At 72.4% G+C, this 57671-nt stretch carries 42 protein-coding genes (1 of these 42 running past the window's edge); 15 read left to right on the top strand and 27 right to left on the bottom strand.

The window, feature by feature from the left end:
* From ABD979_RS18790 to ABD979_RS18760, 7 genes are all read left to right on the top strand, one after another.
* On the top strand, window positions 1–411 hold the 3' portion of the coding sequence (locus ABD979_RS18790) for a fasciclin domain-containing protein (RefSeq protein ID WP_345509049.1). It extends 267 nt beyond the left edge of the window; 411 of the gene's 678 nt are visible here — the last part of the coding sequence; the start codon falls outside the window, past its left edge; the stop codon is at window positions 409–411.
* A gap of 85 nt (window positions 412–496) precedes the next feature.
* Window positions 497–1099, top strand: a complete 603-nt coding sequence (sigK, locus tag ABD979_RS18785) for an ECF RNA polymerase sigma factor SigK (protein ID WP_345509048.1) — start codon at window positions 497–499, stop codon at window positions 1097–1099.
* Window positions 1096–1998, top strand: a complete 903-nt coding sequence (locus ABD979_RS18780; RefSeq protein WP_345509047.1) for an anti-sigma factor — start codon at window positions 1096–1098, stop codon at window positions 1996–1998. Before sigK ends, ABD979_RS18780 begins: the two co-directional genes overlap by 4 nt.
* Before the next feature lie 113 nt (window positions 1999–2111).
* Complete coding sequence (locus ABD979_RS18775) at window positions 2112–2591, top strand: hypothetical protein (RefSeq protein WP_345509046.1); 480 nt, start codon at window positions 2112–2114, stop codon at window positions 2589–2591.
* Window positions 2588–3241, top strand: a complete 654-nt coding sequence (locus ABD979_RS18770; protein WP_345509045.1) for a VWA domain-containing protein — start codon at window positions 2588–2590, stop codon at window positions 3239–3241. Before ABD979_RS18775 ends, ABD979_RS18770 begins: the two co-directional genes overlap by 4 nt.
* A 131-nt stretch (window positions 3242–3372) precedes the next feature.
* Window positions 3373–4314 (top strand): phosphotransferase enzyme family protein, encoded by a 942-nt coding sequence (locus ABD979_RS18765; RefSeq protein ID WP_345509044.1) that lies wholly within the window; start codon window positions 3373–3375, stop codon window positions 4312–4314.
* A gap of 30 nt (window positions 4315–4344) precedes the next feature.
* Window positions 4345–4899, top strand: coding sequence for a hypothetical protein (locus ABD979_RS18760; RefSeq protein WP_345509043.1), 555 nt, complete (start codon window positions 4345–4347; stop codon window positions 4897–4899).
* A 40-nt stretch (window positions 4900–4939) separates the two neighbouring features.
* On the opposite strand, the gene cobA is transcribed toward ABD979_RS18760, so the two are convergent.
* From cobA to ABD979_RS18705, 11 genes are all read right to left on the bottom strand, one after another.
* The gene (gene cobA / locus ABD979_RS18755) at window positions 4940–6163 is read right to left on the bottom strand and encodes a uroporphyrinogen-III C-methyltransferase (protein ID WP_345509042.1); all 1224 of its coding nucleotides are present in this window, start codon (window positions 6161–6163) and stop codon (window positions 4940–4942) included.
* Window positions 6151–7518, bottom strand: a complete 1368-nt coding sequence (locus ABD979_RS18750) for a sulfate adenylyltransferase subunit 1 (protein WP_345509041.1) — start codon at window positions 7516–7518, stop codon at window positions 6151–6153. The genes cobA and ABD979_RS18750 overlap by 13 nt, the downstream gene beginning before the upstream one ends.
* On the bottom strand, window positions 7518–8510 hold the full coding sequence (gene cysD / locus ABD979_RS18745) for a sulfate adenylyltransferase subunit CysD (protein WP_345509040.1): 993 nt from the start codon (window positions 8508–8510) through the stop codon (window positions 7518–7520). Before cysD ends, ABD979_RS18750 begins: the two co-directional genes overlap by 1 nt.
* Window positions 8507–9256, bottom strand: coding sequence for a phosphoadenylyl-sulfate reductase (locus ABD979_RS18740; protein WP_345509039.1), 750 nt, complete (start codon window positions 9254–9256; stop codon window positions 8507–8509). Before ABD979_RS18740 ends, cysD begins: the two co-directional genes overlap by 4 nt.
* Window positions 9253–10971 carry a nitrite/sulfite reductase gene (locus tag ABD979_RS18735; protein ID WP_345509038.1) on the bottom strand — a complete coding sequence of 573 codons (1719 nt, stop codon included), beginning with the start codon at window positions 10969–10971 and terminating at the stop codon, window positions 9253–9255. Before ABD979_RS18735 ends, ABD979_RS18740 begins: the two co-directional genes overlap by 4 nt.
* An 83-nt stretch (window positions 10972–11054) precedes the next feature.
* Window positions 11055–13040, bottom strand: a complete 1986-nt coding sequence (locus ABD979_RS18730) for a copper resistance CopC family protein (protein ID WP_345509037.1) — start codon at window positions 13038–13040, stop codon at window positions 11055–11057.
* Window positions 13040–13564, bottom strand: a complete 525-nt coding sequence (locus ABD979_RS18725; protein ID WP_345509036.1) for a hypothetical protein — start codon at window positions 13562–13564, stop codon at window positions 13040–13042. The genes ABD979_RS18730 and ABD979_RS18725 overlap by 1 nt, the downstream gene beginning before the upstream one ends.
* A gap of 66 nt (window positions 13565–13630) precedes the next feature.
* Window positions 13631–16819, bottom strand: a complete 3189-nt coding sequence (locus tag ABD979_RS18720; protein ID WP_345509035.1) for a multicopper oxidase domain-containing protein — start codon at window positions 16817–16819, stop codon at window positions 13631–13633.
* A 10-nt stretch (window positions 16820–16829) separates the two neighbouring features.
* Window positions 16830–18149, bottom strand: a complete 1320-nt coding sequence (locus tag ABD979_RS18715) for a multicopper oxidase domain-containing protein (RefSeq protein WP_345509034.1) — start codon at window positions 18147–18149, stop codon at window positions 16830–16832.
* Between the two features lie 65 nt (window positions 18150–18214).
* The gene (locus tag ABD979_RS18710; protein ID WP_345509033.1) at window positions 18215–19507 is read right to left on the bottom strand and encodes a multicopper oxidase domain-containing protein; all 1293 of its coding nucleotides are present in this window, start codon (window positions 19505–19507) and stop codon (window positions 18215–18217) included.
* Between the two features lie 119 nt (window positions 19508–19626).
* Window positions 19627–25095: an IPT/TIG domain-containing protein gene (locus tag ABD979_RS18705; protein WP_345509032.1), complete on the bottom strand. Its 5469-nt coding sequence runs from the start codon at window positions 25093–25095 to the stop codon at window positions 19627–19629.
* A gap of 390 nt (window positions 25096–25485) precedes the next feature.
* On the opposite strand from ABD979_RS18705, the gene ABD979_RS18700 reads away from it, so the two are divergent.
* Both ABD979_RS18700 and ABD979_RS18695 read left to right on the top strand, forming a co-directional pair.
* Window positions 25486–26154 carry a response regulator transcription factor gene (locus tag ABD979_RS18700; protein ID WP_345509031.1) on the top strand — a complete coding sequence of 223 codons (669 nt, stop codon included), beginning with the start codon at window positions 25486–25488 and terminating at the stop codon, window positions 26152–26154.
* Window positions 26155–26156: 2 nt separating this feature from the next.
* Window positions 26157–27284, top strand: coding sequence for a sensor histidine kinase (locus ABD979_RS18695; RefSeq protein WP_345509030.1), 1128 nt, complete (start codon window positions 26157–26159; stop codon window positions 27282–27284).
* Window positions 27285–27348: 64 nt separating this feature from the next.
* On the opposite strand, the gene ABD979_RS18690 is transcribed toward ABD979_RS18695, so the two are convergent.
* The 4 genes from ABD979_RS18690 to ABD979_RS18675 all read right to left on the bottom strand — a co-directional run bounded on the left by ABD979_RS18690 (window position 27349) and on the right by ABD979_RS18675 (window position 31583).
* On the bottom strand, window positions 27349–27750 hold the full coding sequence (locus ABD979_RS18690; protein WP_345509029.1) for a universal stress protein: 402 nt from the start codon (window positions 27748–27750) through the stop codon (window positions 27349–27351).
* 73 nt (window positions 27751–27823) lie between these two features.
* Complete coding sequence (locus tag ABD979_RS18685) at window positions 27824–29431, bottom strand: 5-oxoprolinase subunit B/C family protein (protein ID WP_345509028.1); 1608 nt, start codon at window positions 29429–29431, stop codon at window positions 27824–27826.
* 3 nt (window positions 29432–29434) lie between these two features.
* Window positions 29435–30193: a LamB/YcsF family protein gene (locus ABD979_RS18680; protein WP_345509027.1), complete on the bottom strand. Its 759-nt coding sequence runs from the start codon at window positions 30191–30193 to the stop codon at window positions 29435–29437.
* 19 nt (window positions 30194–30212) lie between these two features.
* Window positions 30213–31583 (bottom strand): 6-phospho-beta-glucosidase, encoded by a 1371-nt coding sequence (locus ABD979_RS18675; RefSeq protein WP_345509026.1) that lies wholly within the window; start codon window positions 31581–31583, stop codon window positions 30213–30215.
* 107 nt (window positions 31584–31690) lie between these two features.
* Between ABD979_RS18675 and ABD979_RS18670 the strand changes: the two genes are divergently transcribed.
* On the top strand, window positions 31691–32824 hold the full coding sequence (locus tag ABD979_RS18670; RefSeq protein WP_345509025.1) for a carbohydrate kinase family protein: 1134 nt from the start codon (window positions 31691–31693) through the stop codon (window positions 32822–32824).
* Window positions 32825–32849: 25 nt separating this feature from the next.
* On the opposite strand, the gene ABD979_RS18665 is transcribed toward ABD979_RS18670, so the two are convergent.
* From ABD979_RS18665 to ABD979_RS18645, 5 genes are all read right to left on the bottom strand, one after another.
* A complete protein-coding gene (locus tag ABD979_RS18665; RefSeq protein ID WP_345509024.1) occupies window positions 32850–33245 on the bottom strand; it encodes a hypothetical protein in 396 nt (131 codons plus the stop codon).
* An 8-nt stretch (window positions 33246–33253) separates the two neighbouring features.
* Window positions 33254–34102: a COG1361 family protein gene (locus ABD979_RS18660; protein ID WP_345509023.1), complete on the bottom strand. Its 849-nt coding sequence runs from the start codon at window positions 34100–34102 to the stop codon at window positions 33254–33256.
* A gap of 88 nt (window positions 34103–34190) precedes the next feature.
* Window positions 34191–35042 (bottom strand): carbohydrate ABC transporter permease, encoded by an 852-nt coding sequence (locus ABD979_RS18655; RefSeq protein WP_345509022.1) that lies wholly within the window; start codon window positions 35040–35042, stop codon window positions 34191–34193.
* Complete coding sequence (locus ABD979_RS18650) at window positions 35042–35860, bottom strand: carbohydrate ABC transporter permease (protein WP_345509021.1); 819 nt, start codon at window positions 35858–35860, stop codon at window positions 35042–35044. The genes ABD979_RS18655 and ABD979_RS18650 overlap by 1 nt, the downstream gene beginning before the upstream one ends.
* A 182-nt stretch (window positions 35861–36042) precedes the next feature.
* A complete protein-coding gene (locus ABD979_RS18645) occupies window positions 36043–37368 on the bottom strand; it encodes an ABC transporter substrate-binding protein (RefSeq protein WP_345509020.1) in 1326 nt (441 codons plus the stop codon).
* 358 nt (window positions 37369–37726) lie between these two features.
* On the opposite strand from ABD979_RS18645, the gene ABD979_RS18640 reads away from it, so the two are divergent.
* Complete coding sequence (locus ABD979_RS18640; protein WP_345509019.1) at window positions 37727–37930, top strand: cold-shock protein; 204 nt, start codon at window positions 37727–37729, stop codon at window positions 37928–37930.
* Between the two features lie 84 nt (window positions 37931–38014).
* On the opposite strand, the gene ABD979_RS18635 is transcribed toward ABD979_RS18640, so the two are convergent.
* The 6 genes from ABD979_RS18635 to ABD979_RS18610 form a co-directional block, all read right to left on the bottom strand.
* Window positions 38015–39307: a glucoamylase family protein gene (locus tag ABD979_RS18635; protein WP_345509018.1), complete on the bottom strand. Its 1293-nt coding sequence runs from the start codon at window positions 39305–39307 to the stop codon at window positions 38015–38017.
* 43 nt (window positions 39308–39350) lie between these two features.
* Window positions 39351–40397, bottom strand: coding sequence for a LacI family DNA-binding transcriptional regulator (locus ABD979_RS18630; protein ID WP_345509017.1), 1047 nt, complete (start codon window positions 40395–40397; stop codon window positions 39351–39353).
* Window positions 40398–40571: 174 nt separating this feature from the next.
* On the bottom strand, window positions 40572–42425 hold the full coding sequence (locus ABD979_RS18625) for an ABC transporter ATP-binding protein (RefSeq protein ID WP_345509016.1): 1854 nt from the start codon (window positions 42423–42425) through the stop codon (window positions 40572–40574).
* The gene (locus tag ABD979_RS18620) at window positions 42422–43354 is read right to left on the bottom strand and encodes an ABC transporter permease (RefSeq protein WP_345509015.1); all 933 of its coding nucleotides are present in this window, start codon (window positions 43352–43354) and stop codon (window positions 42422–42424) included. Before ABD979_RS18620 ends, ABD979_RS18625 begins: the two co-directional genes overlap by 4 nt.
* On the bottom strand, window positions 43351–44340 hold the full coding sequence (locus ABD979_RS18615) for an ABC transporter permease (RefSeq protein ID WP_345509014.1): 990 nt from the start codon (window positions 44338–44340) through the stop codon (window positions 43351–43353). Before ABD979_RS18615 ends, ABD979_RS18620 begins: the two co-directional genes overlap by 4 nt.
* Window positions 44341–44410: 70 nt before the next feature.
* A complete protein-coding gene (locus ABD979_RS18610; protein ID WP_345509013.1) occupies window positions 44411–46096 on the bottom strand; it encodes an ABC transporter substrate-binding protein in 1686 nt (561 codons plus the stop codon).
* 191 nt (window positions 46097–46287) lie between these two features.
* Here ABD979_RS18610 and ABD979_RS18605 point away from each other — a divergent pair, with 191 nt between their 5' ends.
* The 4 genes from ABD979_RS18605 (at window position 46288) to ABD979_RS18590 (ending at window position 56747) form a co-directional block, all read left to right on the top strand.
* Window positions 46288–49692, top strand: a complete 3405-nt coding sequence (locus ABD979_RS18605; RefSeq protein ID WP_345509012.1) for a GH36-type glycosyl hydrolase domain-containing protein — start codon at window positions 46288–46290, stop codon at window positions 49690–49692.
* A 1-nt stretch (window position 49693) separates the two neighbouring features.
* Window positions 49694–51880, top strand: coding sequence for a glycoside hydrolase family 3 N-terminal domain-containing protein (locus ABD979_RS18600; RefSeq protein WP_345509011.1), 2187 nt, complete (start codon window positions 49694–49696; stop codon window positions 51878–51880).
* Window positions 51877–54207 (top strand): beta-galactosidase, encoded by a 2331-nt coding sequence (locus tag ABD979_RS18595; protein ID WP_345509010.1) that lies wholly within the window; start codon window positions 51877–51879, stop codon window positions 54205–54207. The genes ABD979_RS18600 and ABD979_RS18595 overlap by 4 nt, the downstream gene beginning before the upstream one ends.
* A 680-nt stretch (window positions 54208–54887) precedes the next feature.
* Window positions 54888–56747, top strand: coding sequence for an RNA-directed DNA polymerase (locus tag ABD979_RS18590; protein ID WP_345509009.1), 1860 nt, complete (start codon window positions 54888–54890; stop codon window positions 56745–56747).
* Between the two features lie 192 nt (window positions 56748–56939).
* On the opposite strand, the gene ABD979_RS18585 is transcribed toward ABD979_RS18590, so the two are convergent.
* Window positions 56940–57536, bottom strand: coding sequence for a hypothetical protein (locus ABD979_RS18585; RefSeq protein ID WP_345509008.1), 597 nt, complete (start codon window positions 57534–57536; stop codon window positions 56940–56942).
* Window positions 57537–57671 lie beyond the last annotated feature (135 nt).

Here is a 57671-nt window from a genome sequence, read left to right as displayed (position 1 = left end):
GGCATGGCGACCGAGCCCGTCGCGACCGCCGCGAGCGCCAACCCGCTGCTCTCGACGCTCGTCACCGCCGTCAAGCAGGCCGGCCTCGTCGACACCCTCAACTCGGCCCCCGAGATCACCGTGTTCGCGCCGGTCAACGACGCCTTCGCCAAGATCCCGGCCGCCGACCTCAAGAAGGTCCTCGCCGACAAGCCGACCCTCACGAAGATCCTCACGAACCACGTCGTGGCCGGCAAGCTCTCGCCGGACCAGCTCGCGGGTGACCACAAGACGCTCGCCGGCACGACCATCACGGTCAAGGGCTCGGGCGAGGACTTCACCGTCGGCAAGATGGACGCCAAGGTCATCTGTGGCAACGTCCCGACCGCCAACGCGACCGTCTACATCATCGACGGGGTCCTGATGCCCTGATCGGTCCCCGACTGATCACGGCTCAGCAGGACCGTTCAACACCTGGGTGACGCACGAGAGGGCGAGGGGCGACACAATGGACCGCATGTCACGGTTCTCGGTGGTTCCCTCCGGCGACGACTCGCCGGAGGGCGCCCCCCGCCCTGCGTCGCTCGAGCAGCTGCTCCACCGGTCGGCGACCGGTGACGAGTCGGCCTTCGCCGAGCTCTACGACGCCGTCTCCGCCCGCCTCTTCGGACTGGTCAGGCGGGTCGTGCGCGACCCGGCCCAGTCCGAGGAGGTCACGCAGGAGGTCTTCCTCGAGATCTGGCGGCACAGCGCCCGCTTCGACCCCGCCAAGGGCGGGGCGTTGTCGTGGATGCTGACGATCGCCCACCGCAAGGCCGTCGACCGCGTGCGGTCGGCGGAGGCAGCCCGCAACCGCGACGTCGGTTACGGCACCAGCCACCAGGACGTCAGCCATGACTCCACGTCGGAGGCCGTCGTCGAACGGCTGGATGCGGAGCGGGTTCATCTGGCCCTGGCGACGCTGACGCAAGCACAACGGCAGGCCCTCGAGCTGGCCTACCTCTCCGGCTACACCCACACCGAGGTGGCGACGATGCTCGACCTGCCCCTGGGAACGGCCAAGACACGCATCCGTGACGGATTGATCAGACTACGAGACACGCTGGGGGTGACACTGTGAGCGAGGACATCCACGCTCTCTCCGGTGCGTACGCGGTGGACGCCCTCGACGACGTCGAGCGGGCCCGCTTCGAGCGCCACCTCACCGGCTGCTCCGCCTGCCGCGCCGAGGTCGAGAGCCTCGTCGCCGCAGCCGTGCAGCTGTCGGTGCTGACGGAGGTGGCGCCGCCGCCGTCGCTGCGCGCCAGGGTGCTGGCCGACATCGCGAACGTCCGCCCGCTGCCCCCGCTGTCGGTGCCCGAGCCCGCCACGGGCGACGAGGCCGACCTCGCACCGGTGGACCAGTCCCCGACGGCCCCGCCCGCCGGGCCGGCGCCGATCGACCGCATCCCCGGCACCCGCACGGCCGCGCCCTCCGAGGGCGCACCGCAGGGCCCGACCGCCCCCGCGACCGTCGCCCCGCTCGACGACCACCGCCGGGCACGCAGCAGCTCCCGCGGCAGCTCCCGCGGCTTCTCCCGCGGGTGGCGCGTGCTCGTCGCGGCGGCCACCGTCGCGGTGCTCGCGGTCAGCGGGTTCTCGATCTGGCGCCAGGTCGGTTCCTCGCCGTCCAAGGCCCTCGCCGACCAGGTGCTCGCCGCCCCCGACGCGACGCGCACCGAGCAGCGGCTGGCCGGTGGCGGCACGGCGACCGTCGTCCGCTCGAGCTCGCTCCGCCAGGCCGTCCTCGTCACGTCCGGCATCACGAACCCGCCGGCTGACAAGGTGCTGCAGATGTGGCTCCAGGACCCGACCGGTCACATGACCTCGGCAGGCCTCATGCCGGGCGGCGGTGACCAGGTGGTGCTGCTCGCCGGTGACGCGAGCCACGCCAAGGGTGCCGGCGTCACGATCGAGCCGGCTCCCAGCGGCTCCGACCAGCCGACGACCAACCCGATCGCCTTCATCCCCTTCGCCTGACGACACCACCACCGAGTGCCCAGCCCCCGTCGGGGGCTGGGCACTCGTGCGCCGGGGGACGGATCGGTGGCGCAGGTATTGCGCTGCCGCAGTTGATGCGGCACGCTCGACCGATGCAGGACGACGCAGGACCGAACCAGACCGCCACGCCGACCGACCCCCGAGGTCTTGACGCGGGCGCGTCCGTCGAGGCCGTGCGGACCTCGATCGAGGCGGCCGCGACGGCGCTCGCCGCCTCGGACCCGACGCGGCCGCGTGAGGCCCTGCCGCTGCTGCGCCGCGCGCAGGAGCACCTGACCGCGGCGATCGACGAGGCCATGGCGGCGGCGCTCGTCGCCGACGGCGGCACCATCCGCACGACGGGCGCCCTCGCCGGGCTCTCCGAGAACGCCGTGGGGCCGCGCCTGGCGCGCACGAGGCTGCTCGCCGCCTACGGCACCGAGGCCGGACGCGTGACCGCGACCGGGGTCGAGCGCGCGCGCTACGACCTCGAGCAGGGGCGGCACCGCCCGGCGCCGGCGCCGGCGCCGACCGACCCACCCGCGCCGATGCGCTTCCGCGCCCGGCGACCCAGCGCAGGAGGCACGCCATGACCGACCCGACCCTCACCCACCTCTACGTCCTGCTCGACCGCAGCGGCTCGATGCACTCGATCAAGGGCGACACCGAGGGCGGCTTCGACGCGTTCGTGGCCGAGCAGCGCAGCCAGCCGGGCCGCTGCGTCGTCACTCTCGCGCAGTTCGACGACCACTACGAGGAGGTCTACCGCGACCGGCCGGTGGAGGACGTGCCGCCGCTGCAGCTGCAGCCGCGAGGGAGCACCGCGCTGCTCGACTCGATCGGCCGACTCGTCGGGGAGGCGGGCGCCCGGCTCGCCGCCCTCCCCGAGGAGCAGCGGCCGGGCGTCGTCATCGTCGGGATCATGACCGACGGCCACGAGAACGCGTCGCGCGAGCTGACGCACGCCCAGGTCAGGGCGATGATCGAGCGCCAGACCACCGACTACGGCTGGCAGTTCCTCTACATGGGCGCCGACCAGGACGCCATCGAGGTCGGCTCCAGCATCGGGGTGTCCGCCGCCCACTCGATGACCTACAGCCGGGGCCGGGTGGCCGCCGCGATGGCCGCCACGTCGCGCAACGTCGGCCGCACCCGCTCGGCGGTCGCGGGCGGCGCCTCGATGGCGCAGGCCGCCCAGCTCATCGCCTTCGACGACGACCAGCGGGCGGCCGCCCGCGACTGACCCGTCACTGACCCGCCACTGACCCCGAGAACCCCTGTCGTCCGGGGTACGTTGACGGCATGAGCGACGTGTCAGGGGGCACCCGGTCGGGCGCTGCCGTGAGCGCGGCGGCCTGAGGCACGGGGCCGCTCGTGCTCACCGCCGACGCAGCCGGGGCCGTCGCCCGCGCCTACGGGCTGCCCGGGCCCGCACGCCTCACGGGCCCCGCCGCCCGGGGCCAGCTCGGCCAGGTCTGGCGCCTCGAGACCGACGCGGGCAGCCATGCCGTCAAGGAGTGGTTCGCCGGGCCGGACCTCGACACGGCCACCCGCGACGCCGACCTCAGCGACGCCGCCCGGGCGCAGGGCGTGCTGACGCCCACCGTCGTGCGCACGGCGGACGGCGCCGTCGCGACCGTCGTCGAGGGCACGGCCGTGCGCGTCTTCGAGTGGGTCGACCTGCGGCCCCCGACGCGCCGCCTCGACCCGGTGGCCGTGGGTCGCGCCCTCGCCGGCCTGCACCGGGCCGGGCGACCGAGCGACGAGCCGGTCGACAACTGGTTCTCGACCGGATTCGGCGAGGAGCGCTGGCGCGAGCTGCACGCCCGGGTGGCCGCCGAGGGCGCGCCCTTCGCCGACGAGCTCGGCGCCCTCGTCGACGACCTCGTGGCCGTCGAGTCGGTGCTCGAGCCGCACGCCTCACCCATCGTGTGCCACCGCGACCTCTGGGCCGACAACGTGCTCGCCACGACCGACGGCCGGGTGTGCGTGCTCGACTTCGAGAACCTCGGGCCCGCCGACCCCAGCCAGGAGCTCGCCATGGTCCTCTTCGAGTTCGGCGACGACGACCCGGCGCGCGCCCGGCGCCTCAACACCGCCTACGTCGACGCCGGCGGCCCCGGGCGGGTGCGGCGGCGCGGCCACTTCACGATGCTCGTCGCCGAGCAGGCGCACATCGGCCAGCTCGCCTGCTCGCGCTGGGTCGGGGCGGGCAGCGCCTCCGAGCGCGAGCGCCTCGCGGCCTGGTTCCGCGAGATCCCCGACGACCCCGTCACCCTGCCGCGCATCGACCGCGTGCTCGCGGCGGTGCGCTGACGCCGGGCGAGCGCGCCCTAGGGTGAACCCGTGACCAACGTCGGACGGATCATGCTCGCGCAGCTGAAGTCGATCGGCTCGCGCAACGCCTGCCTCGCGGCCGGCGACGTGCCCGGCGGCCCGTGGCTCACCCGTGGCGGACGCACGTACCGCACCGGCGCGAGCGGCAGCACGAGCGAGGTGGTCGAGCGGGCCCGGGCGGCCCGGTCGGTGACGAGCGTGCGCGCCTACCAGGAGGTCGGCCGCGCCGATCTCTTCGTGCAGGTCATCCCCTTCGCGTCCGAGGACGACGCGCGCGCGGGGCTGGCCGAGCTGCGCGCACTGCCCCGCACCATGCCACGCAGCAAGGGGCTCACGGACGTCGGCGAGCTGCGCGCCGCGGTGGCGCCCGAGGTCGCCGGCACGACGCGCGCCGAGGCCGCCGAGCAGCCGTTCGTGCTCGACGGGGAGCACTGCCGCACGCTGACGCTGTGGTGCGCGGCCGGCAGCACCGTCGTCGTGGCCGCCCTCGGCGGCCGGGCGGAGGCGGTGCGCTGGCCGGAGCTGGCGCGGGTCGTCGAGGCCCAGCTCGCGGCGCTGGCCTGAGCGGGCCCCGGCGCCCGCGACCCGGAGCTGCGAGCCGGGGTCAGTCGCCGGCCCAGTCGGGTCCGAGGCGCACGACGTCGCCCACGACGACGACCGCCGGTGCCCGCACCCCCCGCTCGGCCGCGACGGCCGCGATGGTCTCGAGCGTGCCCACCGTCGTGCGCTGGTCGGGCGCGAAGCCCCGCTCCACGACGGCCACGGGGCAGTCGGGCGCGCGGCCGTGCTCGACGAGCAGCTGCGTCGTGCGCGCGAGCGCGGTGACGCCCATGAGGAGCACGAGCGTGTGGTCGCCGCCCGTCGGCAGCGCCGGCACGTCCTCGTGCCCGGTCACGACGGTGAAGCCGCGCGCCACCCCCCGGTGCGTCACGGGGATGCCGGCGGCCGCCGGCACCGAGACGGCGCTCGTGACACCGGGCACCACCTCGACCCGGATGCCGTGTGCCTCGCACGCCAGCCGCTCCTCGCCCCCGCGGCCGAGCACGTAGGGGTCGCCGCCCTTGAGCCGGACGACGCCGAGCCCGCGTTGCGCCTCCTCGACGAGGATGTCGTTGATCCGCGACTGCGGCACCGGGTGGTGCCCCGGCGTCTTGCCGACGTCGATGACGCGCACCGAGGCGGGCAGCCGGTCGACGACCGCCCGCGGAGCCAGCCGGTCGACGACGACGACGTCGGCGGACGCGAGCAGCTCGTGGCCCCGGGCCGTGAGGAGGCCGTCACTACCCGGGCCACCCCCGACGAGGGCCACCCAGCCGGCGGCGGGGCGCGTGCGACGCAGGTCGACGGCACCGGACGTGAGGGCCCGCTCCACCCCGTCACGCACCGCCACGGACAGCCCGGGGTCGCCGGCGGCATACGTCGCGACGGTGACCCGACCAGCGGGCGTCGTGACGTCGGCGCGGGCGGTCGTGCTCGCGGTCGTGGTGGCGGCGTCGGTGGCGTCGATGCACCACGTGCGCTGGGCCTCGGCGTCGGCGGCCACCTCGCGGTCGATGCTGCGCTCGCCGGTGGCGGTGTGCACGAGCCACGCGCCGTCGAGGTCGGCCGAGCCGGCGTAGTCACGCTCCAGCCACTCGACGCGGCCGGCGCGGACGAGGTCGCGGAGGTCCTCGCAGACCCAGGGGGCGACGAGGCGCACGCGCGCGCCCTCGTCGACGAAGCCGTGCACGCGACGGGCGGAGACGGGACCGCCACCGACGGCGACGACGAGCCGCCCCGTGAGGTCGAGGACGAGGGGCAGGGCGCCTCGGGGGCTCAGATCTCCCACTCCTCGTCCCCCTCGGGCCGGGTCGGGGCGCCCGCGGCGGTCGGGAGGGTGGCCCCGACCATGCCGGCGGCGACGGTGCGCCCGTCGTGCGCGTCGATGAGCAGGAACGAGCCGCCACGCCGCGAGGCCGAGTAGTTCTCCACGGGCAGGGGCGAGGCGAGGCGCAGCGTCACGAGCCCGATGTCGTTGAGCACCAACGACTCTGCTGCGACGGCGTGAAGTCCGTCGAGGTCGAGGGCGCCGTCGAGCGAACGGACCGCGGTCTGCACGGTGCGCGAGCCGTGCTTGAGCAGCAGGCGCTGCCCGGGCCGCAACGGCGCGTCGCCGAGCCAGCAGACGACCGCCGCGATGTCCTGCGTCGGCTCCGGGGCCGACGCCGCTGCGGAGATGACGTCGCCCCGCGAGATGTCGATCTCGTCGGCGAGCCGCAGCGTCACCGACTGGGGCGCGAACGCCTCGTCGAGAGAACGGGATCCGAGGTCGATGCCGGTGACGGTCGTGCGCCGGCCCGAGGGGAGCGCGACGACCTCGTCACCCACCCGCACGACGCCCGAGGCCACCTGGCCGGCATACCCCCGGTAGTCGACGTGCGCCGCGTCGCGAGCCGCACCCTGGGGGCGGATGACGAGCTGGACCGGCAGCCGGAACGCCTCGTTCGCCGGGTCGTCCGACGGCGGCAGGCCCTCGAGCAGCTCGAGCAGGCTGGGACCGGAGTACCACGGCGTGCGCACCGAGCGCTCGGCGACGTTGTCGCCGTCGAGGGCGCTGACGGGGATCGTCGTCGCGTCGACGACGCCGAGCTCGCGCGCCACGGCCTGCACCTCGGCCTCGACCCGCTCGTAGGCCTCCTGCGAGAAGTCGACGAGGTCGATCTTGTTGACCGCGACGACGACGTGCGGCACCCGCAGCAGCGCCGTGACGGCGAGGTGGCGGCGGGTCTGCTCGAGCACGCCCTTGCGGGCGTCGACGAGGAGCACGACGACGTCGGCCGTCGAGCTGCCGGTGACCGTGTTGCGGGTGTACTGCACGTGGCCGGGGCAGTCGGCGAGGACGAAGGAGCGGGTCGCGGTCGCGAAGTAGCGGTAGGCGACGTCGATGGTGATGCCCTGCTCGCGCTCGGCGCGCAGGCCGTCGGTGAGCAGGGCGAGGTCGGCCGCCGTGAGCCCGCGGTCACGGGAGACCCGCTCGACGGCTGCGAGCTGGTCGGAGAGCACGGACTTCGTGTCGTGGAGCAGGCGACCGACGAGCGTCGACTTGCCGTCGTCGACGGAGCCGGCGGTCGCGAGACGGAGCAGCGTGCCGCGGGCGGCCCCGGCGACGGCGGCCGGGTCGAGGACCGGAGCGGTGGTCGACATCAGAAATAGCCTTCCTTCTTGCGGTCCTCCATGGCGGCCTCGGAGATCCGGTCGTCGGCGCGGGTCGCGCCGCGCTCGGTCAGGGTCGAGGCGGCCACCTCGACGACGATCTCGGCGTTGCTGCGGGCCGGTGACTCGACGGCTCCGGTGCACGACATGTCGCCGACGGTGCGGTAGCGCACGAGGCGGGTCTCGACGGTCTCGTCGTCGCGTGGCCGGCTGACCGGCCCGACCGCGAGCCACATGCCGTCGCGCTGGAAGACCTCGCGCTCGTGGGCGTAGTAGAGCGGCGCGAGGGGGATGTCCTCCCGCTCGACGTAGCGCCAGATGTCGACCTCGGTCCAGTTGCTGATCGGGAAGACGCGCACGTGCTCGCCGGGGCGGTGCCTGGGGTTGAAGAGGTTCCACAGCTCGGGGCGCTGGTTCTTCGGGTCCCACTGGCCGAACTCGTCGCGGAGGCTGACGATGCGCTCCTTGGCGCGCGCCTTCTCCTCGTCGCGGCGGCCGCCACCGAAGAGGCCGTCGAACCGGTGCTCGGCGATGGCGTCGAGCAGCGGCATCGTCTGGAGCGGGTTGCGCGTGCCGTCGGCGCGCTCGCGCAGCCGCCCGTCGTCGATGTAGTCCTGCACGCTCGCGACGACGAGGCGCAGGCCGAGCCGCTCGACGGTCTCGTCGCGGTAGGCGATCACCTCGGGGAAGTTGTGCCCGGTGTCGACGTGGAGCACCGGGAAGGGGATCGGCGCCGGCCAGAACGCCTTGGCCGCGAGGTGGAGCATGACGACCGAGTCCTTGCCGCCGCTGAAGAGCAGCGCGGGCCGCTCGAGCTCGCCGGCCATCTCACGGATGACGAGCATCGCCTCGGCCTCGAGGGCGTCGAGCTGGCTCAGCCGACGGTCCTCCGCCCCGGGCCGGTGGGCTGACGCGTCCGGCGCGACGCCGAGCTCACTCGGCGGGGTCGTCCGGGCTGCAGGGGAGTTCACGGTCGTCGTCATGTGTGGAGTCCGCACTCGGTCTTGGCGAAGCCGGCCCAGCGACCGGCACGGGGGTCCTCACCGGGAGCGACCCGGCGGGTGCACGGCTCGCAGCCGATGGAGGGGTAGCCGTCGGAGAGCAGCGAGTTGACCTCGACGCGGTTCTCCTCGGCGTAGGTGATGACGTCGTCGAAGGTCCAGGCGGCGATCGGGTTGATCTTGACGAGGCCGTTCTTCTCGTCCCAGGAGACGAGGGGCGTCTCGGCACGGGTCACGGCCTCCTCGCGGCGCACGCCCGTCACCCACGCCTCGTAGGCACCGAGCGTGCGAGCCAGGGGCTCGACCTTGCGCATCTGGCAGCAGAGCGCGGGGTCGCGGTCGTGCAGGCGCGGGCCGTATGCCGCGTCCTGCTCGGCGACGGTCAGCTCGGGCAGCACGTTGACGAGGGTGATCGGCAGGTCCTCCGCGACGATGTCGCGCGTCACGAGCGTGTCGGAGAAGTGGTAGCCGGTGTCGAGGAAGAGCACGTCGACGCCGGGCGCGAAGCGCGAGACGACGTGGGGCAGCACGGCGTCGGCCATCGAGCAGGCCACGGCGAGCGTGCCGCCGAAGTGGAAGGCCGCCCAGGCCGCGACCTCGTCGGCGGTGGGCTCGCGCTCGGGGTCGGCACCCAGGGTCGCGTCGAACTCGTCGACGAGCGCCCTGAGCTCGGACTCGGGGCGCCGACGGTGGGGCACGGTGGGGGTGGCGAGGTGGACTGCGGTCACAGGAGGGCTCCTTCGTCGGCTCGACGCGTCCATGCGGAGAAGGTCTCGGCCGGCTCGCGCTGGTCGAGGAAGGTGCGCACGACGCGCTCGACGTAGTCGGGCAGGTCGTCGGCCGTCACCTTGAGGCCGCGGACGGTGCGGCCCAGGCCGGCCTCGTCACGGTCGACGGACGCGAGCCCGCCGCCGAGGTGCACCTGGAAGCCGGGCACCTGCTCGCCCTCGATCGTGACGAGCTGGCCCTTGAGGCCGATGTCGGCCGTCTGGATGCGCGCGCACGAGTTGGGGCAGCCGTTGACGTTGAGGCTGATCGGGGTGTCGAGCTGCTCGGTGACGTCGGCGAGTCGCTGCTCGAGGGCCGCGATCGTCGTCGCCGCCGTGGCCTTCGTCTCGACGATGGCGAGCTTGCAGAACTCGATGCCGGTGCACGCCATCGTGTGCCGCCGGAACGGGCTCGGGGCGGTGCTGAGCCCGAGCTTCTCCAGGCGGGTCACGGCGCCGCGGACGAAGCGGCCCGGCACGTCGAGCACGACGAGCTTCTGGTGCGGGGTGAGGCGCAGCCGGTCGGAGCCGACGTGGGCCATGAGGTCGGCGAGGCCGGTCAGGACATCACCGCTGATGCGCCCGACGACCGGGGCCGCACCGATGTAGCGGTTCCCGTCCTTCTGCAGGTGGACGCCGACGTGGTCGCCGGGGCCGGTGGCCCGGGCGGGCGGGGGCCCGTCGGGCAGCTCACGGCCGAGGTACTCGTCCTGGAGCACCTGGCGGAACTTCTCGGGGCCCCACTCGGCGAGCAGGAACTTGAGGCGGGCCTTGTTGCGCAGCCGGCGGTAGCCGTAGTCGCGGAAGATCCGGATGACGCCGTGCCAGACCTCGGCCGCCTCCTCGGGCCGCACGAAGACGCCGACGCGCTCGGCGAGCCGAGGGCTCGTGGAGAGGCCGCCGCCGACCCAGAGGTCGTAGCCGGCGCCGAGCTGCGGGTGCACGACGCCGACGAGGGAGATGTCGTTGATCTCGTGGACGACGTCGAGGCTCGGGTGACCGGTGATGGCCGACTTGAACTTGCGGGGCAGGTTGGCCAGCTCGGGGTCGCCGACGTAGAGCCCGAGGATCTCGTCGATGACCGGCGTCGGGTCGATGATCTCGTCCTGCGCGACGCCGGCGAGCGGGCTGCCGAGGATGACGCGCGGGGTGTCGCCGCAGGCCTCGGTCGTCTGCAGGCCGACGGCCTCGAGACGCCGCCAGATCTCCGGCACGTCCTCGACGCGGATCCAGTGGTACTGGATGTTCTGCCGGTCGCTGATGTCGGCCGTGCCGCGCGCGAACTCGTGGCTGATGTCGGCGAGGACGCGCAGCTGCGCGAGGCTGATCGCGCCGCCGTCGAGACGAACCCGGAGCATGAAGTACTCGTCGGACAGCTCCGTGTCGTCGAGCTGGGCCGTGCGCCCGCCGTCGATCCCGGGACGGCGCTGCGTGTAGAGCCCCCACCAGCGGAAGCGCCCGGAGAGGTCCTCCGGCGGGATGGAGCCGAAACCCTCCTTGGCGTAGACCTGCTCGATGCGCTCGCGGACGCCGAGGCCGCCCTCCTGCTGCTTCCACACCTCGTTGGCGTTGAGCGGCTCGGCGCCGTCGACCTTCCACTGCCCGTTGGAGCGGCCCGGGCGGGGCGGACGGGTCGCCGGGGGGGCGTCCGGGCTCGAGGTGACGGTGACGGTCATGTAATCGAATGTATAACCGTGCCTTATCCGATCCCAAGGGGGTCCAGACTTCGATCCTTTCCCACCGAGACGGTAGGAGAACGTCAGTCGGGTCGCGAGCTGAGAACCCGGGCGTCGTCGGGGCCACCCGGGTGGGCCGGCTCCGGAGGCGGGCCCCTGCGCGGCGCGGGTCGGGAGCGCCACCCGCGACCGGGGCCTCCCGGGCGCGAAGGCCGTCCGACGCGGGGACGGGAACCGGAGCGGCCGTGCGGACGGCCCGAGCGCCGGCGGACGAGGAAGGCCCCGGCGACGGCGGCGAGCGCCAGCAGCACCGCGAGGGCGGTGAGCGGCCCGGCCAGGGGGGCCTTCGACACGAGCACCCGGGCGTCGACGGCATCCGGCCCCACGACCCACCGGATCGTGCTGACGACGTCGGGAAGTCCTCGGCGGTGCACGGCGACGCGCACGTCGAGCGGGCCCTGCGCGGGCAGCGTCACGCCCGCCGCCCACCGACCGCGGGTGACCGGGGCTGCCGGCGCCGGTGTGGACCCGACGCTGACGGTGACCCCGGTGACGGGCCCGGGCGAGGGGCGGCGCGTGTCGAGCACGTCGACGACCGCGACGCTCGCGCCCGGCCGGTTCGGTCGCAGCACGACGGTCTGCTGGAGGTCGGCGACGGGCCGGTCGTCGATGAGGCTCGGCGGGTCGGCGACGACGAGCCGGGGCGACACGGCCGGCTGGCCGCTCGCGAGCAGCGCGCCGAGCACGACGACGAACGAGAGGCCCACCGCCTCGACCACGACCCGGGGCCGCACGGCCGGCGACACGGCCTCGGCGTCGGGGGCGGCATCCGAGTCGACGTCGGCGACGGCGGTGCCGCTCGACAGGGTCGCCCCCGGGGCACCCCCAGCCCTCCGGTCGTGCACGGCGCGCGTCGTGCGCAGCGCGAGCACCCCGACGAGGGCGGCGACCGCGAGCTTGGCGAGCAGGATGCGGCCGTAGCCGGTGAGCAGCACGGCGTCGACGGAGACGACGATGTCGCTCGCGAGGTAGACGCCGCTGACCGCCACGACGACGACCGCGACGACGGCCGGCACGCGGAAGCCGGTCAGGAGCGGCGCGAGCTCGCCGGCCGGCCGGCCCTCACGGCGGTGGCGCAGCACGAGCAGCGCGAGGCAGGCGACGGCGCCCATCCACGCGGAGGCCGCGGCGAGGTGGGCCGTGGCGGCCAGCGCCCAGGTGGCGCCGCCACGCAGGCCGACGTGGCCGAGGGCGACCGTGAGGAGCGCGGCGAGCAGCCCGGCGGCCAGCGCGAGGCGTTCCCGCCTCGCCGCGGACCAGGCTGCAGGGGCGCGCGTCGCCAGGGCCGCCACCACGATGACGAGGGCGGCCTCGCGCCCGAGCCAGCGGACGGCATACCCCGTCGTGAAGGCGCTCGTGCCGAAGCGGGCGAGGTCGAGCACGGTGACGAGCAGCGCCGCCGACGCGGCGAGCGCGGCCCCCGTCCGCGCGAGGCTCCACAGCCGGGCGCGCAGCCGCGCCCGGGTGCGGGGGTCGGGCGTGCGCGCGAGCGGCCGACCGCAGAGGAGCAGGGCGCCGAGGGCGAGGCCGAGGCCCGAGAGCACCGCCCAGCGGCCGGCGGTCTCGAGCGCGTCGGGCGCGCTCTCGCTCGGACCGGCCGCGGCGACCTCGTCCTGCACGCCGAAGGCGAGCAGGCCCGACGACTGGTGCAGGTCGTCGCTCGAGAGGGTGCGCCACGCCACGTGGTAGGCGCCGACCGGTAGCGCGGGCAGGGTGGCGACGATCGTCGCCGGCGCCTCGCGGTCCTCGTCGGTCTCGGCGAGCGCCAGCGCGCGGGGCGCGTACCGCCGGCCGGCCGTGTCGGTGATGGTCACCTCGGTCGACTCGAGCACGACGTGCTCGGTGAAGCGCAGCTCGACGACGCGGGGGGCGTCCTGCAGGCTCGTGCCGTCCGCCGGGCTGCTCGAGGCGAGGTAGGCGTGCGCCGACGCCGGCGCCGCACCCCCGACGACGAGGGCCAGTGCCGCGACGACGAGTGCGAGGACCGACCGCAGCCTCCGGGCGCGCATCACAGCACCGGCACGTGCTCGAGGCGGAGCCCGTTGGTCTCGATCGTCACGTCCTCGCCGGGGCGCAGGGCGCCGCCGGTGTTCTGGTAGACGAAGTAGTACGTCGCGCCGGCCCGGTTGATGTGGCCCTGGCGCATGATCGACACCCGCTGCGTCGACCCGGAGCGGGCCTCGCTGCGCAGCACGGGCGGGTGCTTGGTGTCGGCCTGGAAGCGCGACGCCTTGTCGAGGTCGAGCACGACGTAGCTGAGGGTGACGAGGCCGCCGTCGCCGACGACCGCGACCCGCGAGAAGCGCACGCCCAGCGTCGTCTCCATCTCGGTCGACTGCGGCACGGCCCGCTCGCCGTCCCCACCACCGCGCAGCGACCGGGCACCCACGAGGGCGAGGGCGGCCACGACGAGGACGGTGAGGACGGCGAGGGCCACACGGAGCCGGGGGGGCCGGGGCCGTGGGGTCGCGCCTCCCGGCGGCCCGTCGGGGCCCGGCGCCGGGGGGACGGGGGTGGTGGCGATGGTGCTCATTCGGACTGCCCTCCGAGCTGGTGGCCGGGGTCACGGGCAGGTGACCCCGGCACGGGTGGGGCCGGGTCAGGGAATGCTGATCCGGGTCGAGACGAAGGTGTCGAACCAGGCCGTGCCCGCCATGGTCGACGCGGTGGTGCCGGCGGTGATGCCGAGGCGGGCCGACTGGACCTGCATCCCGGCGCCGGTGTTGTTGCCGCCCACGCTGGCCTTCACGGCCGAGTCCACGAGGAGCCGGAACGAGCCCTGGGTCCCCTGGGTCCAGTCGACGCGCAGGGTGTGCGCGCCGGGTGACAGCGTGTAGGGCGTGGTGGGCGTGGTCAGGCCGACGAGGTTGCGGTTCATGACGATCCGCAGCTGGGCCGCCGTGGCCGAGGTGCCCACGCGGTGGAACTGCACCGCGAAGGCCTGCCCCGTGCTCGTCCGGCCCTCGAACACCGTCACCCAGGTCGTCAAGCCGGTGCCGGTCGACAGGGTGTTCGGGTTGAAGGAGAACTGGGCGTGGTAGCCGGTCTCGTTGAGCGGCGTGTCGTCGGTGACGTAGGCGGGCGCGTTGCCGCCACCACCGGGCAGCGTGGCCGCGAGGCCGACGTTGCCGCCACCGGCCGGGATGCCGGCCAGTGCGGTCGCCGAGACCGCGCCGGTGCGCGCCGTCCACGCGAGCAGGTTGCCGCTGTCGAAGGTGTCGCTGAAGATCGCGTTCCCTCGGACGACCTGCACGGAGGTGGTGACGGCGTTGCTCCAGTTGCCCGCCGCGTCCTGCACTCGGAGGGAGAAGGTCACGGTGCCGGGCAGCAGCCCGCCGAGCGGGACCGCCGCCGAGACGCCGGTGCCCGAGTCGGTGATCTGCACGCGGGTGCCCTTGCCGACGCCGGGGTCGGTCGTGCCGGTCCAGTACTCGGCCGCCTGGAAGCGCGGGCCGGTGTACGACGGGAGCACGGCCTCGGTGACCGGTGCCACGAGGTTCAGCGTCGAAGCGCCGTTCGTCGGGTTCGGCGAGCCGGTGAGCGCGCCGAGCACGGGGGCCGTCTTGTCGACGAGCAGCCGCACGAGGGCGTTGTCGAGGGTGAGGGCGCCCCAGTTGCCGGCGGCGTCCTTGGCGTGGACGTAGACCTTGTGCTCGCCCGGCGCCATCGCCTTGACCTGGGTCAGCGGGATGAGGCCGTAGACCTGCTCCGTCGGGGAGTCGAAGGCGCCGTCGACCGCGATGAGGCTGAGGCCCTTGCCGAAGACCGGGGTCGTGCTCGTCGGGTCGATGAAGGCCTCACCGGCCGTGACGGTGCTCTGCAGCCCGTTCGCGGCGTCGCGGTCCTGCAGCTCCGCCGAGACGACGAGGTAGCCGGGGTAGGACCTCGAGCTGACGACGGCGTTCGTCGGGTTGGGGCCGACCGTGCTCGCGTTGACCGCGGGGGCGGTGAGGTCGACGGTCAGGTCGACGGGCACCGCCGGCCCCCAGATGTTCTGGGAGTTGCGGCTGTGCACCCACACCTGGGTGGTGCCCTCGCCGAGCGCGGCGACGGTCGTGGCCGCGATGGTGCCGGTCTCGGCCACCTTCGTCGCGACCCGGTTGAGCGACATGGGCACGCCCTGGCCGTCGGTGCCGGCGGCGCCGACGAAGTACTCGGCGGCCGTGATCGTGCCGCCGGCCGCGGTGTCGTCACCGGTGGCGCTCACCGTGACGGCTCCCTTGCCGCTGGCCGGACGCGGGCTGACGCTGAGCGCGGTCGTCTGCGGACCCGCCTTGGCGAGGTTGAGCACGACCGAGCCGATGACGCCCCACTTGCCCTCCGAGTCGACGCCGCGCACGAAGACCGTGTGCTTGGCCGAGGTGAGACAGTGCAGGTCGACCGGCGGGATCGGGCCGGCGCAGTCGGCCGCCGTCGCGACGGCGGGGATCGAGCCGGTGACCGTCGTCGTCGGGGAGGTGCCGAAGGTGCCGGACATCGGGGTGCCGAAGCCGACCCCGACGGTGACCGCGTCGTCGACGACGAACTCGGCGCCGGCCACGAAGTGGCCGCCCGTCGTGGTGTCGCTGACCATGGCGGTGACGGTGACCGCCCCGGTGCCGTCGGCCGGGTTCGGCGTGGCCGTGATGCCGGTGGAGACCGGCCCGACCTCGTCGGAGCTCGGCGGCGGCGCGTTCGTGTCGAGGAAGGTGAGCATGCCGCCGAAGGCGAGCGCCATCGGGTCGGCGGTCGTCTGCCCGGCGTTGTCGAGGCGGGCGGCCGACTCGTAGACGGCGACCTTCGCCTCCGGTCCCGAGGGCATCGCCACGAGGACGTCCGTCGTGACGCCCGGCTCGACCGGCACGACGACCGACGGCTCGGGGAAGGCCAGCGGGTGGGCGTCGTGGGTCAGCACGTCCTGCTCGCCGCCCAGCGTCGACATGGTGTGCAGCTCCGAGCCCGCGTTGACGTAGCGCAGCAGCACGGTGTGCCCCTGGTCGGTCGGCACGGGGTCGGTGACCGGGTAGGGCTTGCCGTTGATGAGGCGGTAGGCGGGCGAGAACTCACGCATGTCGAAGGTGTCCGGGTGCGCGTTGAGACGGGGGTCGATCTCGCTGAGCACGAGCACCGCCTCGTCCTGGTAGGCGTGGCCGTATGCCGTCCCGTCGGCCGGGAGCACGACGAGCGCGCCCGCGAGCCCCATGGCGACCTGACGGGCACCGTCGCTCGTGTGCCCCGCCTCGTAGAGGAAGGTGCCGGGTCGACCGGCCGTGAAGGCATACGTCGCGGTGCCGCCGCCGGCCACGCCCTGCAGCCGCTCCGTCGTCGGGAGGCCGGCGGTGAACGCGGTCGCGGGCTGGCCGGGGAAGGCGAGCGACGTGGGCTGGGTCAGGCCGTTGTGCAGCGTGACCGTGACCTTGTCGCCCTCGCGGACGACGAGGACGGGACCGGGCGCCGTGGCTGCCCCCGCCTCCGTCGTCGAGTAGCCCCAGACGGTGATCGGCTGGCCGGTCACCCCGTTGGTGCCCGGCTTGGCCCAGAGGTCGCACGCGACGGCCTCGGGGTCGGTGCCGGTGGGTGGCGTGACGGTGCACCCGGGGCTCGGTGCGAGCTTGCCCACCGCGGCGGCCGGGGCCGCCACGGAGGCCGGGGACCCGGCGGACGCGAGGGCGGCGCCGGTCGCGGCAGCCGGGACGGCCGACGGGACGGGCCCGGCGAGCGCCGCACCGGCGAGGGAGACGGGGGCGAGCGCGACGGCGGCGACGGTGATCGCGAGGCGCTGCCGGAGGCTGACTGGTCGAGAGGTCATGGGATCGTCCTCAGCTCGCCGGGCAACCGGCGGGCGGGTCGATGCGGAAGACCGTCATCATGCCGCCGAAGGCTGCGCCGTAGTTGGTGGCCTGCTGGAGCGCGTGGCTGTGGGCCACGTGGTAGTACTCGCCGCACTGGTTGTTCACCGTGATGTTCGACGGGTAGGTGCCCTGCTTGCCGAGGTAGGGGCTCTCGCTGAACCACGTGTCCGCGCCGACGAGGAGCTGGTCGGTGATGACCGGCAGCTCGGTCGGGATCGGGTTGGTGAGGGCGTCCCAGTGCTCGACGTCACGCCAGTCCATGAGGGCGTCGACCGTCTGCCCCGGCATCACGTCGATGTCGTACTTGAGGTACGAGAGGTCCTGCGGCGCGGTCGAACCCGTGCCCTGCAGGGCGTGGCCGTCCTTGTTGACGACCCGCTCGTCACTGCCGTGCGGGTGGAACGGGTAGTTGACGCGCCCCGCGTTGAGGTAGCGGATGACCGCCGGCAGGGGGTTGCTCACGGGGTCCCACGGCTTGATGTGCACGAGGGCGCCGTAGGGCTGGTTGGGCAGCCACGAGGCGTTGTTCGGGGCCAGGGTGTCGGGCATGCTCCGGCCGTTGATGAGGTAGTAGCGGGCGTTGTAGGACGCCCAGTCGACGGGCTGGCTGCGCTCGACGGCGAGGTGCACCTCCGGGTCGATCTCCGAGAGGAGGTAGACGTACTCGTGCTGTGGGCTGAAGGCCGAGTCGGCGCGGTCGTTGACCTGCCCGGCGGCGGTGGCCGGCCGCACGACGAGCGCTCCGTAGAGGCCCATCTGCTGCTGCTTGGTCACGTCGGTGCCGCTCGAGTAGAGGTAGGTGCCGGGGGACCCGGCCGTGAAGGTGTAGGTGACCGACCCGCTGTCGGCGGGGGCGGCCTGCACGAGCGAGGTGAGCGAGCTCGTCGTCCCCGTGGTGTCGGTGACGAACTGCGGCTGGGCGGGGTTGCCGTTCGCCTTGACCCCCTTCTGGCCCGGGAAGAGGATCGAGGTGGCCTCCGGCAGGGTGTTGTGCAGGATGACCGTGACGGGGGACCCCGCGGTGACGCAGAGCACCGGGCCGGGCAGCTGGAACCGGCCCGAGCTCATGCCGTAGCCCCACATGTAGATGGAGTTGCCGTCGGGGGTGGTCACGTAGCCGGAGCGGGCCGTCAGCGAGAAGGTCTGCTGCGGATCCGTCTGGCAGAGAAGGCCTTCCGAGGTGGCGGCCTGCGCGCCCGTCGTCGCACCGACGGCGACGGAGGCGACGACGGTGGCCACGGCGGCGAGGATGCCGGTGCGCCGGCGGGTGCGGGAGGTCCACGCCACCCGCAGACGGCTGCGACGGCCGGACCCTGAAGATCGGGTAAGGTGCATGATCGTCCTCCGTCGGCTCAGGTGTTGGGCTCGGTCTGGGGGCCGTACGTTCCGGCCGGGCCGACGCGGAGGACGGTCATCATGCCGCCCCACCCCGGCCCGCCACCGTTGCCCAGGTAGGCGTAGCTGCGGTCGTAGAGCAGGAACTCGCCCTCGACGCGCGGTGTGACGAGCACGTCGCGGCTCTCGCCGGGTCCGATGTCGACGGTGTTCGTGCTGAGGTAGTTGTTCGTGCCGTCGCGCCCGCGCAGCAGGCTCGCGTCCTTGGCCACGACCGTCATGTCGACGTTGTCGAGGGTCAGGGCGTGGTTCTGGTAGCCGAGGTTCGACAGGCGCAGCAGCACGGTCTCGCCGACGTTGCACGTGATGAGCGAGCTGATCGGCTGGTACTGCAGGCGGCCGCCGGCGCTCGACCGCGGGTCGCCGTTAGGGGCCACCGTGTCGGGGTAGCCGCGGCCGTTGAGCAGCCAGAAGCTCGGGGCGTAGTCGGTCCAGTCGCTCACCTGGATGTGTGCGTCGCGGTAGTGCGCGGCCGACCACAGCTCGGTGAGCATGAAGGCGAACTCGCGGTCGTAGCGGGTGCTGCCGTCACCGTCGTTGTAGGCGTAGGTGAGCCGGGCCCCCGACGGCACGCCGGTGACCCGGGTGCCGTTCTGCGCGGGCCGCACGAAGACCATCCCCGTCATGCCCATCTGCACGTGCTCGACGTCCTCGAAGTGGCAGTGGTACATGTACGTGCCGGCGTCGTGGGGGCGGTAGTAGTAGGCGAGGTCGCGGCCGATCGGCACGGCGAGCGACAGCTCGGGCACGCCGTCGAAGAGCGGGATCGCGTTGACGAAGCCGTGCCAGTGCAGGGTGTGCCCGTCGAAGAGGTCGGGCCGCATGAGCAGGCCGAGGTTGCTCAGCGTGATCGTCACCTCGTCGCCCTCGTCGAAGGCGAGCATCGGCGCGGAGATCTGCGCCTTGCCGCGCACGGCCGCGACCTCCTGGGCCGTCGTCATCGACGTGACGTCGCGGAAGCCGAAGACGTAGGTGTCGAAGCCGGGCGGGGCCAGGGAGTCCGGGTAGAACGGCAGGTCGGGCGGCGACCCGGCGGGCATGCTCACCCAGCCGTCCGTGCCCGCGAGGTGCACGGACTTGACCGGGCCGGCACCGGCCGCGCGCACGACGGTCGGCCGCCTGGCCTGCTGGCCGAAGCTGACGCGCGAGGCGAGGAAGACGCTGCCGAGGGCGCCGGCGCCACCCAGCACGACGGCCCTGCGGCCGAGCCCCGCACCCCCGGAGGGGGTGGAGCGAGATTCGTCGGACATGTGCTGCTCCTGAGGTCGGTCCGCCCGCGGTCGGACGGGTGCTGGTGGTGGAGGGGCCCCCGGGGTACCGGGGGGTGTCAACGGGGACGTCGACGCACCCCGGGGGCCTGTCTGGGGGGTCACGGGACGAACTGGTCGGAGCCCGCGTCGTAGCGCCTCGAGGTCCCGACGACCGTGGGCCGGGCCTGGCCGTCGATGTCGCGCGGGGCGGCGTTGACGACCGCGGTCCACGCGACCGGGAACCCGAAGACGGTCTGGGTGCCGAGCGTCACCGAGGTGCTGGCGGCGCCCCGGCCGAAGGCCGGCGAGCCGGAGCCCGTGAGGTGGTAGTCCGCGCGCAGCCGCGGGGGCAGCAGCGCCGTGACGATGGCCGCCTCCCGGAAGGCCGGGAAGGTGCGCGAGGCGAGGACGTTGACGGTGAGCTCGGGCGTCGGGTCGACGAAGCCCGCCGTGTCCGTCACGGTGACGTTCGAGCCGCCGTCGGTGCCGAGGGTGGTCTGCAGCACGCTCGAGACGGGGTGCAGCAGGCCCGGGTCGCCGACGACACCCATGTCCCACGGGTCGACGCTGTTGGCGGAGCCGTCGGGCAGGCTGCCGCCGATGCCGTAGACGTAGCCGCCGACGTACGTGCCGGCCCGGTTGTCGTTGAAGACGTTGTCGAGCAGGACCGGCTTGCTGAACGTCGGCTGCCCGTTCACCTTGACGAGCGCGAAGGCGCTCGCGGAGAGGCCGCTGCTCGTGAGCTTGGCCATGAGCGGGTCGCTGTTCGGCCCGGTGGCGAGGCCCGCGGGTGCGGGCAGGCCGTCGGAGGTGACCGCCGTGGCCGTCGTCAGGTTGCCGGCGACGGTGTTGTCGACGACGGTGACGAACGCGGCGTCGTCGAGGGCGATGCCACCGCCCTCGTGGGCGGAGACGTTGTTCGTGATCGTGTTGTTCGTGATCGCGATCGGCTGCGGGTCGGCCTTGCTGACGTGCGTGCCGCTCACCTGCAGCAGCCGGATGCCGCCGCCGTCGTCGCTCGCCAGGTTGGCGTCGATGACGTTCGCGTCGATGGTCGCCGCGCCGGTGCCGGGGCTCAGCCCGGTCGGCGTGGCCGGCAGCTCGCCGGCGAGCATGACCGCACCACCCTCGTCGTAGGAGCTGTTGAACCAGATGGTGTTGCCGGCGATGGTGCCGCCGTTGCTGCCACCGGGGTTGCTCATGTAGCCAAAGGCCGTGAGGGCGCCGCCGTACTCCGCGGAGAAGTTGCCGCAGATCGCGTTGTGCCGCACGACGTAGCCGTCGCTGCCGGTGAAGAGCCCGATGCCGCCGGCGAGGTTGGTGCCGCCGTTGTTGAGCACCTGGTTGTCGGCGATGACGGGGTCGTAGTTGCGGTTGTCGCCGGTGTAGGGCGTGCCCACCCGGATGCCGCCGCCGTAGCTGCCGCTGTTGCCGACGACGACGTCGTCGGTGATGCGCACGCCACGGTTGTTGGCGTGCAGGTAGATGCCGCCGCCCTGGGTGACGAGCGCGCCGGTGGCGCCGTACGGCGTCTTCACGCCGCCCGTGAGGACGTTGACGTTGCCGGGGAAGTCGGTCTGCGAGCCACCGGTCACCTGGAAGCCGTCGATGACGACCGGGTATGCCGTGTTGTCGAGGCTCGCGTGCATCGGGTCGTCGAGCACGGTGATCGTCGCGGCGTCGGGCACGTCGGCCTCGCCGCTGTAGGTCAGCGTGCCGAGCCGGGTGATCCAGGCCTGCCCCGCGGGCAGGTCGGGGCTGAAGCCGGAGCCGTCGAGGATCGTGCCCGGCACCCAGAGCGGCGACCCGTCGGCCCTGGTCGTGAAGCCGCCGGGGCCGACGCCCTGGAGGGCGACCCGGTGGTGCACGAGGACGTTCTCGTTGTACTCACCCCGCGGGTTGAGCGCGGAGGTGGCTCCCGGCCACACGACGACGAGCCAGTAGCGCCGGGCCGACGTCGGGTTGGCGGCCTCGATCCCCTTCTGGACGGTGTCGTACTGCGTGGCAGGCCGAACCTCGACGACGTTGGGGTTGTCGACGGTCGAGGCGTTGAGGCCCGGGGGGGTGCCGAGGTTCCAGACCGTGATGCCGTTGTACGTCGAGCGCTTCGCGCCGTTCGTGACCGACACCTTGAGGGCGCCGCGGCTGTTCGTCGAGAGCGCGGGCACGGTGAAGGAGATGCTCGTGTCGGACCAGCCCGTCACGGTCACCCCGGTGACCGCGGCCCCGGCGGCGTTCGTCAGGGTCACGGTGCCGGTGCCGCGGGTCGCCCCGAAGCCCTTGCCCGTCACGGTGACGGTGCGCCCGGTGCCGCTCGGCCGCACGTACGGGTGGTCGACGGCGAGCAGCTGCGGGTCGGTCGTGCCGAGGTCGCACCGGGCCGGGTTCGACGCGGTGGTGCCGGGGGCGAGCACGGTGGCCGCCGCCTGGGTGGGCGCCGTGTCGGTCACGGTGTAGAGGCCCGGCCAGCCCTGGAAGTTCGTGCTGATCGTCCGGTAGGCCGGGTTGTAGTCGGCGTTCGGGTCACCCGGCGCACCGGGGTCGTTGCCGGTGAAGCGGTACATGTTCGGGCACGGACCCGCCGGCACCGGGCAGTTGTAAGTGCCCGTCGAGGGCTCGAGCGCCTCGTAGAAGCCGTTGAAGTCGGTGTGCACGGTGTCGACGAGCCGGCCGCTCCAGTCGTAGAGGCCCATCGGCACGTGGGGCAGGCCCTGGGCCTCTCCGAAGTTCGCGCTGCGCTGGTCGAGCGCGAGCCCGAGGTCGTTGATCGTCAGGCCCCAGAAGTGGGTCGGGATCGGCACGGGTGTGAAGAGGTTGAAGTTCGGCGCCACGGTCTGCCCGTTGCGGACGGTGACGAGCTTGGCGTCGCAGAGCGGCCGGTCCTGGCCCTCGAAGGGGCTGCCGCCGCCGTCGAGGAAGGCCGGGTTCGTGACGCGGACGGTGTGGAACGCACCGGCGCAGGAGGAGATGATGCCCGCGCCCTGCGACGGGGGCTGGGTGGGCGGCGTCGGGTCGTTGCCGGTGCCCGGGTCGCCGGCCGCGGCCTCGACCGAGGTCGGCGGGAAGTTCTCCTGCGTGAGGTAGCTGTCGCCGTCGAAGACGTTGACGTCCTCCTCGCGCGTCACCTGGTACATCGGCTTGCCGTCGACCGGGTCGGTCGGCACCTCGACGGCGGCGATGTAGTCACCGGCGGCGAGGTCGCCGAAGCCGTAGTTGCCGTTGACGGTCTGCCCGGCCGCGCCGGGGGTGCTGTCGGACGGGCCGACCTGGACGCCCATCATCGGGGCCTCGACGCAGAGGTTGTTCGCGTCGGCGCCCGACTCGGGCAGGGCGAGCTGGTCGGTCAGCTCGGTGCCGTCCCACTGACGGGCCGTGCAGCCGCGCGGCGCCGCCCACGTCTCGCTCGTGTAGGCGTCCGTGACCTCCGCACCCTTGACGAGGGCGCCGCGCTCCGGGTCGGGGTTGGTGATCCGCTGCGGCACGCTCGGGTTGGTGACGGCGTCGTAGGCCGGGTTGGGCACGGTGAGCGGCACGATCGCCTTGCCCTGCCGGCACGCGTCGTCGCGCTCGTCGGCCGGGGCCGTGCACGCCACGCTGCGGTAGAGGTGCACCGACACGTCCGGGATGCCGGGCTGGTAGTCCTCGCTCACGGCGTCGGCCGGGTCGAGCTCGTTGCGGGTGACGTCGTAGGAGACGGTCGCCGCGATGCCACCGTTCTCCGTGGCGGCATACGGCTCGACGCCCCAGTCGATGCGACCCGACAGGCCGATGATCGGCAGGAAGTCGATGTCGACGAGCGCCCCGAGCGTCGTGGTCGGGCTGTCCTCGTTGTCGGCCTGGTAGGTGATGCCGGTCGTGCGGTAGCGGGTGTTGAAGCCCTCGAGCACGAGCCACTTGCCGAGCGGGTAGCCCTCCTTGATGTCGTAGGCGCCGCTGTCGTTCGTCGTGGTGAGGTTGGTGTACTGGTCCATGAGCGAGTTGTCGCGCTCGCGGACGGTGAGGGTGAAGCCGGGCACCGGGTCCTCGCCGGGGTCGCGGCGGCCGTTGCCGTTGTCGTCGATGAAGACGGTCCCCCGGATGCGGGTGAACCAGCCGACGAGCATCTTGTTGCCGACGTCGATGAGGGCGCCGTCGCTCACCTCGACGTTGAAGCTCCAGAGGATGTAGTCCTGGGCGTCGTCCCAGATCGTCAGCTGGTAGGTGCCGTCGGGCACGTTCTTGATGTCGAACGAGCCGTTCGCGGCGCCCCGGCCGACGTAGACCGCGGCGTCACCGGCGGTGAGGTCCGACAGGGCCACCCACGGCGAGGGGATGGGACCGGCGTACCTCGCACCGGCCCAACCGGTCTCCGGCACGACCTGGCCGTTCTGGCCGCCGATGTAGGGCAGGCCGGCGACGGCGACGCCCTTGACCTCGCCGGTGGCGGCGGAGGCGGCCAGCGCCTTGGTGCGCACGAAGCCGAACTGGGTGGCGGGCACCGGCTCGGCGCCCTTGATGAACTCGGTGTCGAGGCCGGTGTCGCCCTCCTGGATCCAGATGTCGTGGTCGTGGCCGCCCTCGAGGGTCGTCGTCTGCACCCAGCCGGACTGCCCCGCCGGGGGCGAGACGGTGGCGCCGTAGCGGTTCGGGCCGAGGTTCGGGATGGTGATGACGCCCTGCGCGTTGCTCGTGCAGCGGCCGGTGGAGTGGGCGGCGTCCACGAGCGGCTTGCCGTCGGCGTCGAACTGCACCCGTCCCGCCGTGTCGTGCAGGTAGGCGGTGCAGAGCGCGTTGCCGTAGTAGTCGACGCTGACCGGGCCTAGCACGTCGCTGAGGTTGCCGGTGAAGCCGGCCAGGCCCTGCTCGGCGTCGGCCTCGTAGGTGCCGTCGGTCGGCACGTTGTCGTTGAAGACCTGGATCTTGATCGTCGCGAGCGGCAGCGGCAGCGGCTGCATCTCGACGGCGACCGCGGTCTCGCGGCCGGCGACGACGCCGAAGTGCGCCCCGTCGATCTTGAAGTCGGGGGCGGTGACCGAGACGAGGTACTTCCCGGGCGGCAGTCCCTCGAGCTTCGTCGCGGCCGAGAGGTCGGTGGAGTCGCCCTGGGCGACGATCTTCGAGTGGCCCGACGTCGAGCGCACCGACGGCCAGGGGCACGTGTCGGCATACGGCTCGGTGGGCTCGCCCGGGCTCGTGGCCGGCTTGGGGCTGCCGCCGGGGGCCCGCGAGGGCAGGCAGCGGTCGAGCAGCGGGCTGGCCGCGGTGCCCGGGTTGCCGGTGTCGTCCTCGTTGACCATCCAGTGGTAGCCGCTGACCGGCGACCCCTTCTGCACGAGCTGCGGGTCCGGGCCGACACTGCGCGCGCTCGTCACCGTCATCGAGATGCAGCCGGTGCCGCTCGGGGTGCCGGCGGGGCAGTCGGCCACGGTGACGACGGCCGGAGCCGCCGGTGCCGTGACCGCCGCAGGCGACGTGACCGCCGTGGGCGCCGCGCCGCGCTGGGCCGCCTCGGCGGCCGGGCCGCCGAGGGAGGTGAACCCCGAGACGGCCACGGCGACGACGCCGATGACGAGCGGATAGGTACGCCTGCGCAGCTCTCGTGCGTTCACGATGACTCCCACGTGGTCACGGCCAGGCTCCGGCCGAGCCTGTCGTCCTCGCGACGCTCGCAGAGGCGGGAGCGGTCGGGAGCAGGTCGCGACCCCGGCTCAGCGAACTGTCACGGGAGCGAGGGGTCGCGCCTCATCCGGAGGTCAGCCGGCCGAGAGTCTGCTGTCATGAACCTGTCAGGAAGGCGCCGGACCCGTCCCGGTTGGGCACCTTTGCGGAACCGAATTCCCAGCGCATTCGCGGCAACCCTCGCGGTGGCCACGAGGGCGTGCCGATACTGGTCCGGTGGGCGCGGCCACCGGGGCCGCACCGGCTGACGGGGGACCGGATCGGGGACGCGCGTCCAGCCCACGGGCGCGCCGGGGGACCGCAGGGGACGAGGGGGTTCGATGGCAACGGTCATGGTCGTCGACGACGAGGAACGCATCCGCGGCCTGCTCGCGAAGTCGCTGTCGTCCGAGGGGCACTCGGTGGTGACGGCGGCCACGGCGAACGCGGCGATCGACCGGCTCGGCTCGGGGGCGATCGACCTCGTGCTCCTCGACCTCGTCATGCCCGGCGACAGCGGGCTCGCCGTGCTGCGCGACATGTCGCAGCGCCAGGACACGACGCCCGTCATCGTGCTCTCCGGGGTCACCGAGGTCGGGGTGCGCGTGCAGGCCCTCGAGCACGGCGCCGTCGACGTCGTGGCCAAGCCGTTCAGCCTCACCGAGCTGCTCGCCCGGGTGCGGCGCAACGTCGGCGGCGCCCGGCCGGTCACGCAGGAGCGCTTCCTGCAGGCGGGCGGCGTGCGCCTCGACCTCGATCGGCGCCGCGCGACCTTCGGCGGCACCGGGGTGGCCCTCACCGAGCGGGAGTTCACGCTGCTCGCGCACCTCATGCGCCGCAAGGGCCAGGTGTGCCGCCGCGAGGAGCTGCTCCACGACGTGTGGGGCCTCGACTTCGACCCCGGCAGCAACGTCGTCGAGGTGTGCGTCGGGCGCCTCCGCAGCAAGCTCGGCCAGGGCCTGCCCGTCGAGACGGTGCGCCGCGTCGGCTACTGCCTCTACGAGGACTGACGATGCGCAACCGGATGCTGTGGGTCTCGGTCGGCGTGGCCACCGTGTGCTCGGCGGCGATGATCGCCCTGCCCGGCAGCGAGACGGTGCCCTACCACGTGGCGTGGGCGACCTTCGCGCTCTGCTTCGGGCTCGCGCCGTGGAGCCCGGTCGCCACGTGGTGGACGCTCGGCGGCTTCACCGTCGCCACCGGCTCGATCCTCGTGCACCGCGTGCTCGACGGCGTGCTCGAGTGGCAGGAGACGACCGAGGTGCCGCTCATGCTGACGCTCATGCTGCTCATGGTGTGGCACGTGCGTCGCCGGCAGAGCGCGCTCGCGGCCTTCACCGCGCTCGCCGACCGCGAGCGCGAGGCCGCCCGCACGCGCGAGGTGCTGACCCAGCGCACCTCGCACGAGATGCGCTCACCCCTGACGATCGCGCGCGGCTACCTCGAGGCCATCGCCGCCAAGCCGCTCGACGCGGAGGTGGCAGCCGACGTGCGCGTCGTCGAGGAGGAGCTGGCCCGGCTGACCCGCGTCTGCGAGCGCCTCGTGCGCAGCATGCGCGTCACGGCCGACCTCGACATGTCGAGGGTCGACGTCGACGCCCTCGTGCGCAGCACCGCGGAACGCTGGTCGACCGTCGTCGACCGGGACTGGCGCGTCGACGCCTGGGGCGGTTCGCTGTGGGGCTCCCCCGAGCGGCTGCGGGCCTGCCTCGACACGCTCGTGGAGAACGCCGTGCGCTACACGCGCGAGGGCGACACGGTCGAGCTGTTCGTGCGCCTGACCGGCGACGAGACGATCGCCATCGGCGTGGCCGACTCCGGCCCGGGCTTCGCGCCCGAGGTGCTCGCGGCCGGCGCCCCGGGCGGGGCCGGCACGCAGACGGGGTCGGACGGCCTCGGCGCGGGACTCGTGCGCGACGAGCTGTCGCAGACGGGGCTCGGCATCTCGCTCGTGCGCGACGCCGCCGGCCGCCGCGGAGGGCGGGTGCAGCTGGGCACCTCCCGGTGGGGCGGCGCCGAGGTCGCCATGGTCGTGCCCCGGCGGCCGAGCGTGCACGAGCAGCTCGGGTCCGCCGCCGTCGCCGCGTTCCCGCCGCACCCGCGCGACGAGGTCGGCGAGGTCCGCATCACCACCCACTGACGGCAACGCACAACCCACCGGGATCCGATCCCGGTGGGTTGTGCCCTGCACGGTGTGTTGCGGGTCAGGGGCGGGCTTTGACGGCGAGCACGGCGCACGGGGCGTCGAGCAGGATCTGCTGGGCCGTGCTGCCGGTGACGAGCTTGCCGACGGGCGAGCGGCGGCGCACCCCGATGACGACGAGGTCGGCCTCGACCTCGGTGGCGGCCGCGAGGATCTCGTCGGCCGCCGCGCGCCCGCTCGTCGGCTGACGCACGTCGTGGGCCACGTCGGCGTTGGCCAGCTGGAGGTCGATCGTGTCGATGTCCTCCGCCGAGGCGAACGTCGGGTCGGCGTAGTTGCCGTCGCGACCGGTGTTGACCACCGTGAGGTGGGCGCCGTCCTGCCGGGCGAGCTCCACCGCGGCGTCGAGCGCCGCGACTCCTTCTGCGGTCGGGATGTATCCGACGACGATCCTGGCGAACATGTCTCTCCTGTCGCGCTGGCCCCGCGGGTCGTCCCGAATCTACCGCGCCCGCCGCCGCCGGGGCCGCCCCGCGTCAGCGGACGAGACGCAGCCGCACCCGCTGCCCGGGGCGCAGCTGCGCCGCCACGGCCAGCGACGCAGGCGTGACGACCGCGACGACGGGGTAGCCGCCCGTCACCGGGTGGTCGGCGAGGAAGAGCACGGGCTCCCCGCCGGGCGGCACCTGCACCGCCCCGGGCACGAGGCCCTCGCTCGGCAGCTCGCGGTCGGCATACCTGCTCGTCCAGCGGATCGCCTTGCCCTCCAAGCGGATCCCGACCCGATTGCTGCGCGACGAGACGGCGCGGGCCTCGGCCACGAGGTCGTCGAGGTCGCACCACCCCGCCCGCGGGCCGGGCAGGAGGTCGAGCACGACGTCGTCGGCGGCGAGCGCCCGGTGCGGGGCGACGTCGACGTGGGGCAGGGCGTGCGGCGGGGGGCCGACGGGCAGCACGTCGCCCACCGCCGGCACGGGCGGCCCGAGACGCGCGAGGGTGTCGGTCGAGCGCGACCCGAGCACCGGGTCGACGGCGACGCCCCCACGCACCGCGAGCCAGGTGCGCAGGCCCGCGCGGGGTGCGCCGAGGGTCAGCACCTGCCCGTCGGCGAGCGCCACGGGGGCGGCGTGCGGCACCGGCCGGCCGTCGACGGTCGCCGGGCACGGCGCCCCCGTCAGGGCGACGAGCAGGTCGCCCCGCGCGCGCACCGACAGGCCCCCGAGGGTCACCTCGAGCGACGCCGGGTGCGCGTCGCCGGGCGCCGGGTGGTGCCCCAGCAGTCGCAGGCCGAGCAGGTATGCCGCCGGGTCGGCCGCGCCCGACCGCCCGACCCCCGCGTCGGCGAGCCCCGGGCGCCCGAGGTCCTGCACGAGCGTCAGCGGCCCGGTCGCCAGCACCTCGATGCCCCTGCCGGTCGAGCGGGGACGACGGCGCACCGGGTGGGCAGCCGGGTGCGTCGGGGGCGCACCACCGGCAGGCGGGTGCGTCTCCTCGACGAAGCGGACGAGATCGCCCGGGACGAGGAGGGCGGGCGGCTCGCGCCGCTCGTCCCAGACCGCGAGCGTGGTCGTGCCGAGCAGCTGCCAGCCTCCGGGTGAGTCGTGCGGGTAGATGCCCGCGAAGTCGCCGGCGAGGGCGACCGACCCGGCCGGTACGCGGGGGCGCGGCTCGCTGCGGCGCGGCACCCGGAGACGCTCGTCGCCGCCGACGAGGTAGGCGAAGCCGGGCGCGAACCCGCCGAAGCCGACCCGCCACGTCGCGCCGGTGTGGGCGCGCACGACCTCCTCGCGGGTCAGCCCGGTCAGGCGCGCGACGTCGTCGAGGTCGGGGCCGTCGTAGCGCACCGGCACCTCCACGACGCGCGCACCGGGCGACGGCGCGCCCCCGTCGCCCTCATCGCCGTGGTCAGGCACCGTCTCGGCCACCTCGAGGCAGGCCCGGCCCACCTCGTCCGCGCGCCCGGGCGCGCGCAGCACGACGAGCACGGTGCGGGCCCCGACGACGAGGTGGTCGACGAGGGCCCACGGGTCGGCGTCCAGCCCGAGGTGCTCGGCCAGGGCCGTCCGCAGCCGCAGGGCCGCGTCGGTGTCGGCCACCTCGACGAGCACGGCGGCGGCGCCCACCGGCAGCACGCGGGCGCGCACGGGTCAGCCCGCGAAGGAGCGCAGCTCGACGCCGGAGGCCTCGAGCGCGGCCCGCACGGCCTGCGCCATCGCGACGGCCCCGGGGGTGTCGCCGTGGATGCAGACCGACTCGGCCCGCACCTGCACCGTCGAGCCGTCGACGGCCGTGACGACGCCGTCGTGGGCGAGCCGCACGACGCGGGCGGCCACCGCCGCGGCGTCGTGGAGCACGGCGCCCGGCTCGGAGCGCGGCACGAGCTGACCCTCGGGCGTGTAGGCCCGGTCGGCGAAGGCCTCGGGTACCGCACGCAGCCCGGCCGCGGTCGCGCGCTCGAGCACGACGCTGCCCGGCAGGCCGAGCACCGGCAGCGACGGGTCGACCGCGACGATCGCGTCGACGACGGCCTGCGCCTGTGCCTCGTGGTGGACGATCGCGTTGTAGAGCGCGCCGTGGGGCTTGACGTAGGCGACGCGCGTGCCCGACACGAGGGCCATCGCCGAGAGCGCCCCGAGCTGGTAGATGACGTCGGCCGTCAGCTCGTCCGGGTGCATGTCGATGAACCGGCGGCCGAAGCCCGCGAGGTCGCGGTAGCCCACCTGTGCCCCGACGACGACACCGCGCTCGGCGGCATACGTGCACGTCGTGCGCAGGGCGACGGGGTCACCGGCGTGGAAGCCGCACGCGACGTTCGCGCTCGTGACGACGCCGAGCACCGCCGCGTCGTCACCGACGGTCCACGGGCCGAAGGACTCGCCGACGTCGGCGTTGAGGTCGAGGCGCATGCCCCGATCGTGCCACCCCTCAGCGCAGGCCGGCGTAGTGCTCGGGCAGCCGGCGCCCGTATGCCGCCAGCAGCTCGCGCGCGACGCCCACCGAGTCGACGAGCGGGTGCAGGGCGAAGGCCTGGACGGCCAGCGCGGCCGAGCCCTGCGTCACCGCCGCGACGACGAGCTCGTCGACGGCCTTGACCTGCTGCACGAGCCCGAGGGCGTGGCCGGGCAACGGGCTGACGGGCAGCGGCGCCGGCCCGGACGCGTCGACGCGGCACGGCACCTCGACGACGGCGTCGGGGGGCAGGCAGGCGACGGTGTCGCCGTTGCGGACGTTGAGGATGAGCCGCGCCGGCTCGTCGCGCGCGATGGCGGCCATGAGCGCGAGGGCGACCCCCTCGTAGCCACCGCCCTCGACGTCGGCCTCCGCGCGCTCGTGCGTCCCGGCGTCACCGCCGTCGCGTGTCTCCTGCATGTAGGTCGCGTTGCGCTCGCGCCGCACGGCGTCCCACCGCTGCCACGCCGCGCCGGGGTCGGCCGCCACGGCGGCGTAGAAGTCGGCCTGCTGCCCGGCGAGGAACTCGCCGCGGGTCTCGCGGGCACCGCGGATCTGGGCGATGGCCTCGCGCGTGCAGTAGTAGTAGAAGAGGTACTCGTTCGGCAGCGCCCCGAGCGACCGCAGCCAGTCGGTGCCGAAGAGCTGGCCCTCCTCGATGCCGCCGAGGGCCGCGTCGTCGGCGAGCAGGCCCGGCAGCAGGTCGCGGCCGTCGTGGCGCAGCGCGGTGAGCCAGCCGAGGTGGTTGAGGCCGGCGTAGTCGATCTCGAGCTCGTCGAGGGGGTGGCCGAGGGCGCCTGCCGCCCGCGTGGCGAGCCCGAGGGGCGAGTCGCAGATGCCGACGACGCGGTCGCCGAGCACCGTCTGCATGGCCTGCGTCACGAGACCGGCCGGGTTGGTGAAGTTGATGACCCAGGCGTCGGGGGCCAGTCGCTGCACGCGGCGGGCGACGTCGAGGGCGACCGGGACGGTGCGCAGGCCGTAGCCGACGCCGCCGGGACCGGTCGTCTCCTGGCCGAGCAGGCCGAGGTCGAGGGCGATCCGCTCGTCGGCGGTGCGCCCCTCGAGCCCCCCGACGCGCATGGCGGAGAAGACGAAGTCGGCACCCGGCAGCGCGGCGTCTAGGTCGGTGGTCGCGGTGACCGCCGGCGGTGGGAGGTCGGCGGGACGGGTCGCCGCCCCGGCCTCCGCCTGCGCCGCGAGCACCTGCTGCACCACGGCGAGGCGCGCGGGATCGGTGTCGTGCAGCACGACCTCGGTGACCCGGCGCTCGGCCGTGTCACGCAGGAGCGCGCCGAAGACGAGCGGCACGCGGAAGCCACCACCGCCGAGGACCACGAGCTTCATGACGCCACCACCCTCGGACCGTACCGCGCCCACGGTGGCGCACCCGGCATACGGGCTCGGCCGGCAAATGGCGGGAGTCACGCCCGCGGGTGCGAGAGCATGGGGGTGTGCCCGGCAACCTGTCGTTCGACCCGCTCGCGTCGCACCGCACCGACGACGAGCCGGCCCTCGACGTCTTCGTGTGGGGCACCGTCTTCCTCGACATGATCTTCGCGGGCCTGCCGAACGCGCCGCGACCGGGCACCGAGGTGTGGGCCGACGGGCTCGCCTCGTGCCCCGGCGGCATCGCCAACCTCGCGGTCGCGACGCGCCGCCTCGGGCTGAGCACCGGGCTCGCGGCCGCCTTCAGCGACGACGACTACGGCGACTTCTGCTGGCGCACCCTCGAGCAGCAGGAGGGCATCGACCTGCACCGCAGCCGCCGCTTCGCCGACTGGCACAGCCCCGTCACGGTGTCGATGTCGGTCGACCGCGACCGCAGCATGGTCTCGCACGGCCACCCGGCGCCGGTGCCCGCGAGCCAGCTCATCGGCACGCCGCCCCGCTCGCGCGCGGTCATGGTCGACCTCGGCGAGGACGAGGCGTTCGGGGTGCCGGGCGCGACCGGCACCCGCACGTGGGTCGACGAGGCCCGCGCGCAGGGCGCCCTCGTCTTCGCCGACGTCGGCTGGGACCCCGAGGAGAAGTGGTCACCGCACGTGCTCGACCGGCTCGACCGGTGCGACGTGTTCATGCCGAACGCCGTCGAGGCGATGGCCTACACCGGGACCGGCTCGCCGGTCGAGGCCGTCTACGCCCTCGCCGACCGGGTGCCCGTCGCGATCGTCACCGACGGCGCCGACGGCGCGCTCGGCATCGACGCCCGCACCGGCGAGGAGGCCAGGGTGCCCTCGCTGCGCGTCTCGGCCGTCGACCCGACGGGCGCCGGCGACGTCTTCGGCGCGGCGCTGCTCGTCGGCACGCTCGCGGAGTGGCCGCTCGAGCAGCGGATGACCTTCGCCAGCCTCTGCGCCGGGCTCGCCCTGCAGCAGTACGGCGGGTCGCTCGCGGCCCCGGGCTGGGGCGACCTCGCCGACTGGTGGACCGCGCTCGTCTCCGACACGAGCGCCGACGCGTACCACCGCTCGCTGCGGCGCCGCTTCGCCTTCCTCGACGACATCGTGCCCCGCGTGCCCGTCGAGGCGTGCCGGCGCGCGACCGCGACGATCGCCCGCCGGGCCGACGTGCAGCCGGCCGGCTGAGGCGGCCTTCAGCCGGGTCTGGCGATCAGCCCTTGGGGCAGCCACCCTTGCCGACCTCGGCGAGCTGCGTGACGAGCGCCGGCGAGACGACGAGCGAGTCGTGCCACGACTTCCACTCGAGGTGCTCGACGCCCGCGGCCTCGAGCCGCTGGTCGAGGTCCGCGTCGATGTCGGCCTCCTTGGGGAAGCTGACGGTGCCGATGGCGCACTGCCGCTCGAACTCGACCTGCGCGATCTCGCGGGTGCGCGCGTCGGCGGGCACGTCGGCCCGCACCGTGCTCGAGCTGGTCGGTGCCGCGCCGTCGCCGGAGCCGCCCGAGGCGGTGCCGCACGCGCCGAGGCCGCCGGCCGCGAGGAGCACGCCGAGCACGCCGAGCACGACGGAGGTGGACCTGGACGGGGTGGTGGAGGGAAGTCGCACGGGGGTCCTCAGGAGGCGGTGAGCGTCAGGCTCGTGGTGCGGGTCTGCGGCGAGGCCGCGGTGTAGCTGACGGTGACGGGGATCTTGTAGGTGCCCGGCTTGAGGTCGGTCGCGATGAAGCGCACCCCGGCGTAGTCCGAGCTGCCGCCGACGAGCGTCGTGTCGCCGTTGAGCCCGGTCGAGGAGCGGTCGCCGGGGTAGGCGACCTCGAGCCCGGCGGGCAGGTCGCCGAGGCGCACGGTGAAGCGCGCGAGGTCGGTCTGACCACCGGTGAAGGCGATCTTCTGGAAGCCGTTGCTGCCGGCCTTGATGCCGAGCGAGGTCGTCTGCTGCGTGAAGTCGGCCCCGGTCGCGGCCTGCACCGGCACCGTGACGGTGGCCGAAGCCTGGTAGGTCTTGCGGTTGTTGCCCTTGCCGTGCTCGTCGCTGTTGCCGGCGCCGACCGTGTACGTCGAGGTCAGCACGACCTTGAAGCTGCCGGTCTGCGTGTAGGGCACCTTGAGCTTGAAGGCCGTGAAGTCCTTCGTCGAGCCGACGAGGGTGTCGGAGCCGTAGAGCGAGGTGTCCGATCCGCCCCGCGTCGTCGGGTACGTCACCGTGACGCCCGGGGGCGCCGAGACGGTCGTCGACCAGTCGCGCACGGTGTTGTCGCTCGTCCACACGACCGAGAGCCAGCCGGACTGACCCGGCGAGAGCGCCGCGGTCGTCGTCGTCACGGCGCGCACCTCGCTCTTGTCGGAGTCCGCCGGCGCGAACGCGAGTGCGGGACCGGCGGAGAGGACGAGCCCGGCCGCCAGCAGGGCGGCGACACCGGTGGTCGGGACGGCACCGCGGCGGCGGCGCAGGAGAGCGGGCATGGTGGTCCTCGGTGCTGGGGGGATGCGTGGTTCGTCCCCTTTGTCACCATCGTACGGTCCCGTCGCCGCGGCGTCCCGCGATCGGCGCTCAGTCGCCGGCGATGCCGGTGCGCTCGACGCCCTCGACGATCCAGCGCTGGAGGAAGAGGAACATCAGCAGCAGCGGCACGATCGCGACGAGCGCCGCCATGAAGAGCTGGCTCACCTGCACCGACTGCGCGGTGAGGAAGGTCGACAGGGCGATCTGCACCGTCCACGCCTCCTGGTCGCGGCCGATGACGAGGGGCCAGAGGAAGGCGTTCCACGACCCGATGAAGGTGATCGTGCCGATGGCGGCGACGAAGCCCATCGAGTTGGGCACGACGATCCGCCAGAAGGTGCCCCAGTAGCCGAGGCCGTCGATGAAGGCCGCCTCCTCGATCTCCTTGGGGAAGCCGAGGAAGAACTGCCGGAAGAGGAACGTCGCGAGCGCCTGGAAGAGCCCGGGGATGATGAGGCCGCGCAGCGTCGAGATCCAGCCGAGCGACGAGACGAGCACGAAGCTCGGCACGAAGGTCACGGCCGCCGGGATGAGCAGCGTCGCGGTGATCGTGTAGAACACGGCGTTCGACCAGCGGTAGGGGATGCGGGCCAGCCCGTAGCCGGCGAGGCCGGAGATGACCAGCACGCCGACCGTCTGGGTGACGGCGATGAGCCCCGAGTTGAGCAGGCTCCGCGCCATCGGGATGGCCGGGTTGTCGAAGAGCCCGGTGAGGTTGCTCGTCTCCCACACCGGCGGCAGCCAGTGGAAGTCGGGGCTGCCGAGGTCCTGCTCGCGCATGAAGGCGCTGCGCAGCAGGAGGTAGAAGGGGATGAGGAAGAGCAGCGCCGCCACGACGAGGGCGCTGTAGCGGGCCAGCCCGACGAGGCGGGACTGCTTGCGGCTGCGGACGATGGCCATCAGTCGCCCCTGTCACCGAGTCGGAGGAGCCGGCCCTGCACCACGGCGACGACGGCGATGATGAGGGTGAGGATGACGGCGCCGGCCGAGCCGTGCCCGAAGTCCTGCCCCGAGCCGAGCGCCGTGTAGTAGAGGTAGACGAGCGGTGGCCGGGCGTAGGGCGGGTAGGTGCCGAACGTCGAGAGGATGTTGTAGAACTCGTCGAAGGCCTGGAAGGCGTTGATGAGCAGGAGCAGCAGCACCGCCGTCGACGTCGCCCGCAGCTGCGGCAGGGTGATGTGCCGGAAGACCTTCCACCCCTCGGCGCCGTCGATGGCGGCCGCCTCGTAGAGCGTCGGGCTGATCCGCTGGATGCCGGCGAGGAAGAGGATCATGTAGAAGCCGATCTGCAGCCACAGGCGCGCCGTGACGATGACGAGCCAGTACCACGGCGGGTCGGCGAGGCTGAGCCACGGGATCGAGTCGATGCCGAACCAGCCGAGCACCGCGTTGGCGAGCCCGGAGCGGATGCCGCTGAAGATCGACATCTTCCAGATCAGTGCCGCGACGACGTACGAGCAGGCCGTCGGCAGGAAGAAGACCGAGCGGAAGAACGCCTGCATGACCCGGGTGCGCGCGACGAGCAGCGCCGCCGCGAGCGAGAGCGCGAAGGTCGTCGGCACGATGAAGACGGCGAAGGCGAGGAACGTGACGAGGCTGCTGCGGAACGACGGGTCGCGCAGCATGTCGAGGTAGTTGCCGAAGCCGACGAAGTTCGTCGGCGTCACCGTGTTGTACGACTCGAAGAACGACAGGTAGATCGACCAGGCGATCGGCACGTAGACGAAGACGACGAGGCCGATGACGAAGGGCCCGACGAAGACCCAGAACCACAGGTTGCGGTCCTGGCGCCCGCGCAGGCGACGACCGAGCGACGGCCTCGGCGGTGGAGGTGGCGTCGCCCGGTCGGCTGCCGTCCGCTGCGCGGAGGGGTCGTATGCCGTCGGGTCGGCCTGCGCTGTCAGGCGAGGACCCGCTTCAGCTCGGCGTCGACGACCGTCTTGACCTTGGCGATCTCACCGGCGGGGTCGGCGCCCTCCTTGACGATGCGGCTCATCGCGTCGCCGAAGGCCGTCGCGCACTTGGGCGTCCAGAGGATCGGGCTCTGGGCGTGGCCGACGTCGGTCGCGAGCTTGGCCGCCTCCGCCGCCTGGCCGTCCTTGAGCGTCGAGGCCTGGCTGATGAGGCTCGTGCGCGACGGGATGTGGAAGCCGTAGGCCGTCGCGAAGTCGAGCTGGTCGGCGGTCTGGTCGATCCAGAGCCACTTCGCGAACTTCTTCGCGGCCTCGACGTCCTTGCTCTTGGCGCTGACGCACGAGCCGTAGGCGCCGACCGGCACCGAGGGTTTGCCGCTGCCGTCGAGGGCGGGCCAGGCCATGACGCCGAAGTCGTCGCCGAGGCCCTTCTTGATGTCGGGGAAGGTCCAGAGGCCGGTGAACTGCATGGCGGTCAGGCCGGCCGTCAGCGCCGAGGCGTCGAACCAGTCCTTGGGCGCGCCGAGGAGCAGCACCTTGGCGTCCCACATCTCGCGCAGCTTGCCGAGGGCCGTCGCGGCGCGCGGGTCGTCGAAGCCGAACTGGTTGTCCTTCGTCAGGTAGTCGAGCCCGGCCGACCACAGCATCGAGCCGCCCATCAGCCCGGCGCCGCCGTCGTTGCCGAGGAAGAGTCCCTTGACGTTGCCCTGGGTCAGCTTCTTCGCGGCGTCGATGAGCTCGTCGATCGTCTGCGGCGGCGTGACGCCGGCCTTGTCGAGCATCGACTTGCGGTAGACGAGCAGCTGCATGTCGACGACCTGCGGGATGGCATACGTCTTGCCGTCGTAGGTCATCCGCTCGAGGATGCTCGGGTTGAAGTCGCTCTTCGTGTCACCGATGAGGTCGGTGAGGTCGACGACCTGGCCGCCCTTGATCATGTCGATCGTCGGGCCGTTGCCGTACTCGAAGACGTCGGGCCCGGCATCCGTGAGGAGCGAGGCGGCCGTCGACTGGTCGTAGTCGCCGGGCTTCCAGCTGACCTTGACGGTCGCGTCCTTGTAGGCGGCGGCGTACTTCTCCACGGCCTGCTGCGTGCCGGCCTCGCCGTACTGGTGGTACCACTGGTTGATCGTGGCGCCGCTGCCGCTGCCGCTCGCGCCGCCCGAGGCGGCGGGCTCGCGGCCCGTGTTGCTGCCGCACGCGGCGAGCGCGCCCGTGACGGCGGCCGCGCCACCCAAGGCGAAGAGGGAGCGTCGGGTGATCCCGGTCCCGAGGGCCTGGCCGAGGTGACGGCCGATCTGCTTGTCAGACATAGGTTTCCCCGCGTCCTTCCTGCCCGTACACCGGGCACCGTTCACGACGGCGGGCCTCCGGCCAGTCTGCTCGACCCGCGCCCACGCTGTGATCGTATGCCTGCGGGCTCGGCGCGTGCTGCAGGCGCCACCCGCGGATCCCACGCCTCGTGACTGTCCACCCCGAGAACAATCGCGAGATCAAACGGGCCTCGGAGGGCTCTGGCTGGTACGGTCGTCGCGTTGCCGTCCCGAGCCCGCGCACGCGGGCCCGGCTCGACGGACGCGGCAAGCGAGAGTTCGCGCGTCGCCTCCCTCGAGAGTCGGCGGCATGTGGTCTCCACACGGGAGACCTCGACAACCAGAAGAGGCAACACCAGTGGCAACAGGCACCGTCAAGTGGTTCAACAGCGAAAAGGGCTTCGGCTTCATCGAGCAGGACGGTGGCGGCGCTGACGTCTTCGTGCACTACTCGGCCATCGACAGCAGCGGCTACCGCGAGCTGCAGGAGGGCCAGAAGGTCGAGTTCGACGTCACGCAGGGCCCCAAGGGCCCGCAGGCCGAGAAGGTCCACGGCATCTGATCGTGCGACACCACCTGGCCTGACCCAGGTTCTGCAGGATCCCCCGGTCGTTCGCGGCCGGGGGATCCTTGCGTCCGGCGCCGGTCAGCCGAGCGGCATCCGGCGGGCGGCGACGACGGGCCGGAGCACCGCCTCGACCTGCTCGGTCGCGAACCACCGGCGCAGGCAGTCGCCGGCGAGCACGTCGGCGAGCGCGCCGAGCACCATCGACTGGTCGAGCGAGAGGTGCCGACCGGCCGTGCGGCCGGTGCGCACGTCGACCGCGTCGACGAAGCCCCCGGGGCCGTAGGCGCCCAGGTCGCGCTCGAGGCGCACGAGGTTCTCGGTGGCCTCCTCGGGCTCGACGAGGAGGGCCATCGCCGAGGCGTGCGGCGTGACGACGACCTCACCGCCCTGCTCGCTCGGGTAGCCCTCGTCCAGCCAGGCGATCGGCGGCACGCCGAAGACGCCGTAGCCCTCACCGGGGCGGGCCGACGGGCTGAAGCCCCAGTAGCCGTAGCCCTGCTCGTCGAGCGCGTACTCCCGCTGGAGCGCCACGGTGCGGGCCTCGTTGACGCCCCACGTGTCGGGTGCCCAGCGCGCCTCGGGCACGAAGATCGTGGGCATCAGCGCCTCGAACATCGACCCGCCGAAGGTCGGCACGACGTCGCGGCCGCGGTAGTGCCGGAGCGGGGCGTCGAGCGCCGCGTAGTGCTCGGCGGGAATCTGGCCGCGGGCGATGCCGACGTAGCTCGCGATGCGCGGCTCGGAGTCGAGCAGGTCGTAGTGGTGCACGGTGTGGAGCACCTCGGCGTGCCCGGGCACGAACGAGGCGCGGCGCGTGGGCTGCCCCGGGTCCTCGACCCAGAAGCCGCCGGTGAGCCGGCCACCCGCGCCCTCCGGACCGGCCGCGGGGTCGTGGAAGACCCCGAAGTGCATCCGGTCGAGCACGAGGTGGGCGTCGTCGCGCACCCGCGGCTCGGCGGCGGCCGCGACCATGAGGCCGGCCGCGAGCCAGCCGTTGTCGACGCTGGAGAGGAACGGGTGGATCGGGTCGCCCCCGCCGGGCATGCGGTGGAGCAGGGCTCCGGTGCGGTCGTCGTACCAGTTGAAGAACATGCCCGACTCGTCGTGCACCTCCATCCGCGCGAGCGTGCCGAGCAGGCGCGCCAGCCGGTCGGCCGCCGCGTCGGCCCCGACGAGGCCGAGGTCGCGGGCGGCGACCGTGCACCACAGCAGGCCGCCGATGTTCGTCGGCGAGGTGTAGCCGCTGCGGGTGGCGGGGTCGAGGTCGACGGCGATGGCGTCGGTGGGCAGCCCCGAGTCGGGGTCGGTCATCGCCTCGAAGGAGCGCCAGGTGTCGGTGGCCCAGCGGAGCAGGAGGGAGCGGTCGGGCATACGGGGTCCTCGGGTTGTTCGGGGGTGGTCGAGCAGGGGCGGGTCAGGCGCCGGCGACGGAGGCCTGGTCCCAGTCGCAGCCGCACGAGCCGCGCACGACCATGCGGGTCGGCAGCACCTGGGGGTGCACGTCGAAGCGGCGGCCACCGATGCGCTCGTGGAGGCGGATGGCCGCCCACCGGCCGAGCTCGCGCATCGGCTGCTGCACGGTGGTCAGGCCGGGGGCGAGGTAGCGCGAGGTCATGATGTCGTCGAAGCCGACGACCGCGACGTCCTGGGGCACGCGTCGCCCGTCGCGCCCGAGCAGCACCATCGTGGCGAGCGCGAGCTCGTCGTTGGCGCAGACGAGCCCGTCGATCTCGACGCCGTCGGCGGCGGCCGCGCGCAGGGCCTCGATGACCTGCCGGCCCGAGCGCTCCTCGAACTCCACCCGGATCGGCGGCGCCACCTCCGCGCCGCGGCGCCGGCTCAGTGCGTGCTGGAAGCCGCGGTAGCGCTCGGAGATGTCGTGCGACGCGGCCGTGTCGCCGACGAAGACGAGCCGGGTGCGGCCGTGCTCGAGCAGGTGGCGGGTCAGCTCGGCCGAGCTGATGAAGTTCTCCACCTGCACCGAGTCGCAGCCCTCGATGGCGTCGCGCGCGACGAGCACCGTCGGGGTGGACCGGACGATCTGGCGCACCATGGCGTCGCTCACCGTGTCGTTGGCGATGACGATGCCGTCGACGCGGCCGAGGATCTTGCGCACCGCGGCCTCGGCGTCCTTCGAGGCGTCGCAGACGACCACGACGACCGACTGCCCCTCCCGGGCGGCCGTCGACTCGAAGCCCGAGAGCAGTTCGGAGTAGTACGGCCCGCGCAGCCCCGGCAGCACGAGACCGTGCGTCTGGTGCGAGGGCACGTCGACGGTGCGGCCCCCGCGGAGCGGCACGTACTCGAGGTCCTCCACGGCGCGCAGCACCCGCTGGCGGGTCATCGCCGACGCCGGGGTCGAGCCGCTCAGCACGCGCGACACCGTGGCAATGGACACCCCGGCGCGCTCGGCCACGGTGTAGATCGTGACCGGCCGTGCGTCGTCGTGCTCCGTGGGCACCCAGCCTCCCTCTTCCGAGGACCACTGTGCACGGAGCGGCCACGGTTCACAAGCGCGCCCGAGGCCGTGTCCGCGCCGTGTCCGCACCGCGCCCTGCCTGCCGTCCCGGTGCGCGGCGTGGGGCTGCCGTGCTCCCTCTCGGAGCCCCACGCCGCGCCGTCCGTGGCAGGCGCGTCAGAACGGGTTCGGGATCGCATCGATGAGCGTGCGCGTGTAGTCGTCCTTCGGGTTGCGGATGACCTGGAGCGTCTCGCCCTGCTCGACGATGCGGCCCTCGTTGAGCACGATGACCTCGTCGGCGAGCATCCGCGCGCTCAGCAGGTCGTGCGTGATGTAGAGGATGCCGACGTCCTTGGTCTGCACGAGGTCGTTCAGCAGCTCGAGGATCTCTGCGCGGATCGACACGTCGAGGCTGCTGATCGGCTCGTCGGCGACGATGAGCTGCGGGTCGACGGCGAGCGCCTTGGCGATGATGACGCGCTGGCGCTGCCCACCCGAGAGCTCGTAGCCGTAGCGGTTGACGAAGCGGTCCGACGGCGTCAGCGCGACGATCTCGAGCAGCTCCTCCACCCGCTGGCGCAGGGCGTCGCCCTTGAGGCCGTGGTAGTTCGCGAGCGGCCGGGCGAGGATGTAGCCGATGCGCTTGGCCGGGTTGATCGAGCTGTACGGGTCCTGGAAGACCATCTGCACGTCGCTGCGGTAGTCGCGCAGCGCGCGGCCGCGGAAGCCGGCCACCTCGCGCTCGCCGTCCGGGCCGTTGAAGACGATGCGCCCGCTCGTCGGCCGGTCGACCCCGGTGATCATCCGGGCCAGGGTCGACTTGCCGCTGCCGCTCTGACCGACGAGCGCGGTCACCTCGCCCTTGCGCAGCACGAAGCTCGCGTCGGTCACGGCCTCGGTGCGGGTGACGGTGAGGCCCCGGCGGCGGCTGAACACCTTGGTGACGTCCTCGACCGAGAGCACGACGTCACCGCGCAGCGCCCTGGTCGACGACTCGGCCGTCTTGACGAACTGCGGCCCCTCGAAGGTGCGGGTGGGCGCGCCGTGCTCGCCCGTGCCACCCTCCTCGCGCTGCAGCTGCGCGACGTGGCAGGCCGCCTCGCCGGCGCCGAGCGGCACGAGCGGCGGGTCGGTCTCGGTGCACCGGGCGATCCGCTCGGGGCAGCGCGGCGCGAACCGGCAGCCGACGATGGGCAGGCTGAGGTCCGGCGGACGCCCCGGCACGTAGGTGATCCGCACGGTCTCCGCGCGCGGGTCGCCGTAGGAGCCGAGCAGGCCCTTGGAGTAGGGGTGCAGCGGCTCCGCGAGCAGCGCGGCGGCGGGCTGCTCCTCGACGATGCGACCGGCATACATGACGAGGATGCGGTCGGAGAGGTCGAGCACGGTGCCGATGTCGTGGCTGATGAAGAGCACCGCGAAGCCCTGCTCGGCCTGCAGCCGGCGCACGTTCTCGAGGATCGAGTGCTGCACGACGACGTCGAGACCGGTGGTCGGCTCGTCGAGGAGCACGAACTTCGGCTCGAGCGCGAGGGCCAGCGCGAGGTTGACGCGCTGGCGCATGCCGCCCGAGAGCTCGTGCGGGTAGGCGCCGATGAACTTGTGGTCGATGATGACCATGTCGAAGAGCTCACGGATGCGCGCGGTGACGGCCTCGCCGCGCAGCTGGGAGTGCTGCTCGATGACGTCGCGGAACTGCGCCTCGACGCGCACCACCGGGTTGAGCGAGTTCATGCTGCTCTGGAAGACCGTCGAGATGTCGCGCCAGCGCAGGCTGCGCAGGTCGTCCTCCGGCAGGTGCGTGATGTCGGTGCCGTCGAAGGTGATGCTGCCGCCGCTGATGCGGCCCGGCCGCTGGAGCAGGCGGAGCAGGGCCGTGCCGAGCGTCGTCTTGCCCGAGCCGGACTCGCCGATCAGGCCGACGAACTCGCCGGGCTCGATCGAGAAGCTGACGTCCTGCACCGCGTCGAGCGCGCGGTGCGAGCGGGGTTCGTAGCGGACCGACAGGTCCTTGACCTCGAGCAGGCTCATGCGTCCTCCCTCAGGTGGGGGTTGCTCAGCAGGTCGACGCCGAAGTTGATGAACGACATGCCGGTGATGAGGATGGCGAGGACGAGGCCGGGCACGAAGACCCACAGCCACAGTCCCTGGGTGATCGCGCCCTGGGCGTTGGCCTGGTAGAGCATCGTGCCCCACGAGACGCTCTGGGTGTCACCGAGGCCGAGCACCGCGAGGCCCGCCTCGGCGCCGATGGCGCCGGTCGCCGCGCCCACGAAGGCCGCCGCGACGAGCGAGCTCATGTTCGGCATGATCTCGCGGAAGACGATGCGCATCGTGCCCTCGCCGGAGAACTTCGCGGCGGTGACGAAGTCGCGGTTGCGCAGCGTGATGATCTGCGCGCGCTTGGCGCGGGCGCCGCCCGCCCACGAGGTGATCGAGATGACGAAGACGATGAGCCAGACGCCGCGCACCTCGGAGTAGGCGACGAGGGTGATGATGAGCGGCAGGGCCGGGATGACGAGCGCCACGTTCGTGACGAACGAGAGGATGTCGTCGACGATCGTGCCCTCGGCGTAGCCCGAGATCATCCCGATGACGAGCGAGATGATCGTCGCGAGCAGGCCGCCGAAGAGCCCGACCAGCAACGAGATCCGCGTGCCGTAGATGAGCTGTGAGGCGATGTCGCGGCCGTCGTTGGTCGTGCCGAGCCAGTGGTCACCGCTCGCACCGAGGGGCGCCTCGAACGAGGACTCGAGGGGGTCGTGCGGGGCGATGAGCGGCGCGAAGACCGCGACGAGGACGTAGAGCGTGACGATGACGACGCCGACGCGGGCCTTCCTGCTGCTCCAGACGACCTCCCACCAGCGGTCGGGACGCTCGACGTCGGGCACGTGCTCGACGCTGAGGGCCTGGGTCGGATCGCCCTGGGCCATCACGTCGTTCGCGGGTGTCGTGGTCATGACTGCGCCCTCCTCGCGCGCGGGTCGAGCACTCCGTAGAGCAGGTCGGCGACGAGGTTGGCGACGAGCACCCCGACGGTCGTGAGCAGCATGAGGGTCTGGAGCAAGGGGTAGTCCTTGTTCTCGACGGCCTCGCCCATGAGGCGACCGAGCCCGGGGAAGTCGAAGGCCTGCTCGACGAGGATCGCCCCGCCGAGCACCCCGCCGAGGGCGAGGGCGAAGCCGGTGACGCTGGGCAGCAAGGCGTTCCGCGCGGCGTACTTCAGGGCCACGACCCGGTCGGGCAGGCCCTTGGCCTTGGCGAGCCGGATGTAGTCCTCGCCCAGGTTCATGATCATCGTGTTGCGCATGCCGAGGATCCAGCCGATCGGCGTGACGATGAGCAGCGCGAGGGCGGGCAGGAAGGAGTGCGAGACCGCCTCCTGGATGAACGGGAAGTTGAAGCCGGGCGTCGACTCCTCGTAGCCGCCCGACGTCGGGAACCAGCCGAGGCTGTAGCCGAAGACGTAGAGCAGCAGCAGCGCGATCCAGAACGGCTGCAGCGTGCCGAGGAACGTCGAGCCCAGCGTCACGACGGAGTCGAGGCGCGAGTTGCGCCGCCACGCGGCATACGCCCCGAGCACGATGCCGACGGCGAAGGAGATCACCTGCGTCACCGTGACGAGGATGACCGTCCACCAGAACGCCTGGCCGATGACCTCGGTCACCTTGAAGGGGAAGTAGCTGTAGGACAGGCCGAAGTTGCCGTGGACCAGCTCGCCCAGGTAGTCCCAGTACTGCGAGACCAGCGAGCCGTCCGGCGTGCCGAGCATGGCGCGCATCGCCTGCACCTGCGCCGGGTCGAGCTGCGCGTCCTTGCCGGCCAGCTTCTTGACCATGATCTCGGCCGGGTCGCCGGGCTGCAGGCGCGGGATGAGGAAGTTGAGCGTCACCACGGCCCACAGGGTCGCGACGAAGAAGCCGAACTTCCGTGCGAAGTACTTCATGGTGCCCTCCTGTCCGCCGGCCGGGCGGGCCCGAGGGCCCGCCCAGCCGTGCCGGGAGCTGCCGGCCGCATCAGTTCGGCGCGGTCAGTCGCGTCATGACGAGGAGCGCGTCGTCCACCGGGTTGGCGTACGGGTTCTGCTCGCTCGGCCAGCCGACGGCGTGGTCCGTGCGGTAGATGATGCGGGCCGGCGCGTAGATGAGCGAGGTCACGGGGTACTTCGTCATCATCGTGTCGACGAGCTCGCCGACGTACTTCTTCTGGTCGGCCTTGTCGGTCGAGCCGGCGAGGCTCTTGACGGCCTCGTCGGTCGCCGGGTCGCTGAAGCGCTGGACGTTGGGGTAGATCGTGGTCGAGGTCGGCATCGACTTGCTCGAGAGCTTGGCACCGATGTTCTGGGCCAGCTCGCAGCCGCCGTGGAGGTACTCGAGCACGAGCTGGAAGTCGCCGGTCTTCTTCTGGCCGTCGACCGAGTCGGGCGCCGAGGCGGTCACCTTCGTGTCCACGCCCGCGGCGTTCATGCCCTGGGCGACGACGTCGGCGATGGCCTGGTAGTCGATGAAGCCGGCCTGCACGGAGAAGTTGACGGTGAGCGGCGAGCCGTCGGGGTTGGTGCGCTTGCCGTCAGCGCCCTTCTTGTAGCCGGCGGCGTCGAGCAGCGAGTTCGCCTTCGCGACGTCGAAGGGGATGACCGTGTCCTTGCCGGCATACGTCTCCGGCAGGAGGTTGTCCATCGACGGCAGCTTGAGGCCGGTCTGGCTCGCCGGCTTCATGATGCCGTAGGTCGCCTTCGTCGACATGCCCTGCTTGTCCATCGCGTAGCTGATCGCCTCGCGGAACTTCTCGTCGTTGAAGGGGGCCTTCTGGTCGTTGCCGGTGAGCACGGTGGTGCCGTTGGGCGCGTAGTAGAAGTGGTTGTTCTTCGGGTCCGCGTCGACGAACGACTTCTGCGGGTTGGGGATCTCGCCGTAGAACGCGTCTAGCTGGCCGGCACGCAGCTTGAGCGCGGCCTGCGAGGCGTCGTAGGTGCCCTCGAGGACGAGCTTCTTGACCTTGATCTTGTCGGCCTGCCAGTAGTCCGGCCGGCGCTCGAGCACGAGGCGGCGGCCGTTGTAGCTGCCGATCTTGAAGGGACCGGTGAAGACCGGCGCCTTGTCGATGAACTTCGTGGGGTCACCGACGCTGCCGTAGTAGTGCTCGGGCAGGATGAGGGTGCGGATGATGCCGTCGTACTTCGGGGCGGCGTTGCCGGTGAACTCGAAGACGACCTGGTTGCCCTGTGCCGTCACGGACTTCGCGGGCGCGCCGATGGAGTCGTTCCAGACACCGGCCTTGTCGGCACCTGGGTACTTCTTGCCGAGGTTGAAGGTGAAGGCGACGTCGGCGGCCGTGAGCGGCTTGCCGTCGCTCCACTTGACGCCCTGGCGGATGTCGAGCGTCAGCTTGGTCGCGCCCTCCCACGTCGACTTCGTGGCGAGCCACGGCGTCTCCTCGCAGGTGAGGTTGTTGCGCACGGTGAGCGGCTCGTAGAGCCACCGGGTCGTCAACGGCTTGGGCGAGAGCGGGTTGTAGTTCACCAGGCCGCCGACGGTGGCGTCGGCCTCCGAGGGGAACGACAGCTGCTCGATCATCCCACCGCTGCTGCCACCACCCTGGCTCGCCTTCTGGGCGGCGCTGCCGGCGCAGCCGGTCAGGGCGAGGGCGGCGGCGGTCAGGCCGGTCACGAGCAGGGTGGGTTTCGTGCGAGTCAGCGTCATTGCAGAGCTCCGTCGGTTCCGATGTCGGGGGCGGGATTTTTGCCAGAGTAGGTGGGCTCGATCGCCCGCTGTCAACGCTCTGGACGCATGTAACTACTTTCATGGGGTCGCTCGTGCGTGCTCCGACTTTCATTTGTTTTCAAGCCGATTCACCCTGTCGTCGAATGCGGTCACCTTGGTAGGAAAGACGGGTGCTCGATGACAACGCCGTCCTGACCGCTGCTCCGGTGCTCCACCTCGAGGGTGGCTCCGGGCTCTCCGCCGAGGTGCTCGCGAACGGCGCCCTGCGCCGCCTCGACGCCTTCGGCACGAGCCTGCTGCTCCACCCCGCGACCGTCGCGGAGGCCGGCCTGACCAACGTCCACCTCCGGGTGCACCGGCCGGACGGCATCCGGCGGCGGGCCCTGCTCGGCCCCGGCAGCGACTCCGTCGTCACCTTCGGCCGCGGCGACGTCGTCGTCACCGGGCGCCACGAGTCGGTCGACTACCACCTGCGCCTGCGTCTCGGCGCGGAGCTGCCGAGCTGGCACTGGGACGTCGAGCTGACGAACGCCGGCGCCGAGCCGGTCACCGTCGACGTCGTGCTGACGCACGACCCGGCCCTCGCGCCGCTCGGTGCCGTGCGGACGAACGAGTACTACGTCAGCCAGTACCTCGACATCACGCCCGTCGCGACGGCCGGGCACGGCACGGCCGTCGCCGTGCGCCAGAACATGCCGGGCACCCGGGTGCCCTGGCTCATGGTCGGCACCGTGGGCACCGGCGCGGGCTGGGCCACCGACGCGCTCCAGCTCGTCGAGCGCACCGGGCGCGAGGTCCGGTGGACGGGCCTCGACGCCGCCGAGCTGCCCGGCCGCCGGCTCCAGCACGAGCACTCCCTCATCGCCCTGCAGGACGCCCCGTCCGAGCTCGCCCCCGGCGCCCACCGCACGACGGGCTTCTGGGGCGTCGCCGTCGAGGACCACCCCGACGCGACGTCCGACGCCGACGCCGTGTGGGCCGACCGTGTAGCGGCCGCAGCGCCGTCGGGCGCCGGCTCTCCCGCTGGTTCCGACGACGAGCACCACGGCCACGACGCTCCCGTCGCGGCCACGCTGTGGTCGCAGAGCCCCGCGTTCGCCTCGCGCCCGCTGCGGCACGACGAGCTCGACGCCGCCGGCCTGCTCGAGGGCCGCACGCACGTCGAGACCGCCGCCGACGGCACCGAGCTGGCCTGGACGGTGCGCGGCGGGCAGCTCGTGACGCCGGAGAAGGAGCTCGCCGTGCTGCGCCCGCACGGCCAGCTGCTGCGCACCGGCGACGCCTTCACCCCCGACTCCCGCTCGCTCGCCTCCACGGTGTGGATGGCCGGCACCTTCCACTCCCAGATCACCCGGGGCCACGTCGGCCGCAACCCCGTCGTGACGGGCCGCCGCACCTACCTCGGCCTCCAGCGCGCCCACGGCGTCCGCCTCTTCGCCGAGGACGCCGACGGCGGCTGGTCGCTCCTCGAGACCCCGAGCGCCTGGTTCACCGGCCTCGACCACTGCACGTGGTGGTATGCCGCCGAGTCGGGTCCCGTGCTCACCGTCACCTCGCGCGCCCCCGCCGACACGCACGCCCTGACGCTCACGGTCGGCCAGCGCGGCGCCGCACCGCGCCGGCTGCTCCTCGCGCTGCAGGTCGCCGACGACCTCACCGACGCACCGACCGTCGAGACCGCCGACGACCACGTCGAGGTGACGACGGCCGGCGACCCGCGCCCGTGGCGCATCGCGTGGACCGGCCCCGGCAGCGCCGAGGTCGGCGACGCGCGCCTCCAGGCGGACCGCGTGGGCCGCGGGCCCGGCTGGGTCACCGTGCTCTTCGAAGCCGCCGACCAGCTCGAGGTCGTCGTGTCGTCCGCACCCGGTGCGGGCCCCGCGCCCGCCGGTGAGGTCGTGCCGCAGGGCGAGCGCCTCGGGGCGGCGTTCTGGGACAAGGCCGCCCACGCCGTCACGCTCGACGGCTCGGCGCTCGGCGACGGCGAGGACGGCACGCACGCCGGCCGCTCGGTCGCCAACCTCGACGCCGCGCTGCCGTGGTTCACCCACAACGCGTTCGTGCACTACCTCTCCCCGCGCGGGCTCGAGCAGTTCTCGGGTGGGGCGTGGGGCACGCGCGACGTGTGCCAGGGCCCGGTCGGCCTGCTCACCGCGCTCGGCCGCCAGGACGCCGTGCGCGACGTGCTGCTGCGGGTGCTGCGAGCCCAGAACGCCCGCGGTGACTGGGCGCAGGCCTTCGAGTTCCTCCCGCCGCTGCCCGAGTCGGGCCAGCAGGACTCGCACGGCGACGTCGTGTTCTGGCCGGTGCTCGCCGTCGGCGACTACCTGCGCACGACGGGCGACGCGAGCCTGCTCGACGAGCTCGTGCCGTTCGTCGGCGACGACGTGCTCACCGCGCCGGCGAGCGTCACCGAGCACCTGCGGCGCGCGGTCGCACGGATCACCGAGTGCACGGTGCCGGGCAGTCCGCTGCCGGCATACGGCCACGGCGACTGGAACGACTCGCTGCAGCCCGCCGACCCGCACCTCGCTGCGAACCTCGTGTCGACGTGGACCGCGGTGCTGCAGACGCAGTCGCTGCGCACCCTCGCCGAGGGGCTGCACGCGACGGGCACGCCGGGCGACACCGCCACGCTCGCGGCCGACGCCGACGAGCTCGCCGAGCGCACCCACGACGCGCTGCTCGACCAGCTCGCGGCCGACCCCGTGCTGCCGGGCTACCTCCTGCACCACGAGGACGGCCACCTCGAGCCGCTCGTGCACCCGAGCGACGCGCGCACCGGCCTGCGCTACGGCGTGCTGCCGTGGATCCACGCCATCGGCGCCGACCTCATGACCCCCGAGCAGGCGCGCGACCACCTGCGGCTCATCGAGAAGCACCTGACCGGCCCCGACGGCGCGCGTCTCTTCGACCGCCCGGTCAGCTACGTCGGCGGGCCGATGACGGTCTTCCAGCGCGCCGAGGCGAGCACCTTCTGGGGCCGCGAGATCGGGCTCATGTACATGCACGCCCACCTGCGCTACGCCGAGGCCCTCGCCCGGGTCGGCGACGGCGCCGCCCTGCTCACCGCGCTCGCCAAGGCGAGCCCCGTCGGGCTGGACTCGCTGGTGCCGCAAGCGCGCCCGCGCCAGACGACGTGCTACTACTCCTCGTCCGACGGCGCCTTCACCGACCGCTACGACGCGCAGGAGCGCTACGCCGCGCTGCTCGCCGGCGACGTGCCGCTCGAGGGCGGCTGGCGCATCTACTCCTCGGGACCGGGGCTCGTGCTGCGCCTCGTCACCGAGGTGCTGCTCGGCGTCCGCCAGCGCGGCGACGAGGTCGAGATCGACCCTGTGCTGCCGCCCTCGGGCAGCGGCGCGGCGCGCGAACTGACCGCGAGCCTGCCGCTCGCGGGCACCGACCTCACCATCCGCTACGTCGTCGGCCCCGAGGGCCACGGCGTGCGCCGGGTCACCGTGGGCGGGCGCGAGCTCGACCTGCGCCCCCTCAGCAACCCCTACCGCCGCGCGGGGGTGGCCGTCCGGGCCGCCGACCTGTGCACCGACGAGATCATCGTGGAGACCCACTGACATGACCGACGCCCCCACCACGCCCCAGCGGCCGTGGCTCGATGTCACGCTGCCCGTCGAGGAGCGCATCGACCTGCTCATGGCGCAGATGACCCTGGCCGAGAAGGTCGGCCAGACGCACATGGTCGCCAACATCCACCCAGACGACGACGCCGCCGAGATCGCCTCGGGCCGCATCAGCTCGAGCCTCTACGCCTCGGGCGCCACCGCGGGCAACGAGCGCGACGCCGGTGTGCTCGTCGCGAACATCGACGCCGCGCAGCGGCACGCCGTCGAGGGCAGCCGGCTCGGCATCCCGCTCCTCTTCGGGCGCGACGTCATCCACGGCCACCGCACGGTGAGCCCCATCCCGCTCGGCATCGCCGCCTCGTTCGACGCCGACCTCGCCGAGCAGATCGGCGGGGTCGCGGCCCGCGAGGCGGCCGTCGACGGCGTCGCGTGGACCTTCACGCCGATGGTCGACATCTCCGAGGAGCCCCGTTGGGGCCGCGTCGCCGAGTCGCTCGGCGAGACGCCGGTGCTCTCGGGCCGGCTCGCCGCCTCGATCGTGCGCGGCTTCCAGGGCGACGACCCCAGCGACCCCGACCGGATCGCCGCGTGCGCCAAGCACTTCGCCGGCTACGGCCTCGGCGCGGGCGGCCGCGACTACGACACGGTGAGCGTCGGCGAGAACACGCTGCGCAACCTGCACCTGCGCCCGTTCAAGGCCGCCGTCGACGCGGGCGTGCTGACCCTCATGGCCGCGTTCAACGACGTCGACGGCACGCCGATGCACGCCCACGAGCACCTGCTGCGTGAGGTGCTCAAGGACGAGTGGGGCTTCGACGGCGTCGTCGTCGCCGACTGGAACGGCGTCGGCCAGATCGTCTTCCAGGGCGCCGCGGCCGACAAGCGCGAGGCCGCGCGCCTCGCCATCCGCGCCGGCGTCGACCTCGACATGGTGAGCGGTGCCTACCTCGAGCACCTCGAGGATCTCGTCGAGTCGGGCGAGGTCGAGCTCGCGCTCGTCGACGACGCGGTGCGCCGCGTGCTGCGCCTCAAGTTCCGCCTCGGTCTCTTCGAGCGGCCGTATGCCGGCCGGCCCGGTGCGTCGAACGCGCCGACCCCCGAGACCCGCGAGATCGCCCTGCGGGCGGGGCAGGCCGCGCACGTGCTGGTCAAGAACGAAGGCGTGCTGCCGCTCGACGCCTCGGCCGAGGCCGGATCGGTCCTGCTGACGGGCGGATTCGTCGACGACGGCGACGCGCTGCTCGGCACGTGGGTGCTCGACGGCCGCGGCGAGGAGGTCGTGACGCCGGGTGACGCCCTGCGCGAGCGCCTGGGCGACCGGCTCACCGTGGGCGACGGCCGGTTCTCCGACGTGACGCTCATGCAGGCCCGCGCGTCCGAGACGACGGTCATGCTGCTGGGCGAGCACCGGTCGCGTTCGGGCGAGGCGCAGTCGGTCGTCGACATCGGCCTGCCGCCGGGGCAGCTCGAGGTGCTGCGGTCGGTCGCCGCGTTCGGCAAGCCGCTCGTCGCGGTCGTCTACACCGGGCGCCCGCTCGACCTCAGCGAGGTGCTCGACCTCGCCGATGCGGTTCTCGTCGTGTGGCACCCGGGCACCGAGGCCGGCAACGCCCTCGCCTCGGTGCTGCTCGGCGAAGTGGAGCCGCACGGCCGCCTGCCGATGACGTTCCCGCTCTCGACGGGCCACATCCCGACGAGCACGCACCAGCGGCCGACGGGTCGGCTCATCCGCGCCGACGTCGACCACCAGGAGGGGCGCTACATCGACGCGCTCACCTACCCCCGGCTGCCCTTCGGGCTCGGCCTGTCCTACACGAGCGTCGACTACGGCGCCCCGACCGTGTCGGCGCCGACTCTGCCGCTGGGCCGGACGGTCACCCTCGCGGTGACCGTCACGAACACCGACGAGCGGCCGTGCCGCGAGACCGTCCAGCTCTACTTCCGCGACCCCGTCGCCGAGGTGACCCGCCCCCTCGTCGAGCTCATGGACTGGGCGCTCGTCGACCTCGCACCCGGCGAGGCGCGCGAGGTCACCTTCGATGTGTGCGCCGAGCAGGCGGCATACGTCGGCCGTGACCTCACGACCCGCGTCGACGAGGGCGAGATCGTCCTGCTCACCGGCCCCGACTCCGCCCGCCTCCAGCCCGTGAGCGTCACGGTGACGAAGAAGGACTCATGATCGAGATCAGCCAGCGCCAGATCCTCATCGACGGCGAGCCGCGCATCGTCATGTCGGGTGAGGTGCACTACTTCCGCGTCGCGCGCGCCGAGTGGAGCCAGCGGCTCGACCTGCTCGTCGAGGCCGGCTGCGACACCGTCGCGACCTACATCCCGTGGATCTTCCATGAGCTGCCCGACGGCACCCTCGACGTCACGGGCGAGACGCGCCCGGAGCGCGACATCGGCGCGTTCATCGACCTCGCGGCGCAGAAGGGGCTGCGCTTCCTCGCGCGGCCCGGGCCCTTCCTCATGGCCGAGCTGAAGAACGAGGGCATCCCCTACCGCGTCTACCGCGAGCACCCCGAGGTCGTGCCGCTCGGCTGGGACGGCGTGCCCGTCACGTCGAGCACCGTCGACTACCTCGCGCCCGCCTTCCTCGCCGAGAGCGCGCGGTGGTTCGACGCGATCATGCCGGTGCTCGCGCCGCGGCTGCAGCCGGCCGGCGGGCCGGTCGTCGGCGTCCAGCTCGACAACGAGATCGGCATGCTCGCCTGGGTGACGAACTCGCCCGACCTCACCGACGGGCTCGTCGCGTCGTTCGGCGAGTTCGTCCGTGAGCGCCACGGCGCCGACCTGCCGTATGCCGCCGCGCCGGGCTCGGCGGAATGGGCGCGGGCCGTGCGGTCCCCCTCTGAGGCCGAGGCCGGCGCGCTGCGCCTCGACCTCGGGCTCTTCATGCGGCAGCGGTTCGCCGCGTACGTCGCGGCGCTGCGGACGATGTGCGAGGAGCGCGGCGTCAGCGGCGTGCCGTTCCTCATCAACATCCACGGCACCGAGGGCGGCAACGGCGCGCCGTTCCCCATCGGCATCAGCCAGCTCGTCGACACGTATGCCGGTATCCCCGGCATGCTGTCGGGCTCGGACCACTACCTGGGCGAGGCCACGCTCAACACGATGACCGACCTCTACGTCATGAACGCGTTCATGGCGGCGGTGCACGACGCGGACCAGCCGCTCACCTCGCTGGAGTTCGAGGCTGGCTCGGGCGACTACGGCGCGGGGGCGGAGATGCAGTACGACCCGTCGACGGCCGACCTCAAGACGCGCCTCTGCCTCGCGCAGGGCAACCGGCTCATCAACTACTACCTCTTCGCGGGCGGCATCAACCCGCCGCTCGACGAGACGGTCGACGACGGCAACGACCGGATCAGCTTCACCGGCGAGCGGCACGGCACCGCGGCGCCGGTTGGCCCCGAGGGCCAGCGCGGCTACGCCTACGAGGCGACCGCGGCGGCCGTTCGGGCGGTCAAGGCCAACGAGCCGTGGCTCGCCCGGATGGACGAGGACCACGACGACGTGACGCTGGGGCTCGTGCTCGACGCGTACATGACGGAGTACCACCACCCGGGGTCGGACGTCATGACGGAGGTCGTCGACGACCTGACGTCGCACCGCGGCGCGGGTGAGCGCAAGGCGCTGGCGCGCTCGCTGCTGCTCGGCGGCTTCCGGTTCGGCGCGACGCACCTCGAGCGGCGCGACCCCGCGCCGGGCAGCACGGTGCTCGTCGGCTCGGGGCGCTTCATGTCGTCGGCCGTGCAGGAGCGGCTCGTCGGCCACGTCGGCTCGGGGGGCAACGTCGTGCTGCTCGGCCGTGTGCCGCAGCGCGACCTCGACGGCCGGCCGTGCACCCTGCTCGCTGACGCCCTCGGCATCCGGCCTCAGGAGGTACTCCGCGACGGCGGGCACTACTTCCCGTCGCTCGTCGCGCGCGGGTGGGCGCAGCCCTGGCCCGAGATGCGGGCCGGGTGGATCGAGCCGCTCGAGCACTCGCGCGGTGACGTGGTGCTGACCGACGTCTACGGCGCCGTCTGCGGCCTCGAGGTCGAGCTGGGATCCGGCCGGGCGATCGTGCTCGCGGCTCAGCTGCCGTCCGACTCGCTCTTCTTCGACCGGGCCCTCGCAAGTTTGGGGGTGACCCCTGGGCTGCGGCTCGAGACGCAGTGGCCAGGTGTTTTCGCCACGACGACGAGCACCTCCGACGGCCAGCGTGCGGTCCACGTCATCAACACGTCCGGCGCACCGGCGTCGGTGACGGTCGCGCTCGACGGCACGGCGATCTCGGGCGGTGCCTCGTTGCTCGTGCCGGCGCGGTCGGGGCACATCCTGCCGCTGGGGCTCGAGGTCGGCGGGCGACGCCTCGACTGGGCATCGGCCGAGATCGCGGGCGTCGACGCTGACGGCACGATCCACTTCCGCCCCGGCCTCGACGAGGACGGCGGAACGACGGTCATCGTCGACGGCCTCCCGGTCGAGCTGCCGTCTGGAGAGAACACGCTGCGCCCTTGAGACGAACGAGAGGACGGCCGGGCTATACCTGAGAGGTAGCAACCCGGCCGTCCTGCTACCCACCGGCGGTCTTGGCGGATAGCCCCTTTCGCCCACTATGGGCCGCAATCCTGCGATGATGCCGATGCGTTGAGGATGGGCCGCGGGAGCGATCGAGCCGAAGCGGGGTTGGGCGTCGCCGTGCCGAGCACTAGCCCACAACCGAACCTTCGAACGCCCAGCTACCCTAGGATCCGCTCGCTCGTGACCGCTCCGCCGGGTTCGTCCCGCATGTTGGTCGACACGTGGTTGATTCATCGGGATGCAGGGGGAAGACATTCTCTTTCGAAACATGAAGAGAGACGGAGACGCCCCATTGATTGGAGAGGGCGGGCTCCACATCCGGCCCGGACTGGATGTCGAAGCCACCCAACATGACGAGCTCGTGCAGCCAGGTACGGGAGGGCTCAGCACGGCGCCCGACAACCCGATGCTACTTCCCGCGTTTCGTAGGCCGCGCTCCTTGGGTGGAACGAGCAAGCACCCGGTCTGGTCGATGGCGAGGCACGCTCTAGGAGCGTACGGCCTAGGGAGCCGACGCGATGGGGCGACGCACGAGTCAATAGAGCCACTAGTGGAGACCACACTGGCAAACTTCACTGACGGGGTGCACCGGACCGCGCCCGATTGGAGTCTTGCTCATGACTGAGCTCATCCTTCCGGTCGCGCTGGACGCTCTCGAGAGGTTGGTGCACAGTGAGGTCTCGCCGTCCCCGGTCGAACTGGCCCAGCACCTACGAGTCCTCCAGCGCCTTGGCATGGCGCGGGAAGATTTGGTCGTCCACGTCGAGCGACTTCGCGCCATAAACGACATTGGCCCGGCCATCGAGCAGGTGGATGAGAACGCGCTACTTGCGCTCGAGATGATTGCCGGCTCCACACGCTTTGCCCTGAGCTGGGGCCCGGCAGAGACCGCGTGTGCATGGCTGCCGCTCGCACTCACACGATCGGACATCGACGCCGGGGCATGGCATGCCTTGGTACCAAGCGATCTACTGCCGGCGAGGCCCCAGCTGCCCGCAGAGAACGCGCTGATCGCGCACTTGTCCGAACGGCAGTGGCTCGAGCTCGCTCGCCGCAACTATGTGCCGACGACGGCCACCTTCTTTAGGTCGCCTAAAGCAGGCCTGACCACTCGGCCAGCCGCTCTCTTGTCGCCACAGGACCGACTCGTGTACGAGGCCTTGGCCGAGCACGTATTGCCGAGCCTTACACAGTTAACTGAACAGCATGTGGTCTGGCCCCGCGACCGCACTCAGCGCGGCAATTACTCCGAGTACGCGGAGGCGCCGCGCACCTGGGACTGCGAATTCATTGTTCGTACCGACATCGCCAGCTACTACGAGTCCATCGACCACGCCTTCCTGGCGATCGTGTTGAGGGAGAACCTTGGAGTCGGCGGGGCCTTCGCAGTGGCCCTCGAAGCCTTCTTGGACACGGTAATGAGTTCCAACGTTGGCCTGCCACAAGGGCCTGCGGCCAGTGACGTCTTGGCCAGCGCATACCTCACGGACATCGATCAAGAAGTCGTTCGGTTGGGCTGGGACGTGAAGCGATACGCCGACGACATGCTCATTGGTGCGAGTTCTTTCGCCGAGGCGCGACAGCGCGTCCGCGACCTCGAGGCCCTCCTGCGCGAGCGCGGCCTGCGTCTTTCACAGGATAAGACTCGTGTCGTTCAGGCGAAGACGTACGTGCGTACACTGGACGAGCCGAGTGACAAGCAGGCATTTCGCCGGGTTGTTTCGCGAGTCGTCGAGGAGTGGCTGGAGGAACACCCATCCATCGACCAGGACGAGATCCTGCGTGGGGTTGGTGTCCCAGAAGAACTGTTGTGGGACCTCTTGTATCACCAAACCATCACACTGAGCGCTGCTCTGGAGCAGGTTGGAGATCGTCTCTCCCCACCGTGGATTGATGCCTACGAACGCGTCTTCGCCACGGAAGCGGAGAGGCTGCGGTCCGGAGGATATGCCGACGACCCAGAGGCATTGACGACTAGTGAGTTGCGGGAATGCCTGCTTTTCATGACCGGGGGCTCGAAGCCCACTTGGCTTGGCAGTCTCGGTGCGGTCATAGGCTGGCATCCGGCCCTGGCGCGCGATATCTCCAACTACCTCACTGTTGTTGGACGCACGCGTCCGGGGCCGGTGGCGCAATTCTTGGCCGATCGGATTTCCGGTGACCTCGATAGCGATCTTGAGTTGGCATGGTTGATTGATTCCGCCGTCAACGAACAGACCATCTCAGACGCGCTCACGGAGGGTTTGATAGCGCTCACCAAGTCGGATACGCGTCCTCTTTCGCGAGCAACAGCAGTACGCGCTCTGGCTGGTTCTGGACACTTGGCAGTAGGTGCATGGGAGGAAGTGCTCAGGGCCTCCTCGCCAGCTCTGCGAGCGGAACTGCTCCTGGCGAAGGAGGCTGACCCTGATCTCTTTCCGGATGCACCAGCAGGGCTGGAACTGGGAACCGGGTCGGGTTCACCACCACCCAGTTGACGGCGGGGCGGCCAGTCAAGTTCGAGTTTGCGCGCTTCTGAAGTCGATCGCCTGGGTCGCTCAAAGTTGAAGAGTCCATTTGACGCAAGGTGAACACGGCCGGGGGCGCCGACTTCCTCGCCACCGACATAGCCGAGCGTTGTCCGGGGTTCGTTCGACATTCTGTTGCACGTGGGAGCCCGCGGTTAATTGCTAGAGGCGGATGCTCTCTCCAGATGGCGAGAGCCACTGGTTCGACGCCTTTCCGGGCAAATGAAGGTCAGACCTGGCCGAGACTACGAAGGTTTGGCATGCGACGCTGAACTCAGTCTGCAATTTGTCTAGCTTCGCAACCATTTCCGGCGCAGCGGGCGACTTCGTCAACGACAGGATCTCATCATAGACTTGATGAACAGCAAACACCGCGTCGTAAGATCGAATGCTAGCAAGAAAGCGCAGTCGAACGAGCGACTCCTGACATTTTGCATGGTGGGCCCAGAGGTCTTCCTCAGTGATCTGAGGGGCTAAAGCCCAACCCTTCACCGTGGTCGTGCGACTAAGGTACTTATGGGTGTCGGAGAAACCCTTCATGTGGAGGTCGAGAGTCATCGAAAAGGCTTCCACGAGCGTATCCCGAGCCCATTTCCTGTCATCGCGATGGTAGCTGAGAAACAACGCGAGTCCCGAGAATACGGCCGCCAGCAAAGCGCCTACCGCGGCAACGACAGATGCTCCCACTTCCAACATGGCCTCCCTTCCACTGGCCCATCCCTGGACGGACTCCAGGAACTTGCCGTTCTGATTGTCCACAGTAGGCGCCCCGCCCGACGGGAGCGGGGTGGGCGGGTCGCCGACGGGAACTGCTCCCGCCCCTAACGGTCAAGTCCCTTGTGGTGGTGTAGCGCTGCGTGATTCTTGATGGTGGTCAGGCGGTGAGGGCGGGCA

The sequence above is a fragment of the Terrabacter aeriphilus genome, from assembly GCF_039542985.1.
GTDB lineage: Bacteria > Actinomycetota > Actinomycetes > Actinomycetales > Dermatophilaceae > Terrabacter > Terrabacter aeriphilus.
Note: the sequence above shows the minus strand (reverse complement) of the source record. Positions and strands in the feature narration are given on the sequence as shown.

Excerpts from the sequence above, each read along its gene's own strand:
- sigK (WP_345509048.1), top strand. The coding sequence starts at position 497 with ATGTCACGGTTCTCGGTGGTTCCCTCCGGCGACGACTCGCCGGAGGGC.
- ABD979_RS18775 (WP_345509046.1), top strand. The coding sequence starts at position 2,112 with ATGCAGGACGACGCAGGACCGAACCAGACCGCCACGCCGACCGACCCC.
- ABD979_RS18770 (WP_345509045.1), top strand. The coding sequence starts at position 2,588 with ATGACCGACCCGACCCTCACCCACCTCTACGTCCTGCTCGACCGCAGC.
- ABD979_RS18750 (WP_345509041.1), bottom strand. The coding sequence starts at position 7,518 with ATGTCGACCACCGCTCCGGTCCTCGACCCGGCCGCCGTCGCCGGGGCC.
- cysD (WP_345509040.1), bottom strand. The coding sequence starts at position 8,510 with ATGACGACGACCGTGAACTCCCCTGCAGCCCGGACGACCCCGCCGAGT.
- ABD979_RS18735 (WP_345509038.1), bottom strand. The coding sequence starts at position 10,971 with ATGACCGTCACCGTCACCTCGAGCCCGGACGCCCCCCCGGCGACCCGT.
- ABD979_RS18730 (WP_345509037.1), bottom strand. The coding sequence starts at position 13,040 with ATGCGCGCCCGGAGGCTGCGGTCGGTCCTCGCACTCGTCGTCGCGGCA.
- ABD979_RS18725 (WP_345509036.1), bottom strand. The coding sequence starts at position 13,564 with ATGAGCACCATCGCCACCACCCCCGTCCCCCCGGCGCCGGGCCCCGAC.
- ABD979_RS18720 (WP_345509035.1), bottom strand. The coding sequence starts at position 16,819 with ATGACCTCTCGACCAGTCAGCCTCCGGCAGCGCCTCGCGATCACCGTC.
- ABD979_RS18710 (WP_345509033.1), bottom strand. The coding sequence starts at position 19,507 with ATGTCCGACGAATCTCGCTCCACCCCCTCCGGGGGTGCGGGGCTCGGC.
- ABD979_RS18700 (WP_345509031.1), top strand. The coding sequence starts at position 25,486 with ATGGCAACGGTCATGGTCGTCGACGACGAGGAACGCATCCGCGGCCTG.
- ABD979_RS18695 (WP_345509030.1), top strand. The coding sequence starts at position 26,157 with ATGCGCAACCGGATGCTGTGGGTCTCGGTCGGCGTGGCCACCGTGTGC.
- ABD979_RS18690 (WP_345509029.1), bottom strand. The coding sequence starts at position 27,750 with ATGTTCGCCAGGATCGTCGTCGGATACATCCCGACCGCAGAAGGAGTC.
- ABD979_RS18680 (WP_345509027.1), bottom strand. The coding sequence starts at position 30,193 with ATGCGCCTCGACCTCAACGCCGACGTCGGCGAGTCCTTCGGCCCGTGG.
- ABD979_RS18675 (WP_345509026.1), bottom strand. The coding sequence starts at position 31,583 with ATGAAGCTCGTGGTCCTCGGCGGTGGTGGCTTCCGCGTGCCGCTCGTC.
- ABD979_RS18660 (WP_345509023.1), bottom strand. The coding sequence starts at position 34,102 with ATGCCCGCTCTCCTGCGCCGCCGCCGCGGTGCCGTCCCGACCACCGGT.
- ABD979_RS18655 (WP_345509022.1), bottom strand. The coding sequence starts at position 35,042 with ATGGCCATCGTCCGCAGCCGCAAGCAGTCCCGCCTCGTCGGGCTGGCC.
- ABD979_RS18645 (WP_345509020.1), bottom strand. The coding sequence starts at position 37,368 with ATGTCTGACAAGCAGATCGGCCGTCACCTCGGCCAGGCCCTCGGGACC.
- ABD979_RS18635 (WP_345509018.1), bottom strand. The coding sequence starts at position 39,307 with ATGCCCGACCGCTCCCTCCTGCTCCGCTGGGCCACCGACACCTGGCGC.
- ABD979_RS18625 (WP_345509016.1), bottom strand. The coding sequence starts at position 42,425 with ATGAGCCTGCTCGAGGTCAAGGACCTGTCGGTCCGCTACGAACCCCGC.
- ABD979_RS18620 (WP_345509015.1), bottom strand. The coding sequence starts at position 43,354 with ATGACCACGACACCCGCGAACGACGTGATGGCCCAGGGCGATCCGACC.
- ABD979_RS18615 (WP_345509014.1), bottom strand. The coding sequence starts at position 44,340 with ATGAAGTACTTCGCACGGAAGTTCGGCTTCTTCGTCGCGACCCTGTGG.
- ABD979_RS18610 (WP_345509013.1), bottom strand. The coding sequence starts at position 46,096 with ATGACGCTGACTCGCACGAAACCCACCCTGCTCGTGACCGGCCTGACC.
- ABD979_RS18600 (WP_345509011.1), top strand. The coding sequence starts at position 49,694 with ATGACCGACGCCCCCACCACGCCCCAGCGGCCGTGGCTCGATGTCACG.
- ABD979_RS18595 (WP_345509010.1), top strand. The coding sequence starts at position 51,877 with ATGATCGAGATCAGCCAGCGCCAGATCCTCATCGACGGCGAGCCGCGC.
- ABD979_RS18590 (WP_345509009.1), top strand. The coding sequence starts at position 54,888 with ATGACTGAGCTCATCCTTCCGGTCGCGCTGGACGCTCTCGAGAGGTTG.